Source organism: Pseudomonas sp. FG29 (assembly GCF_057809355.1).
Window position 1 is genome coordinate 1 of the sequence record NZ_JBMDJU010000015.1, and the last position, 57671, is coordinate 57671.

At 62.1% G+C, this 57671-nt stretch carries 47 protein-coding genes (1 of these 47 running past the window's edge); 36 read left to right on the plus strand and 11 right to left on the minus strand.

Annotation, left to right across the window (positions count from 1 at the left end):
- Window positions 1-6311: amino acid adenylation domain-containing protein (locus tag ACODS1_RS15745; RefSeq protein WP_489086401.1), on the plus strand; the 6311-nt coding region annotated here is incomplete at its 5' end.
- Window positions 6308-7276, plus strand: coding sequence for an alpha/beta hydrolase (locus tag ACODS1_RS15750; RefSeq protein WP_489086402.1), 969 nt, complete (start codon window positions 6308-6310; stop codon window positions 7274-7276). The genes ACODS1_RS15745 and ACODS1_RS15750, both read left to right, overlap by 4 nt.
- A 56-nt stretch (window positions 7277-7332) precedes the next feature.
- Here the strand turns inward: ACODS1_RS15750 and fhuB are convergent, their stop codons facing one another.
- The 5 genes from fhuB to ACODS1_RS15775 all read right to left on the minus strand — a co-directional run bounded on the left by fhuB (window position 7333) and on the right by ACODS1_RS15775 (window position 15740).
- Window positions 7333-9327: a Fe(3+)-hydroxamate ABC transporter permease FhuB gene (gene fhuB / locus ACODS1_RS15755; RefSeq protein ID WP_489086403.1), complete on the minus strand. Its 1995-nt coding sequence runs from the start codon at window positions 9325-9327 to the stop codon at window positions 7333-7335.
- On the minus strand, window positions 9320-10246 hold the full coding sequence (locus ACODS1_RS15760; RefSeq protein ID WP_489086404.1) for an ABC transporter substrate-binding protein: 927 nt from the start codon (window positions 10244-10246) through the stop codon (window positions 9320-9322). Before ACODS1_RS15760 ends, fhuB begins: the two co-directional genes overlap by 8 nt.
- 98 nt (window positions 10247-10344) lie before the next feature.
- A complete protein-coding gene (locus ACODS1_RS15765; protein WP_489086405.1) occupies window positions 10345-12747 on the minus strand; it encodes a TonB-dependent siderophore receptor in 2403 nt (800 codons plus the stop codon).
- A gap of 115 nt (window positions 12748-12862) precedes the next feature.
- Window positions 12863-14545 (minus strand): cyclic peptide export ABC transporter, encoded by a 1683-nt coding sequence (locus ACODS1_RS15770; protein ID WP_489086406.1) that lies wholly within the window; start codon window positions 14543-14545, stop codon window positions 12863-12865.
- A gap of 196 nt (window positions 14546-14741) precedes the next feature.
- Window positions 14742-15740, minus strand: a complete 999-nt coding sequence (locus tag ACODS1_RS15775) for a FecR family protein (RefSeq protein WP_489086407.1) — start codon at window positions 15738-15740, stop codon at window positions 14742-14744.
- A 149-nt stretch (window positions 15741-15889) separates the two neighbouring features.
- On the opposite strand from ACODS1_RS15775, the gene ACODS1_RS15780 reads away from it, so the two are divergent.
- From ACODS1_RS15780 to fhuF, 4 genes are all read left to right on the plus strand, one after another.
- Window positions 15890-16366 carry a sigma-70 family RNA polymerase sigma factor gene (locus ACODS1_RS15780; RefSeq protein WP_489086484.1) on the plus strand — a complete coding sequence of 159 codons (477 nt, stop codon included), beginning with the start codon at window positions 15890-15892 and terminating at the stop codon, window positions 16364-16366.
- 168 nt (window positions 16367-16534) lie between these two features.
- A complete protein-coding gene (locus ACODS1_RS15785) occupies window positions 16535-17857 on the plus strand; it encodes a lysine N(6)-hydroxylase/L-ornithine N(5)-oxygenase family protein (RefSeq protein ID WP_489086408.1) in 1323 nt (440 codons plus the stop codon).
- Window positions 17858-17916: 59 nt separating this feature from the next.
- On the plus strand, window positions 17917-18897 hold the full coding sequence (locus ACODS1_RS15790) for a GNAT family N-acetyltransferase (protein ID WP_489086409.1): 981 nt from the start codon (window positions 17917-17919) through the stop codon (window positions 18895-18897).
- Between the two features lie 31 nt (window positions 18898-18928).
- Window positions 18929-19678, plus strand: a complete 750-nt coding sequence (gene fhuF, locus ACODS1_RS15795; RefSeq protein ID WP_489086410.1) for a siderophore-iron reductase FhuF — start codon at window positions 18929-18931, stop codon at window positions 19676-19678.
- Between the two features lie 7 nt (window positions 19679-19685).
- Here fhuF and ACODS1_RS15800 read toward each other — a convergent pair whose 3' ends face one another.
- A complete protein-coding gene (locus ACODS1_RS15800; protein ID WP_489086411.1) occupies window positions 19686-20453 on the minus strand; it encodes an ATP-binding cassette domain-containing protein in 768 nt (255 codons plus the stop codon).
- A 154-nt stretch (window positions 20454-20607) separates the two neighbouring features.
- Complete coding sequence (sstT, locus tag ACODS1_RS15805) at window positions 20608-21831, minus strand: serine/threonine transporter SstT (RefSeq protein WP_489086412.1); 1224 nt, start codon at window positions 21829-21831, stop codon at window positions 20608-20610.
- A 448-nt stretch (window positions 21832-22279) separates the two neighbouring features.
- Here sstT and ACODS1_RS15810 point away from each other — a divergent pair, with 448 nt between their 5' ends.
- From ACODS1_RS15810 to ACODS1_RS15830, 5 genes are all read left to right on the plus strand, one after another.
- Entirely contained in the window at window positions 22280-23101 is an 822-nt protein-coding gene (locus tag ACODS1_RS15810) for an ABC transporter substrate-binding protein (RefSeq protein WP_489086413.1), read from the plus strand.
- Window positions 23102-23145: 44 nt separating this feature from the next.
- The gene (locus ACODS1_RS15815) at window positions 23146-24705 is read left to right on the plus strand and encodes an amino acid ABC transporter permease/ATP-binding protein (RefSeq protein ID WP_489086414.1); all 1560 of its coding nucleotides are present in this window, start codon (window positions 23146-23148) and stop codon (window positions 24703-24705) included.
- Between the two features lie 43 nt (window positions 24706-24748).
- Window positions 24749-25720, plus strand: coding sequence for an agmatinase (speB, locus tag ACODS1_RS15820; RefSeq protein ID WP_489086415.1), 972 nt, complete (start codon window positions 24749-24751; stop codon window positions 25718-25720).
- 43 nt (window positions 25721-25763) lie between these two features.
- Entirely contained in the window at window positions 25764-26681 is a 918-nt protein-coding gene (locus ACODS1_RS15825) for a LysR family transcriptional regulator (protein ID WP_489086416.1), read from the plus strand.
- A gap of 420 nt (window positions 26682-27101) precedes the next feature.
- The gene (locus tag ACODS1_RS15830) at window positions 27102-28430 is read left to right on the plus strand and encodes an MFS transporter (protein ID WP_322978300.1); all 1329 of its coding nucleotides are present in this window, start codon (window positions 27102-27104) and stop codon (window positions 28428-28430) included.
- Between the two features lie 11 nt (window positions 28431-28441).
- On the opposite strand, the gene ACODS1_RS15835 is transcribed toward ACODS1_RS15830, so the two are convergent.
- From ACODS1_RS15835 to flgA, 4 genes are all read right to left on the minus strand, one after another.
- A complete protein-coding gene (locus tag ACODS1_RS15835; RefSeq protein ID WP_322978299.1) occupies window positions 28442-29182 on the minus strand; it encodes a flagellar brake protein in 741 nt (246 codons plus the stop codon).
- An 89-nt stretch (window positions 29183-29271) separates the two neighbouring features.
- A complete protein-coding gene (locus ACODS1_RS15840; RefSeq protein WP_489086417.1) occupies window positions 29272-29739 on the minus strand; it encodes a flagella synthesis protein FlgN in 468 nt (155 codons plus the stop codon).
- A 51-nt stretch (window positions 29740-29790) separates the two neighbouring features.
- Window positions 29791-30132, minus strand: coding sequence for a flagellar biosynthesis anti-sigma factor FlgM (gene flgM / locus ACODS1_RS15845; protein ID WP_489086418.1), 342 nt, complete (start codon window positions 30130-30132; stop codon window positions 29791-29793).
- A gap of 131 nt (window positions 30133-30263) precedes the next feature.
- On the minus strand, window positions 30264-31025 hold the full coding sequence (gene flgA, locus ACODS1_RS15850; protein WP_489086419.1) for a flagellar basal body P-ring formation chaperone FlgA: 762 nt from the start codon (window positions 31023-31025) through the stop codon (window positions 30264-30266).
- A gap of 78 nt (window positions 31026-31103) precedes the next feature.
- Here flgA and ACODS1_RS15855 point away from each other — a divergent pair, with 78 nt between their 5' ends.
- From ACODS1_RS15855 to ACODS1_RS15975, 25 genes are all read left to right on the plus strand, one after another.
- Window positions 31104-32036, plus strand: coding sequence for a chemotaxis protein CheV (locus tag ACODS1_RS15855; protein ID WP_322978295.1), 933 nt, complete (start codon window positions 31104-31106; stop codon window positions 32034-32036).
- A 45-nt stretch (window positions 32037-32081) separates the two neighbouring features.
- Window positions 32082-32909 carry a protein-glutamate O-methyltransferase CheR gene (gene cheR / locus ACODS1_RS15860; RefSeq protein WP_322978294.1) on the plus strand — a complete coding sequence of 276 codons (828 nt, stop codon included), beginning with the start codon at window positions 32082-32084 and terminating at the stop codon, window positions 32907-32909.
- Between the two features lie 256 nt (window positions 32910-33165).
- Window positions 33166-33573 carry a flagellar basal body rod protein FlgB gene (gene flgB, locus ACODS1_RS15865; RefSeq protein WP_489086420.1) on the plus strand — a complete coding sequence of 136 codons (408 nt, stop codon included), beginning with the start codon at window positions 33166-33168 and terminating at the stop codon, window positions 33571-33573.
- 11 nt (window positions 33574-33584) lie between these two features.
- Complete coding sequence (flgC, locus tag ACODS1_RS15870) at window positions 33585-34028, plus strand: flagellar basal body rod protein FlgC (RefSeq protein ID WP_489086421.1); 444 nt, start codon at window positions 33585-33587, stop codon at window positions 34026-34028.
- 22 nt (window positions 34029-34050) lie between these two features.
- Window positions 34051-34716: a flagellar hook assembly protein FlgD gene (gene flgD / locus ACODS1_RS15875; protein ID WP_489086422.1), complete on the plus strand. Its 666-nt coding sequence runs from the start codon at window positions 34051-34053 to the stop codon at window positions 34714-34716.
- A gap of 36 nt (window positions 34717-34752) precedes the next feature.
- Window positions 34753-36123, plus strand: a complete 1371-nt coding sequence (flgE, locus tag ACODS1_RS15880) for a flagellar hook protein FlgE (RefSeq protein WP_489086423.1) — start codon at window positions 34753-34755, stop codon at window positions 36121-36123.
- Window positions 36124-36336: 213 nt separating this feature from the next.
- Window positions 36337-37077: a flagellar basal body rod protein FlgF gene (locus tag ACODS1_RS15885; RefSeq protein WP_489086424.1), complete on the plus strand. Its 741-nt coding sequence runs from the start codon at window positions 36337-36339 to the stop codon at window positions 37075-37077.
- Between the two features lie 46 nt (window positions 37078-37123).
- Window positions 37124-37909 carry a flagellar basal-body rod protein FlgG gene (flgG, locus tag ACODS1_RS15890; RefSeq protein WP_489086425.1) on the plus strand — a complete coding sequence of 262 codons (786 nt, stop codon included), beginning with the start codon at window positions 37124-37126 and terminating at the stop codon, window positions 37907-37909.
- A gap of 39 nt (window positions 37910-37948) precedes the next feature.
- Window positions 37949-38671 (plus strand): flagellar basal body L-ring protein FlgH, encoded by a 723-nt coding sequence (gene flgH, locus ACODS1_RS15895; protein WP_489086426.1) that lies wholly within the window; start codon window positions 37949-37951, stop codon window positions 38669-38671.
- A gap of 149 nt (window positions 38672-38820) precedes the next feature.
- Entirely contained in the window at window positions 38821-39900 is a 1080-nt protein-coding gene (locus tag ACODS1_RS15900; protein WP_489086485.1) for a flagellar basal body P-ring protein FlgI, read from the plus strand.
- Between the two features lie 10 nt (window positions 39901-39910).
- A complete protein-coding gene (flgJ, locus tag ACODS1_RS15905; RefSeq protein WP_489086427.1) occupies window positions 39911-41095 on the plus strand; it encodes a flagellar assembly peptidoglycan hydrolase FlgJ in 1185 nt (394 codons plus the stop codon).
- 9 nt (window positions 41096-41104) lie between these two features.
- Window positions 41105-43150 (plus strand): flagellar hook-associated protein FlgK, encoded by a 2046-nt coding sequence (gene flgK / locus ACODS1_RS15910; protein WP_489086428.1) that lies wholly within the window; start codon window positions 41105-41107, stop codon window positions 43148-43150.
- A gap of 67 nt (window positions 43151-43217) precedes the next feature.
- The gene (locus ACODS1_RS15915) at window positions 43218-44897 is read left to right on the plus strand and encodes a flagellar hook-associated protein 3 (RefSeq protein WP_489086429.1); all 1680 of its coding nucleotides are present in this window, start codon (window positions 43218-43220) and stop codon (window positions 44895-44897) included.
- A 492-nt stretch (window positions 44898-45389) separates the two neighbouring features.
- Entirely contained in the window at window positions 45390-46202 is an 813-nt protein-coding gene (locus tag ACODS1_RS15920) for an NTP transferase domain-containing protein (protein ID WP_489086430.1), read from the plus strand.
- Window positions 46199-46597 carry a hypothetical protein gene (locus tag ACODS1_RS15925; RefSeq protein WP_489086431.1) on the plus strand — a complete coding sequence of 133 codons (399 nt, stop codon included), beginning with the start codon at window positions 46199-46201 and terminating at the stop codon, window positions 46595-46597. Before ACODS1_RS15920 ends, ACODS1_RS15925 begins: the two co-directional genes overlap by 4 nt.
- On the plus strand, window positions 46594-47262 hold the full coding sequence (locus ACODS1_RS15930) for a phosphocholine cytidylyltransferase family protein (protein WP_489086432.1): 669 nt from the start codon (window positions 46594-46596) through the stop codon (window positions 47260-47262). The genes ACODS1_RS15925 and ACODS1_RS15930 overlap by 4 nt, the downstream gene beginning before the upstream one ends.
- Window positions 47259-48509 carry a DUF711 family protein gene (locus ACODS1_RS15935; RefSeq protein WP_489086433.1) on the plus strand — a complete coding sequence of 417 codons (1251 nt, stop codon included), beginning with the start codon at window positions 47259-47261 and terminating at the stop codon, window positions 48507-48509. Before ACODS1_RS15930 ends, ACODS1_RS15935 begins: the two co-directional genes overlap by 4 nt.
- A complete protein-coding gene (locus ACODS1_RS15940) occupies window positions 48509-49219 on the plus strand; it encodes a class I SAM-dependent methyltransferase (RefSeq protein ID WP_442444040.1) in 711 nt (236 codons plus the stop codon). The genes ACODS1_RS15935 and ACODS1_RS15940 overlap by 1 nt, the downstream gene beginning before the upstream one ends.
- Before the next feature lie 5 nt (window positions 49220-49224).
- Window positions 49225-51015: a methyltransferase domain-containing protein gene (locus ACODS1_RS15945; protein ID WP_489086434.1), complete on the plus strand. Its 1791-nt coding sequence runs from the start codon at window positions 49225-49227 to the stop codon at window positions 51013-51015.
- Window positions 51012-51947 (plus strand): ATP-grasp domain-containing protein, encoded by a 936-nt coding sequence (locus tag ACODS1_RS15950; RefSeq protein WP_489086435.1) that lies wholly within the window; start codon window positions 51012-51014, stop codon window positions 51945-51947. Before ACODS1_RS15945 ends, ACODS1_RS15950 begins: the two co-directional genes overlap by 4 nt.
- Window positions 51944-52585 carry an HAD family hydrolase gene (locus ACODS1_RS15955; protein WP_489086436.1) on the plus strand — a complete coding sequence of 214 codons (642 nt, stop codon included), beginning with the start codon at window positions 51944-51946 and terminating at the stop codon, window positions 52583-52585. Before ACODS1_RS15950 ends, ACODS1_RS15955 begins: the two co-directional genes overlap by 4 nt.
- Complete coding sequence (locus ACODS1_RS15960; RefSeq protein WP_489086437.1) at window positions 52582-53343, plus strand: class I SAM-dependent methyltransferase; 762 nt, start codon at window positions 52582-52584, stop codon at window positions 53341-53343. The genes ACODS1_RS15955 and ACODS1_RS15960 overlap by 4 nt, the downstream gene beginning before the upstream one ends.
- 10 nt (window positions 53344-53353) lie before the next feature.
- Window positions 53354-54490: a DegT/DnrJ/EryC1/StrS family aminotransferase gene (locus ACODS1_RS15965; protein WP_489086438.1), complete on the plus strand. Its 1137-nt coding sequence runs from the start codon at window positions 53354-53356 to the stop codon at window positions 54488-54490.
- 1 nt (window position 54491) lies between these two features.
- On the plus strand, window positions 54492-54911 hold the full coding sequence (locus ACODS1_RS15970; RefSeq protein ID WP_489086439.1) for a sugar 3,4-ketoisomerase: 420 nt from the start codon (window positions 54492-54494) through the stop codon (window positions 54909-54911).
- Window positions 54908-57671, plus strand: partial view of a glycosyltransferase gene (locus tag ACODS1_RS15975; protein ID WP_489086440.1) — the 5' portion only. 1043 nt of this gene lie beyond the right edge of the window; the window shows 2764 of its 3807 coding nt (coding positions 1-2764); its start codon is at window positions 54908-54910; its stop codon lies beyond the right edge, outside the window. The genes ACODS1_RS15970 and ACODS1_RS15975 overlap by 4 nt, the downstream gene beginning before the upstream one ends.

Here is a 57671-nt window from a genome sequence, read left to right on the forward strand (position 1 = left end):
AAGCGCGTCTGCAAGCGCACCCGCAGGTCGAAGAAGCGGTGGTGGTGGCGCGCGATACGCCGCGGGGCAAGCAACTGGTGGGCTACGCCGTGGCCGCTTGCGACGGTGAAGTACTGCGCCAGGCGCTGGCCGAGCAGTTGCCGGAGTTCATGGTGCCGGCGCGCATCCTGGTACTGGATGCCATGCCGCTGTCACCGAACGGCAAGCTGGATCGAAAAGCCTTGCCGGAGCCGGACTTCAGCGCCGTTCAGGCCGATTTTCAGGCGCCGGAAACAGCGCATGAAAAGTTGCTGGCCGAGATCTGGCAGAGCGTGCTGGGCGTAACCCAGGTGGGCCGTGAGGACAATTTCTTCGAACTGGGTGGCGACTCCATCGTTTCCATCCAGGTGGTCAGCCGTGCTCGTCAGGCTGGTTTGCAACTGACCCCCAAGGACATGTTCCAGCACCAGAGCCTGCGTGCCCTGGCGGCCGTTGTTCGTGAGGCGGTGAGCGAGCCCGAGCAGGGGCCGGAGCAGGGCGAGACGCCACTGCTGCCGATCCAGCGCCTGTTCTTCGCCACGCCCATGCCGCAGCGTGCGCACTGGAACCAGGCCGTGCTGCTACATTGCCGCGAGACGCTGGACGCGCAGCGTATGGCCGAAACTCTGGCGGCGCTGCAGGCTCATCATGATGCCCTGCGCTTGCGCTTCGCTGCCGATGGTCGCCATGCCGTGCACACCGAACAGGTGGATGCCGAGGTGCTCTGGTTGCGCGACGCGGCCGATGTCAGCGAGTTGGAGCGCCATTGCGCCGCCGCGCAGCGCAGCCTCGACCTGGAACGCGGCCCGCTGCTGCGCGCCATGCTGGTGAACATGGGCGACGGTAGCCAGCGTTTGCTGTTGGTCGTCCATCACCTGGTGATCGACGGCGTGTCCTGGCGCGTGCTGCTGGAGGATCTGCAGGCGCATTACGCGGGCCAGCCTCTGCCACCGCGCAGCAGCTCGTTCAAAGGCTGGGCGCAGCGTCTGGTCGACCTTGCTGCCAGCTCCGAGCTGAGCGCCGAGCAGGATTATTGGCGAGCCCAACTCGAGGCCCAGGCACCGAGCTTGCCCGGCGCTCGCGCCGACGCCAGTCTGGCCGAACGTCATGCCCACACTCTGCGCCTGGAGCTGGACGAAGGCGAAACTCGCGCTCTGCTGCAACAGGCGCCAGCGGCCTACCGCACCCAGGTCAACGACCTGCTGCTGACCGCCCTGGCTCGTGCCCTGTGTGCCTGGAGCGGACAGGGCAGTGCCGCCGTATTGCTGGAAGGCCATGGCCGCGAAACGCTGTTCGACGATATCGATCTGAGCCGTACCTTGGGCTGGTTCACCAGTCTCTACCCGCTGCGCCTGCAGGCTGACGGCGAGCCGGGTGCGGCGATCAAGGCGGTCAAGGAACAACTGCGTGCGGTGCCGCGTGGGGGGCTTGGCTATGGTCTGTTGCGTCATCTTGGGCAGGGCCTGGATGGCCTGCATGAGCCACGGGTGACCTTCAACTATCTGGGCCAGTTCGATGCCAGCTTCGCCAGCGATGCCCTGTTGCGTCTGGCCAGCGAAAGCGCCGGGATGAATCGCGACGGCGACGCGCCGCTGGGTAACTGGCTGAGCATCGATGGCCAGGTGCTCGATGCGCGCCTGGGCCTGCGCTTCACATTCAGCCGCGAGATGTTCGACGAGGCGCCGGTCATGCAACTGGCGCAGCGTTACCTGACTGAGCTGCGTGAACTGATCGCCCATTGCCTGACAACGGGCGCAGGTGGCGTGACGCCAGCGGACTTCCCCCTGGCCGGTCTCGATCAGGCGCAGCTCGATACCCTCGACCTGCCCGCCGCTGCCATCGAGGATATCTACCCGCTGTCGCCGATGCAGCAGGGCATGTTGTTCCATGCCCTCGACAATCCCGGCTCCGGGCTCTACGTCAACCAGATCAGTGTGGCGGTCGAGCAGCTCGATCCGGCACGTTTGCAGGCGGCCTGGGCGCAGGTGGTGGCGCGTCACGAAACGCTGCGCAGTGGTTTTCTCTGGCAGGGCGGGCTACGTCAGCCCTTGCAGGTGGTGCAGCGTCAGGTGCCGACCCAGGTGCGGGTGATCGAGGGCGAGACGGATGTCATCGCTTTTGCTGAGCGTGACCGCGCCGCAGGATTCGATCTGGCCCGACCACCGCTGCAGCGCATGAGTCTGCTGGCTCTGGGCGAGGGGCGCTGGCAACTGGTGTGGACCATGCACCACCTGGTCACCGATGGCTGGAGCGGCGCGCAGCTGATCAAGGAGGTGCTGCAGGTCTATGCCGGCGAGCGTCTGCCAGCGCCCGTCGCACGCTACGCCGACTACATCGCCTGGCTGCAGCGCCAGGATGGCGACGCTGCCGAAGCGTTCTGGCGGCAGCGCCTGACCGGGCTGGACGAACCCTGTTTGCTGGCCGACAGCCTGTCGCGCCCCGCTGAAGGCAGTGGCCATGGCGTGACCTACAGCCATTACGATGCAACAGCAACCGAGCGCCTGCGGGACTTTGCCCGGCAGCAGCGCGTGACCCTCAACACCCTGTTGCAGGGCGCCTGGTTGCTGCTGTTGCAGCGCTACACCGGCAAGCAGCGGGTTACCTTCGGCGCCACCGTCGCCGGACGCCCCACCAGCCTGGCGGGCGCCGAGACGCTGCTGGGGCTGTTCATCAACACCCTGCCGGTGGTACAGGCGCCAGCGGCGGATGCGGGGCTCGGCGACTGGCTGCGAGCACTCCAGGCGTACAACCTGGAGGTGCGCGAATACGAGCACACGCCGCTGTATGACATCCAGCGCTGGGCGGGTCATGGCGGCCAGGCGCTGTTCGACAGCATCATCGTGTTCGAGAACTACCCGGTAGACGAGGCGTTGCGACGCGGTGGCGGCGACGGGCCGCGCTTCGGCGAGCTGGCGTCCAAGGACGTGACCAGCGTGCCGATGGATCTGGCCGTGCGCCTGGGCGAGGGCATGGAGATCGAATACCAGTACCTGCGCAGCCATTTTCATGAGGACGCGGTACTGCGTATCCGCGCCAACTTCGAGCAGATTCTTGCCGCCATGCTGCTGGGGGGAGAGCAATGTCTCGGCGATCTCGATTGCCTGAGCACGCTCGAACACGAGGCGCACCAGCGTCTGCACGGTCAGGCGTCGCTGCCCACGGCATTCGAGCCGGTTCACCTGAGCATCGCCCGACACAACCGCGAGCGGCCGCAGGAGCCTGTGCTGATCGACGAGGCGGGGCGTCTTGACCGTCAGCGTCTGGAGCTGGACTCCAACCGCCTGGCCCAGCGGCTGATTGCCTTCGGCGTTGGCCCCGAGGTGCGCGTGGGCGTGGCCTTGCCGCGTGGTGTCGAGTTGCCGCTGGCGTTGCTCGCCGTGCTCAAGGCGGGGGGCGCCTACGTACCGCTGGACGCCGACTACCCGCGTGAGCGCCTGGCGTTCCAGATGCAGGACGCTGGCATCACCTTGCTGCTGACCGACAGCCGCCTGCGTGAGCGCCTGCCCGTACCCGAAGGTGTGGTGTGCCTGGAACTGGACAGGCTCGATCTCTCCGCAGAGCCCTGCGAGCTGCCCCAGGTAACCGTGCAGCCCGGCAATCTGGCGTATCTGATCTACACCTCGGGTTCCACCGGCCAGCCCAAGGGCGTGGCCGTGGCGCACGGGCAGATCGCCGCGCACTGCCGCGCTATCGGCGAGCGTTACGCCATGACGGCGAAGGATCGCGAACTGATCTTCATGTCGTTCGCCTTCGACGGTGCTCATGAGCGCTGGCTCACCACCCTCAGCCATGGTGGTAGTCTGCTGATCCGTGGGGAGGCGCTGTGGAGCGCCGAGCAGACCCTGGCGCAACTGCGCGAGCATCAGGTCACGGTCGCGGCCTTCCCGCCGGCGTACCTGCTGCAACTGGCCGATCAGGCCGCGCAGCTTGGTCATGTGCCGAGCATGCGCATCTATTGCTTCGGGGGGGATGCGGTGCCAGAAGCCGCCTTCGAGCTGGCGCGCCGTACCCTCAAGGCCGAATACCTGATCAACGGCTATGGGCCGACCGAAACCGTGGTCACGCCGCTGCTGTGGAAGGCCGATGCGAGCACCCGTTGCCAGGCCGCCTATGCCCCCATCGGCCAGGCGGTCGGTGCGCGCCGGCTGTACATCCTCGACGCGCAGTTACGCCCGGTGCCGCTTGGCGTCGCCGGCGAGCTGTATATCGGCGGTGACTTGCTGGCGCGCGGTTATCACCAGCGGCCGGGGCTGACCGCCGAGCGGTTCGTCGCCGATCCCTTCGGTGAGCCGGGCGCGCGTCTGTATCGCAGTGGCGATCTGGTACGTGGGCGCGCCGATGGCGTCGTCGAGTACGTGGGGCGTATCGACCATCAGGTGAAGATCCGTGGTTTCCGCATCGAGCTGGGTGAGATCGAGGCGCGCCTGCAGGCGCATGCACAGGTGCGTGAAGCCGTGGTGGTGGCGCGTGAGGGCGGCAGCGGCAAGCAACTGATCGGCTATGTGGTCGGCGAGGTCGAGGGCGACGCGCTGCGCAGCTACCTGCGGGAGCAGCTACCGGACTATATGGTGCCGGCGCAGATTCTCCGGCTCGCGCGCATGCCGCTGTCACCGGCTGGCAAGATCGACCGTAAGGCGCTGCCGGAGCCGAACTGGCAGGGCGCGGGTTATGTGGCACCGCGCAATGAGGCCGAGCGCATCCTGGCCGAAATCTGGGCGCAGGTGCTGCAGGTCGAACAGGTCGGCATCCACGACAATTTCTTCGACCTGGGCGGGGATTCGATTCTCAGCCTGCAGGTGGTGTCGCGTGCGCGTCAGGCCGAGGGGCTTGGCCTGGAGCTGCGTCTGCGCGACCTGTTGCAGTACCAGAGCATTGCCGCCTTGCTGGAGCGTCCGCAGCAGGTCAGCGAACCCACGCCAACGCGGGTGACGGACATGGCCGAGGACGAAGACCACTTCGCCCTGTTGCCGATCCAGCAGTGGCTGTTCGACCAGCATCTGCCCGAGCCCGACCATTTCAACCAGGCCTTGCTGCTGGCCTGCCATCGACCGCTGGACGCCAGCCTGCTGGAGCAGGCGCTGCGCTTGCTGCTGGCCGAGCATGGCAGCCTGCGCCTGGCCTTCGCCAGGGGTGATGACGGTCAGTGGCGGCAGCGTTATTGCCAGCTCGACGAACTGGGGCTGGAGGCCGACCCGTTGCTCTGGCATCGACAACCGGGCGATGCTGATGAGGCGCTGGCACTGGCCAACCGAGCACAGCGCAGCCTCGACATCGGCCAGGGTCGCTTGCTGCGGGCGGTCTACAGCGAGTTGGCCGATGGCAGTCGCCGCCTGTTGCTGGTGATCCATCACCTGGGTGTGGACGGCGTGTCCTGGCGGGTATTGCTGGAGGATCTGCAGCGGCTTTATGGGGCGCTGCAGCGCGGCGAAGCCCCGAGTCTGCCGCCGGCCTCCTGCAGCTATCGCCAGTGGGCGCACAGCTTGAATGCCTACTCCAGTCAGCCAAGCCTGCGCGAGGAACTGCCGTACTGGCTACAGCAGACTGCCAGCGAGGGGCTGGGCGAGCCGCCGCGTGACAACCCTCGTGGCCGGGCTCAGGTGGCGCTGCGTGAACAGATCAGCCTGCGCCTGGATCGAGCCGCTACCACGCGCCTGCTCAAAGTCGCGCCACAAGCCTATCGCACGCAGATCAACGACCTGCTGCTGGCCGCCCTCGGCCGCGCCCTGTGTGGCTGGAGCGAGCAGCGTGCGGTGCTGGTCGGGCTGGAAGGGCACGGTCGTGAGGATCTGTTCGACGGCCTCGATCACAGCCGCACCCTGGGCTGGTTCACCAGCCTGTTCCCAGTGCGCCTGGAGGCTGGCGAGGGTGATTATGGCCAGGCCATCACGGCGCTGCGCCAACGTCTGCGCACGGTACCGAACAAGGGCATCGGCTACGGTGTGCTGCGCTATCTGGCCGATGGCGAGACGCGCAGCAGGTTGGCGGCACGGGCGCAGTCACGAGTGACCTTCAACTACCTGGGCCAGCTCGACCAGAACGGCGATGGCGACGCCTTGTTCAGCCTGCTCGATGAGCGGCCAGGCGATGCCTATGCCGCGAGTGCGCCGCTGAACAACTGGCTGGAAATCGTCGGCCAGGTGCACGACGGCGAACTGGCGCTACGCTGCCTGTTCAGTCGGCGAGTATTCCGTCCCAGCAGCATCGAACGCTTCATGGCGCTGTACGAGGCGGAGTTGCTGGCAGTCATCGATCATTGTTGCGCGCAAGTCGCGCAGGAGGCCCTTGCGCTATGAGTGTTGCCCTTTCTAATGCGCCCGGCGAATTGCACCCGGAAATCGCCGCCTATCTCGATATGGTCGACGAAGGCCGACGGGCAGGGCGGCAGGCACCGCACGAACTGCCGGTGGCACAGGCGCGTGCGGAGTTCGAGGCAGCGTCGCGCAGTCTGCCGCCATTCGCGCCGGCCTGTGCCGTGGAGCCACTGTCACTGCCGGTGCGCCACGGTCAACTGGCCGCACGGCTGTATCGGCCGGCTCTGGCCAGCGCGACGTTGCCAGTGCTGATCTACCTGCACGGCGGCGGCTATTGCATCGGCAGCCTGGACTCGCATGATGCGGTCTGTCGGCAACTGACCGTCAGCGCGCAGTGCGCGGTGGTGGCGCTGGACTATCGCTTGGCGCCAGAGCATCCGTTTCCCGCTGCCCTGGAGGATGTGCGCGATGCCTGGGACTGGCTGCAAGAAGGCGGTTTGGCGCTGGGGTTGGATCCGGCACGAGTAGCCTTGGGAGGGGACAGCGCCGGTGCGACCATGGCCAGCGTGATTTGCGCTGAACTGGCGGCCACGCAGGGGGCCAAGCCTCGTGCGCAACTGCTGTTCTATCCGGCGGTGGACGCCCGCCAGGCCAGCGAATCCCACGAGTTGTTCGCCGAAGGCCACCTGCTGGAAAGCGCGACACTGGCCTGGTTCTACCAACACTACGTGCCACAGCCGGCGCAGCGTTGTGACTGGCGCTGCTCGCCGTTGCTGGCCGAGGGGCAATTGCGTGGCAGTGCGCCGGCGCTGCTGCTGATCGCCGAGTTCGACCCCTTGCTGGATGAGGGCTTGGCCTATGCCGAGCATCTGCGCGAGCAGGGTGTGGTCGTAGAGAGCCGGCTGTGCCGTGGCATGACCCATGATTTCCTGCGCATGGCCGGGCTGGTGTCGGAGGTGCAGGAGTATTACGCGCAGGCGGCAGCGTTTCTGCGGCGCTGCTGGTAGGGCGTATCGATCAACGAAAGGCTGGTGCGCGTTGCGCACCAGCCGTTGAAGGTTTACTAGCCGCGACGTTCGCGCTGCATCAGCCAGAGGAAGTACGGGCAGCCGATAAAGGCAGCCAGCAACCCGGCGGAAACCGGCCAGGGATAGGCCAGGTTGCGTCCCAGCCAGTCGGCCAGCAGCATGATCAGCGCGCCGGCACCCGCGCTCAGCAACAGCTGCGGCAGCGCACGGCGCACGCCAAGGTGGCGGGCGATATGCGGTGCGATCAGACCGACGAAGCTCAGAGGGCCGACCATCAGGGTGGATGCGGCCGTGAGCAGGGCAGCCAACAGCAGGATGGCCAGATGGCTGGCACGCAGGCGCAGGCCGAGCGCTGCCGCTGTACCGTTGCCCAACCCGAGCAGATCGAGTGGGCGTGCCAGCAGCATTGCAGCGGCGCCCAGCAGCACGGTCAGGGTCACGGCGGTCGTGGCAGCGGTGGCATCGACCTGATAGGTCGAGCCGGTCATCCAGCTCATCAGCGCGGTCATGCGCGGGTCGCCGCTGGCCATCAGCAGGGTGCTCAACGCGCCCATCAAGGTGGTCAGGCACACCCCGGTGAGCAGCAGACGCTCAGGGCTGAAGGCACTGCGCCAGGCGAACCAGAGCAGAGCCGCGAGGGTCAGCAGGGCACCCAGGCCGGCGGCCGGTAACATCAGCGCCTGCGGCTGCGGCACCAGCAGGAACAGCACCAGTACGCCCAGCGCCGCGCCGGAGCTGGCACCCAGCACTTCCGGGCTGGCCATCGGGTTACCGGTCAGGCGTTGCACCAGCAGCCCGGCCATGGCCAGCATGGCGCCGGCGGCCAGTGCACCGAACACGCGTGGCAAACGCCAGTGCAGCTCGCCGAACTCGGTCCACTGCCAGCCGTGTAGCCCTTTGGCCAAGAACACGGCGGGTATCAGCAGCATGATCAGCAGCCCGAAAACTAGCAGGATGGGCCGCCATGGATGCGCCGTTGGCTGCCCCAGGCTCGTTCTGTGCGGCTGGATACCGCCGCTGCGCTGGCGCGCCAGCAGCCACAGCAGCAGCGGCACGCTGAACACCGCTGTGAGGATGCCGGCCGGGACTTCGCCGACCAGGCGCGACAGCTCGCGTGCGCACTGATCGACCAGGCACAGCAGCGCGGCGCCGAGCAGAGGCGCCCACAGCAGCCGTTGGCGCAGGGTGCGAGCGCCGGTCATGCGCGCGATGGCAGGTGCGGCGAGGCCGACGAAGCCGATGATGCCGACCTCACTGGTGACGAAGGCACTCAGCGCCACCGCGATCAGCAGGCCGAAACCACGGGTGGCGCGCAGCGACACACCGATGCTGGCAGCGCTCTGGTCTTCCAGGCCGAGCGCGGCTAGTGGGCGAACCAGCAGCACCGCGAGCGTGGCGGCGACGGCCAGGCGTGGCGCCAGGTAGAGCACGCCGTCCCAGCCGCTCTGGTTGATCGAGCCGGCCTGCCATAGCAGCAGGTCGATCAGATAGTCGTGGTTGAACAGCACCAGCAGGGCGTTCAGCGCGTTGCAGTAGAGACTGATCACCATGCCGGCCAGGATGAAGCGCAGCGGTGACAACTGGCGCCCCCCGGCGAAGCTGAACAGGGCCAGCGTGGCCAGACCGGCACCAGCCAGGGTCACGGCTTCCAGGCCATGGATCAGCAAGGTCGGTGCCCAGATGGTGGTAACCGACAGGGCCAGGTTGGCACCGGCCGCGACGCCAAGGGTCACCGGCTCGGCCAGCGGGTTACGCAGAATCTGCTGGAACAGGGTGCCGGCCAGGCCGAGGGCGGCGCCGACCATGAGGCTGACCAGCAGGCGTGGCGCGAAGCTGAAATGCAGCAGTACCTGATTGGGGCTGTCCAGATCCGGTGACCACAACGCCTGCCACCATAGCTCGCGGGGCAGCAGCCCGTTTAGTCCGCGCCACATCAGCAGTGCCGCCAGCGTGGCGATGACCAGGGTGCAAAGCGCTGAACCCCGGCTGCGATTGATGCGTTGCACGGGTAGTCGCAGTGACTCAGCCATGTTGCACCTCCGATCTGTCCAGATAGTCGGCAATGCGCTCGGCCAGGCTCAGGTAAGAGGCCACGCCACCATAGGGATAGAATTTGCCCAGCGCATGCACCTGACTGCGGCGCACCGCCGGTAGGTTGTCCCACAGGGCGTTGGGTTGGCGCAGGCTCTGCAGGCGCGCCGAGGTGGTAGGGATTTCGATGTACAGCAGGTGCGCATCGGGCTGCTCGCTGAGGCGCTCTATGCCGGTGAGGCTAAAGCCCATGGCATTGCTCGGGCCACTCCAGGCGTTGCGCAGCCCCAGCCGCTGCAGCACGTCCTGCGCCATGCTGTGCTGGCCATAGACCGTGGCGTGGCGGCCATCCTGGTTGAGCACGGCGATGTACAGCGGTGGTTGTGGGCGCAGCGCCAAGCGAGCGCGCAGAGCGTCCAGGCGTTGCTCAGCCGTTTGCAGATAGACGGCGGCCTGCTCGCTCAGGTGCAGGCGCTCGGCCAACTGGCGCATGAAGGCGCTGGCGCTGTTCCAGACACCCTGAGTGGTGGGAAAGATGTTGACCACCTCGGTGGTTGCGATACCGCTCAGCGCCCGTAGCACACTGTTGGGCAGGGCATCGCTGAGGATCAACTGCGGATTCAACTGATGCAGCAGCTCGAGATTCGGCTCCCAGTAGGGGCCGATATCACGCACGGTCTGCGGCAACGGTGGGGCGGGCATGCGTCTGCGGTAGTAGCCGACATCGGAAATGGCCAGGGGCTCTACACCGAGGGTCAGCAGGGTTTCGGCCGCGGCCCAGTTGATGGCGACCACGCGCTGTAGCGGCTCTGCGCGCAGTGGCAAGCCACAGCCGAGGGCCAGGCCGCCGATGGCCATGGCCTGCAGCAGGTGGCGGCGTTTCAGGAGTCGGTGGGGGAGGGGCGTTGAGGCTGGCAAGTGTTTCTCCAGATATGCGCAAGGCTCCCGCAGGAGCCTGATCAGTCAGCATGCAAAAGCCCGGCACCGCCAATGGCGGTGCCGGGCTTTGCGTCTGGTTACCAGCTGTACTTGACGCTGGTCATCAGGTTGCGCTCCAGGCCTACGTAGCAACTGGTGGCGGCGTCACAGGTAGCGATGTAGTCCTCGTTCAACAGGTTTTGCGCGTATACGGCCAGCGTGACGTTTCGCGTCAGTCGGTAGCTGGCTGATGCGTCGAACAGGGTGTAGCTGTCGGCGCCGAAGGTGTTGGCGGGGTCGCCGTACATCGAGCCCACGTAACGAGCGCCGGCGCCAAGGGTCAGGCCCTGCAGTGAGCCATCGGTGAAGTTGTAGTTCACCCAGGCCGAAGTCATATGCTCCGGCACGTTGGCCGGGCGGTTGCCTTGATTGCCATCAAGGCTGCGGGTGATCTGTGCCTTGGTGTAGGTGTAGGAACCGAGAATGTCCCAGTGTTCATCCAGCTTGAGGCGAGCTTCAGCCTCGATGCCACGCGAGCGCTGCTCTCCTTCAGCGAAGGTCACCCCGGTGGAAGTGTTACGAGTCAGCGCATTGGTTTTGGTCAGGTCATAGGCGGCCAAGGTGAGCAGCAAATCGTCATGTGGCTGATATTTGACGCCGACTTCCCACTGGTTGGCCTCGCTAGGGTCGAAAGTGCCACCGCCAGGAGCTTGTCCGCTGTTGGGTGAGAACGATTCGGCGTAGCTGATATAGGGCGCCAGGCCGAAGTCGGTCAGGTAGGTCAGGCCGACGCGGCCAGTGAAGGCATCGTCCTTCTGGTTGGTCGAGGCGCCGATGTTGTTGTCGAAGTTGTTGCGCACGCGATCGTGACGGCCACCCAGGGTCAGCAACCAATGATCGTCGAAGTAGATCTGATCCTGGATGTAGGCACCGAGTTGTTCGATGGTTTGGTTGTAGTCGGCTTGGGTCAGCGAATTACCCGGGCCGGGCGTTGGAATCGGTTGACCATAGACTGGATTGTTCACGTTCAGCGGTGGAGTTTGGCCGCTGAAGCCCTGCGGTAGATTGCGATAGAACGTTACATCAGCGTCCTGCCAGCTGTAGTCGATGCCGGTGAGCAGGATGTGGCGGATAGAACCCGTGTTGAAGTCCGACTGCAATTGGTTGTCTACAGCGAAGGTATCCATATGCTGTTGACGGCGATCGGCAGTACGTATAACGGTGCCAGTATTTGTGACCAGTGCCGGCAGCAGGTTATTAAATGTCAGATCCACCTGGCCGTAACGCAGGTTCTGGCGGAACTCCAATGTATCGTTGAAACGATGGCGGAATTCGTAGCCCAGGTTGTACTGATCCTGGTCGAAACGGTTGAAGCTGTGATCGCCCAGCAGCGTATCGGTGGTGTGGCCGTTGGGCTTGGTGTAGACGAACAGGCTGCCGCCGTTGCGATCACGCAGGAAGTCGGTGAGCAGGGTCAGGCTGGTGTCTTCGTCCGGCGCCCAGGTGAAGGACGGTGCGATGTACTGGCGATCATCTTCCAGCTCATGGCCATCGTCGTACTCCAACTGCGTGTTGGCTTCGCGATACAGGCCGACAACGCGATAGAGGAACTGGTTCTGCTCGTCCAGCGCACCACCGACATCGAACTGGCCCTGGCGGCGATCATGGCTGCCTGCCAAGAGTTGTACTTCGTTGATCTGGTCGGCAGTGGGCTTCTTGCTCACCCGGTTGATTACGCCGCCGGCATCGCCTTGGCCAAACAGGGTGGAAGATGGGCCACGCAGCACGTCGACGCGCTCAAGTGAATAGGGCTCGCTGCGGAACATGGCGTAGTCGTTGGTCTGCTGGCGCAGGCCGTTGAGGTAGTCGCTGGTGCTCTGACCATTGAAGCCGCGGATGAACAGCCAGTCGTAGCCTTTGGGATCCAGGCCGTAGGTTTCCACCTTGACCCCAGGTACGTAACGCAGCGCCTCGGTAACGCTTTGGGCGCCCTGTGCCTCCATCTGCGCGCGGGTGATCACCGAGACCGATTGGGGAATTTCCACCAGGGGGGTATTGGTCTTGCTGGCCGTGTTGCTGGTCTTGGGCACGAAACTGCTCTGGCCTTCGATGCGGCCTTCGATCGTTTGTGCCGGCAAGGACACCGCCTGGTCATCAGTGCTGCTGGCAATCAGGCTGATGCGATTACCGTCAACCTGATAGCGCACGTTGGTGCCCTTGAGCAGGCTGTCCAGTGCCTGCAAGGGCTCCATTTCTCCACGCAGGGCAGGGCTGCGCAGGCTGGCAAGCTGGGCTGGATTGAAGAGTATTTGCAGGTTGGTCTGTGCCCCCAGGCTGGTCAGCGCCGATGCCAGCGGCTGCGCGGGCAGATCAATACTCACCGGTTCTGCCAGCAATGGCATGGAGGCACTGAGTGCCAGGCCGAATGCAGCAGCGCGCACCAGTCGGGCAAGGGGCGCGAGCGAAGTGTCGGGTTTGAAGAGTGAACGCGAAGAGTGCACTGCAGTACTCCTGATCGATGTGTAGTGTTGGTTTTAATTAGAATGATTTGCTTTAAGACGTTTGAGCGTAAAAAAACCGGAACGAAAATTTTTCGTCCCGGCTTCTTTTTGCGCGTCATGACATCGCTGAGCTTGCTGCGGCTGGCTCCGGCGTATGCTCTTTTATCGACACGATTCGCCCAGCTGCCATGTGCAACAGGCGGTCAGCGACGTGGAAGTAGCGGTCGTCGTGAGAAATGACGATCAGCGTACGGCCCTGAGCCCTTAGCTCCGGCAATAGCTCGGTGTAGAAAATGCGGCGGAACTCTGGATCCTGATCGGCCGCCCATTCATCGAACACCAGCACCGGGCGTTTCTCCAGCCAGGCCTGCACCAGCGCCAGGCGCTTGCGCTGGCCAGTGGATAGGTCGGTGGTGGAGTAATTGTGGTCATCCAGACTGACCTTGTGAGCGATCTCCAGCCGCTCCAGGTAGCGGTTGGCTTCGGCCGGTATGTCCTGGCTGCCCTTGAGCAGATCCTCGAAGAGGAAGTAGTCGGCGAAGATGGTGGTGAACAGTTGGCGGTAATCGTCTCTATTGGAGTCGGTGACGGGCTCGCCATTGAGCAGAAGTTCACCCCCTTTGGGGACGTAAAGGCCCAGCAGCAGCTTGATCAGTGTGGTCTTGCCACAACCGTTTTCGCCCGCGATGAAGAGAATCTCGCCGGGGCGGATATGCAAATCCACCGGGCCGACACCAAAACCCTCGCCGCCATCTTCGGTGGGGTAGCGGTAGTGCAGGCCGCGCAGTTCGATACCTTGCATCGGCGGGGCGCTGCGGCCGTCGTCGCGTAGCAGCAGGTTGGGTTCCGGTGAGGAGAAGCGCTGCGACAGCTCGGCGATACGGCGGAAGGCCACCTGAGCGCGGCTGACGATGGGCAACTGGCCGACCAGATGCTCTAGTGGCCCCTTCATGTACAGCAGCACCAGGATGAAGCCGCTCAGCGTCGCCTTGTCGGTACTGGGCCAGAAGCTCTGGTAGGCCAGAGCCACGCCGATGACGATGAAGAACAGGGTCGAGCCGAAACCCTTGGCGATCACGAACAGGTTGATCGAGCGAATCTGAATGTCGCAGATCCGCTCGGCTGTGCCCTGCAGGCGCTCGCTGTAGTGCTGGAAGCGGCGCGGACGGCTGATGCGCAGTTCCTTGGCGCCTTCGGCCATGGCGCGGTAGTGCTTCTGCAGGTCGTCCTCAGCGTCACGGGCCTGGAAGAAACCGCGGATGCCCTTGCTGCGCGCCACGTACTGGATGGCGCTGCCAATGACGATCGCCAGGGCAGTGGTGAGGAACATGGGCAGCGAAAGCGAGGCCAGGTAGCCCAGGCAGCCCAGGGTGACGGTCAGTGACACCGCCAGTGGGGCGAAGGCGAAAGCGAAGTCGCTGATGGTGTCGATGTCATGGGTCAGCACCGGAATCAGGCGGTGGCTGCGGTAGCGCTCGATCTGGTCGATCGGTGCCGAGATGATCTTGCTGCCCAGATCCTTGCGCAGCCTGGCGATGACGTGTTGGCCGACATAGTTGGTGCCGATGTCGGAGATGATCGAGCCGACCAGCGCCATCAGGCACAAGCCGGCGAAGCCCAGTAGCAGGGCGCTCTGCATGCCTTCGTCAGAGTGCAGGCTGTAGTTGATGGTGGCCAGAAGCGCCGTAATGCTGGCACCACCAAGAATGCCCAGCAGGGTGGCGGCGGCGAGTTGCGGTGCGAACGGGCGTAACAGCCGGAAGAGTTCGCGGAACGTACTTTGCGGAGGTGTCTGCATCATCCAGTCCTGAGGCTCGGCGCAGGGCTGCGCCGGAAAACGAGGCGACGCGGTTGCAATCGAAATGACTGCAAAGCCGAATCGTTCTTGTTAAGACGAATGAGGCAGGAGAAAACTCAACGAAAACCCGCGATCGGACTGGCAGTGCTGATTTCGTTTCGGGTGCAGGCGAGATCGCTACGTGACACACCCCCCTTTAGAGCGAGGCGTAGCGGCTCTTCAGCACCAGTGCGCCGTCATCGTGACGCTTCAGTTCGATGGGCAGTACGGTCGGTAACGATTCGATCAGCGCTTTGAGGTCATCGGTGCTATAGATCCCCCCGATACGCAGGTTGCCACTGGCGGCGTCGCCCAGGCGTACCGGTCGTTCGAGATAGCGGTTGATCAGAGGCAGGGCGACGTTGAGTGACAGGTCATCCAGCACCAGTTTGCCTTCGATCCAGGCAATGGCGCTGGCGGTACTCGCCTGTTCCACGTCGATCTGGTTGCTGCCTTGGCGGTAGCGCGCCTGCATGCCGGGCGAAAGCTGCGCCTGGCTACCCTGGACGCCACTCGGTGGGCTGACCACCACGGCGCCTTCGAGCAGGCTGACCAGCATCTGCTGGTCGTCTGTCCAGACGTTGAAGCGGGTGCCGGTGACGCGAACCTGGCCATTGTCGGTCAGTACGCTAAAGGGATGTGCGCTGTCGTGGGCAACCTCGAAGTAGCCTTCGCCGCCGCTATTGAGCCAGGCACTGCGGCGATCGCGGAAGCTGGCGAAGACCAGCCAGCTATTGCTGTTCAGTTGCACGTGCGAGCCGTCTGCCAGCATGACCTGGCGTGGGGTCTCCTGCGCTGCGTAGTAGCCGGCCTGCGCTGGCAGCAGGCCGGCCGACCAGCCGCCCAGCCAGATGGTCACCGCTCCCAGCATGGCGGCAGTGGCCATTCTGGCGGCGCGCCAGCGTTTGTGCTGACGACGGGGGCGGGCGGTTGCGTGTCGAGGCGCAGGTACATGCGTCGGGCGCAAGTGATCGGCCAGGTGCCAGATCCCCAGCATGGCGTCGTACTCGTGCTGATGGCTGGGGGCAGCGGCTATCCAGCGAGCGAAAGCCTGGCGCTCCTCGGCCGTGCAGTCCGCATCATGCAGGCGCGTGCACCAATGCGCCGCCTCGATGCTGACGCGTTCGTCTTCGTCGCTGGATTGCTGCTCGATCATTCGGGCGTTCCGAGGTTTTGCAAGGCTTTCATTTGCATAAAATGCGAGTGATTATAAGTATCGCTGAGCCGGGCTGTCAGCAAGTGTCTGTTGCCGTGACACATCAGGAACCTGCGCGGGGCAGTTCCTCCAGGGATTTAGAGAGCGTTGTGATTCAGCATTACCAAGAATTGATCCGCTACCTCAATCGCACGCTGGGTGATCGCCAGGCGGCTGCGGATCTGGCTCAGGAGAGCTTCTTGCGGCTGCTCGAGCGAAAGACCATGGATGTCATCGAGCAGCCGCGCGCCTTTCTCTTTCGTACCGCCATCAACCTGAGTGTTGACCGGCACCGCAGTGCGCTGGTGCGTGCCGCTGAGCCGCTCGAATCACTCGGGCACGATGAGCTCGACGACGCGTGTGACCCACAGGCTCAGGCCAGCCAGGCACAGCAACTGGGCCTGTTGAAGCGCGCATTGGATGAACTACCACCGGTTTGTCGTCAGGCGTTTCTGTTGCGCAAGATGGAAGGCTGTTCTCATGCCGAGATCGCCGAGCGCATGGGCATCTCTCGCGACATGGTGGAGAAGCACATCGTCAACGCCATGAAACATTGCCGCACGCGTCTGCGTCATTGGGCGGGGTGAGACCCGAGTGTCGATCTAGTATCAATAATGAGAATGATTATAAATTTCTGAGTGCCTGCCTCGTCTTTTCTTCAAGACCGCAGCCTCACGCCTTCAGGCCGAGCAAGCGGACTCTCCCAGACAGGCCCATGGCTTGTTCGTGGCAAACGGCTAAAGGACACAGGCATCATGACTCAGTTGATCGTTCCGACCTACGACGTGCTCGGCATCGGCTTCGGCCCCTCCAACCTGGCACTGGCCATCGCCCTGCAGGAGCAGGCTGAACGTGAGGGGCGTGCTTACCACGCGCTGTTCCTCGATCGGCAGCAGGATTACCGCTGGCATGGCAATACCCTGGTGAGCCAGAGTGAACTGCAGATTTCCTTCCTCAAGGATCTGGTGACCCTGCGCAATCCCACCAGCCCCTACAGCTTCGTCAATTACCTGCATGCGCAGGGGCGCCTGGTCGATTTCATCAATCTCGGTACCTTCTATCCGTGCCGGCTGGAGTACAACGACTACCTGCGCTGGGTCGGCCAGCAATTTGCCGATCAGTGCGCTTACGGCGAGACGGTGATCCGCGTCGAGCCGGTGCAGGGTGCCCTGGGCATTGATCAGCTGCGGGTGATCTCCCGCGACAGCCAGGGCAGCGAACGCTTCCGGCTCGCTCGTTCCATCGTCCTCAGCACCGGCGGCACGCCGCGGATTCCCTCGGCCTTCTCTCATCTGCGTGATGACGCCCGCGTATTCCATCACGCCCAGTACCTGGAGCGCATGGCCAGCCAGGCCTGCACTCGCCACGAGCCAATGCGCATCGCCGTGGTTGGCGGTGGGCAGAGCGCGGCGGAGGCTTTCATCGACCTCAACGACAGTTACCCCTCGGTGCAGGTGGACATGATCCTGCGCGCGGCAGTGCTCAAGCCGGCTGACGACAGCCCATTCGTCAACGAGATATTCACCCCCGATTACACCGACCTGGTATTCAACGAGCCTGAGGCCGAGCGTGAAAAGCTGATTCAGGAGTACCACAACACCAATTATTCGGTGGTCGATCTGGATCTGATCGAGCGTATCTACGGCATCTTCTACCGGCAGAAGGTGGCCAAGCAGGCACGTCATGGCTTCCTGTGCCGGCGCACGGTGGAAAGCGCGCGTGCCAGTGATGCGGGCATCGAGCTGGCGCTGCGCGACAGCGCCACCGGCAGTGTAGAGAGCAAGCGCTACGATGCGGTGATCCTCGCCACCGGCTACGAGCGCAACTCGCACCGCGAATTGCTGGCGCCTCTGCAGCAGTATCTGGGTGACTTCCGCGTCGAGCGCGACTACCGCGTGCGTGCCGATGCGCGCCTGCGGGCGGGTATCTATCTGCAAGGCTTCAGCCAGAGCAGTCACGGGCTGAGCGATACCCTGCTGTCGGTATTGCCGATGCGTGCACAGGAGATATCTCAATCCCTGTTCGAGCACTTGCCGGCGGCGATTTCGACTCCGACTCGGGCGCTGGAAAGTGCCTGAGTTGATTCGACTAAATATTTCCATCTGCCATTCGTCTTGAGGTTTTCGAGGTGATATCCATGCCCGGTGTTTCTCTGCCCTTGCCCGATGGACGCACGCTGCTGGTCGAAGGTGGCGCCCATGCGCTGACCCTCCTGCTGGATGGGCAACCGCTGCTGCGTGCCGAGCTTCAGGACGAGGTCTGGTGGCTGCAGGCACACGATATGCCGCTTGCAGTCTGGGCGTTTGCCTACCAGGGGTTCGCCATCGATCCAGGTTGCCAGCGCCTGTTGCTGAAGCTGGACGATTGCCCCGCTGAGTTGGTGCAGGCGGGGCTGCTCAGTCCTGAGGCGGGTGGCCTCTGGCAGGTGCAGCGTTCGATGTTCTGGCAATTGCCGATGCCCTGGCGACGCGGGGCTGCCAGCGAGAACTACCCGCAGCGTTTCGTGCTCAGCGAGGGGCGGCGTCACCCGCAGCGGCCGCCGAAGCCCGATGGCGAACTGTATCGTCGCTTCGACAGGCGCCTGGGCAGCTGGATCTCGCTACGTACACTGGATATCGAGGCTGATCTGGAGCGCTTCAGTCGCTGGCAGAACCATCCTCGGGTGGCCGAGTTCTGGCAGGAGCAGGGCAGCCTCGAGCAGCACCGCGAATACCTGGAGCGGCTGGCGGGCGATCCGCATGTGTTGACCCTGATCGGGTGTTTTGACGATCAGCCGTTCGCCTATTTCGAGGCTTACTGGGCCAAGGAGGATCGCATTGCGCCTTTCTATGCGGTCGATGACTACGATCGAGGTATCCACATGTTGGTTGGCGAAGAGGATCATCGCGGGCCGCACAAGGTGGAAGGCTGGCTATCGGCTCTGGTGCATTATCTGTTTCTGGATGAACCTCGCACCCAGCGTATCGTCGCCGAGCCGCGCGCCGATAATCAGCGCATGATCGGCCACATGCAGCGCCTGGGCTTCTGGCAGGAAAAGGAATTCGACTTCCCGCACAAGCGCGCCGCATTGATGATGCAGAGTCGCGAGCGCTTCTTCGACCGATGCCGAGTGTGCTGAGTCGTTTCTTCCGAACTCGCAGGGGGTGGCGATGATCGCTGCCCTTGCGCCGCTGTTCTTTGGCGAGTTCGCGAGTTATCGCGACGTCCTGGCCACCTTCGATGACCCGCGTCCGTCGTTGCCGGTACGGCAACTCCTGCAAACGGCCCAGCTCGACGAGGTCTTGCAGCGCTTCGACCCCTTGCACGCTGGCCAGGATCGTCGGGCACTGGCCTCGCAGTGGTCCAAACACTATCTGGTTCGACTGATTCCGCCGGTGGTCGCCGCCGCGCTGGTGTTGGGGCGGCGGCTGCCTCTGACGTTCGATACGGTCGAGGTGGTGCTGGACGAGCTGGGACTGCCGCAGGCCTTCAAGTTATCCGGCGATGGCGAGCTGTTTGCCGAGCAACCATCCGATGCCTTCCAGCGCTTCGCCGAACTGATCGATCATCTGCAGGCGTTTACCCAGATACTGGCCAAGGAGGCGCGGCTGTCACCCAAGGTGCTCTGGAGCAACGCCGGCAATTACCTGGAGTGGTTCGTCGGTGAAATGGGCAAGGTCTTGCCCCCCTCGCTATTGCTTCACGGCCACGAACTGATGGAGCGGGAGCGAAGCGCTGATGGCGTTCGCAACCCCCTGTTCAGGCCGGTTCGGTATGTGCAGGTTAGCCAGGCAGTGCGCCCCGACGGCCTCTGGCGTCAACGCAGGGTGTGTTGCATTCGTTACCGCCTGGACAGCCTCGCGCATTGCGATAACTGTCCCTTGCTCGATCAGCCTCTGCCTCTTACCGGCGATCTGTAGCGCTTGCTCAGTGCAGGTAGCTGATCGGCGAGCCGTCCACTGGATTGGCCATCACGCCCATGGGGAGGCCGTAGATACGCGCCAGGGTCTCACCGTGCATCAGCTCGGCTGGGCTGCCCTGAGCCAGTAGGTGGCCGCTGTGCAAGGCCAGCAGCTCGTCGCAGTAGCGCGCGGCCATATTGATGTCATGCAGCACCACCAGGACGCCGAGGCCCAGTTCGCGACTGAGATCACTGACGCGTGAAAGGATTTCGACCTGATGGGCGATGTCCAGCGCCGAGGTGGGCTCATCGAGCAGCAGGTAGCGGGTGTTCTGTGCCAGCAGCATGGCCAACCAGACGCGCTGGCGCTCGCCGCCGGAGAGCTGATCGACCAGGCGTTCGGCAAACGTGCTGGTATCGGTCAGCTCCATGGCGCGCTGGATCTGTGCACGATCCTCATCGCCAAAGCGACCGAGCGCGCCATGCCAGGGGTAACGACCGAAGCCCACCAGCTCACGCACGGTCAGGCCGTCGGTATGGGGTAATTGCTGAGGCAGGTAGGCGACCTGCTGAGCGAAGTCGCGTTGACCCCAGGCGGCCAAGGCTTTTCCGTTGAGCCGAATGTTGCCACCGCTGGGCTGCTGTTGGCGTGCCAGCAGTTTGATGAGGGTGGATTTGCCCGAGCCGTTGTGACCGATCAGGCCTACCATCTGCCCGGGGGCAATGCGCAGGTTCAGGGGATGCAGCAAAGTGCGCTCAGGAATGCTGAAGCTGACGCTTTCCAATTCGAACATGGGGCCATCCGCGGCAGTGGGTGTTGATAAGGCCGCCAATCTAATTCAAACGCTAATCGTTATCAATTTTGCTGTGTGTCTCCGCGGCCTTCACGCATCTGGCCCGGAGCGAAAGCATGCTCTCGCCCAGGCCTTCAGCTTATGGCTGTACCGTTCAGATTTTTCGCTGTTGCTCCGCCAGGCAGGCCGCCGCAGTGAACAGGGCGTCGGTGGAGGAGTTCAGCGCGGTTTCCGCCGAGTCCTGAACGATGCCGATGATGAAGCCGATGGCTACTACCTGCATGGCCACGTCGTTGGGGATGCCGAACAGGCTGCAGGCCAGCGGGATCAGCAGCAGTGAGCCACCTGCCACGCCCGAGGCGCCGCAGGCACTGATAGAGGCCAGCACACTGAGCAGCAGGGCGGTGGGCAGGTCGACCGCGATGTTCAGGGTGTGCACGGCCGCCAGGGTCAGCACGCTGATGGTGATGGCGGCGCCGGCCATGTTGATGGTCGCACCCAGCGGGATGGAGACCGAGTAGGTTTCCTCATGCAGGCCGAGGCGCTGGCACAGTTGCAGGTTGACCGGAATGTTGGCCGCCGAGCTGCGGGTGAAGAAGGCGGTCAGGCCGCTTTCGCGCAGGCAGGTGAAGACCAGCGGGTAGGGGTTGCGGCGAATCTTCCAGTACACCAGCGCCGGGTTGACCACCAGCGCCACCAGCAGCATGCAGCCCACCAGCACCATCAGCAGATGCAGGTAGCCGAGCAGTGCGTCGAGGCCCGAGGTGGCCAGGGTGGCGGCCACCAGGCCGAAGATGCCCAGCGGAGCGAAGCGGATCACCAGTTTGACGATGGCGGTCACGCCATGCGACAGGTCGCCCAGTAGTTGCTTGCTCCCGCTGCTGGCGTGGCGGAAGGCGAGGCCCAGGCCGATGGCCCAGGCCAGGATGCCGATGAAATTGCCCTTGAGCAGGGCGTTGACCGGGTTGTCGACGATGTTCATCAGCAGCGTCTTGAGCACTTCACCGATACCGCCGGGCGGTGTCAGTTCGCCGGCCTGGCTGCTCAGCACCAACGCCGAAGGAAACAGAAAGCTTGCCGCCACGGCGACCAGGGCGGCGCTGAACGTGCCGATCAGGTACAGCATGAGGATCGGGCGGATATGCGTCTGCTGGCCTTGCTGGTGATTGGCGATGGACGCCATGACCAGAATGAAGACCAGCACCGGAGCAACTGCCTTCAGGGCCGAAACGAAGACATCGCCGATGAAGCCGACGGACAGTGCGGTCTGTGGGGCGATGACGGCGAGGGCGATACCTGCGAGCAGGCCGATGATGATCTGCGTCACCAGGCTGGTGCGGTTGAGGAACTGCAGGGCAGGGGGCATGGCTTGGGACATCGCGTGGGTCTCTGGTTGCTGGGCGCGTTGCAAGTGGCGTCTCGCCTGGTTCGAGAGGGTTTTCAGCGGAGCCGGCAGAAGGCAGCCGAAAAATAGCGCGCGACTCTAGCACAGACCTGAGTAGCGGCATTGACGCAGAACGGGGATGGGCGAAGGGCTGTAACCTGCTGTCGCATCGATGCAAACCACAGCGTCTTCTGTGGTCGCTACGCAGGGACAAGAGACCGGTAAAGCGGCTGCCGCGCATGTCACTGGGTAAATTGTCAAAATGCGAAAGCTGGCTTTTGCAACTCGAGATTCATGCCTCTGCAGATCCTGTTTATGGTGACCTCGCAAGCCCATACCAATAATCACGCATCAGTGTGAAACCTCTGCCGGAGCGCATGCCCCCACGCGCTCCGGCTCTTGCAAACCTGCCCCCAAGAATGCCCATTCATAAGGAATTCCCATGCTCGGACATGTCTGCAAGCAAGGGCGGCAGGTGCTATGCGCAGCGACATTGGTCGCTGTTGGCGCCCTTACCACCGCTCAACTCGCTACGGCTGCAAGCGTCATCACACCCGGTACCTTCAACGTCGCGATGGAAATCAACTACCCGCCGTTCGAGTCCTGGGAGAACGGCAAGGTGGTCGGCTTCGACGCCGAACTCAGCGAGGCCATCGCCCGGCATATGAAGGTGGAGGTAGGTTTCCAGGATACCAAGTTCGCCAACCTCATCCTCGGCCTCAACGGCGGCAAGTTCGACGCGACGATCTCGGCGCTCTACATCACCCCGCCGCGTCTGGTTCAGGCAGACGCCATTCCCTACGCACGCAGCGGCGCCTTCATCCTGGTCGGCAAGGACAATCCGGTACAGCCCGAAGACGAAAAAGCCCTGTGCGGTCTGAAGGTGGGCTTGCAGCAGGGGACTTCATGGGTCACGCCCATCCGCGAGCTGTCCGACAGCCACTGCGTCGCCAACGGCAAGGAGCCGATCGTGGTCAGCGAATTCCCGACTGCGCCGGAAGCCTCTCAGGCTCTGTTGTCGAAGAACATCGACGCGCAGATCGAGATCGCCGGAACCGCCAGGATGTTCGCCGAGCGCTCGCGCGGCCGTCTGGTGGTCAGCTCGCCGCGCATGATCTACATGCAAACCCTCGGCATCTTCACCCGCAAGGGCAATGACGCCCTGCAGGCGCAACTGCGCCAGGCGCTGGCGGCGATGCGCGAAAGCGGCGAATACCAGGCGCTGATCGACAAGTACCAGCTCGAAGGCGTGACGCCTGACTGATGCATCGCTCCCTTTCTCGATCCGCCCGATGATGCAGGTACTCCATGACGTTCGACTGGTCTTACTTTCTATCCCTGTTCACCCTTCGCGATTTCTGGAGTGCCTGCGTCACCGTCATCGTGCTCAGCAGCGCGGCCTGGGGGCTGGGGCTCTGCCTCGGCTTCCTGCTTGCCTGTGCGCGGATGTCGGCGCGGCGCGGCCTTAGCCTACCGGCGCGGCTGTACATCTGGTTCTTCCGCAGTATTCCGCTGCTGGTACTGCTGGTATTCGTCTACAACCTGCCGCAGCTATTTCCGCAGACTGGTGCGTGGTTGGGCGATCCGTTCACGGCCGGTCTGATCGGCCTGGTGGCCACCGAAGCGGCCTACATGGCCGAGATCCATCGCGGCGGTTTGCTCTCGGTTGCCGTCGGGCAGCGGGAAGCAGGGCACGCGCTGGGTTTTTCCTACTGGACCACCTTGCGGCTGGTGGTGGTGCAGCAGGCGTTTCGTATCTCGCTGCCGACCCTGGTCAACGAGTATGTGACCATCGTCAAGCTCAGTTCGCTGGTCTCTGTGATCTCGCTCCCCGAGCTGTTGATGACCGGCCAGCGTCTCTATTCGCAGAACTTCCTGGTGTTGGAAACCCTGGCAGCGGTGGCCGTCTACTACGTGCTGATCGTCACGCTGTTCGGCTGGGGCTTCGCGCGCCTGGAGCGTTACCTCGACCTTGGGCGTCGTGCCGTGGCGCCGCTCGACGATGCAACCTGTCAGGCATTGAGAAATACCGCGCAAAGCTTGCCAAGGGCAGAGCATACCGCGCAGCCCGGGGCGCCCAAGGCATTGCGCCTGCGCAACCTGCACAAGGCGTACGGGCGCCAGCGCGTGCTCGCCGGTATCGATCTGGAGATTGCCGCTGGCCAGGTGGTGAGCATCATCGGTCCATCGGGCTCGGGTAAGACCTCATTGATCCGCACCATCAATGCGCTGGAGCGGATCGATCAAGGCGAGATCGTGCTGTTCGACATGCCTTACATCACCGCCGACAGTTCACCGACGGCGCCCCAGGTGCGGCAGGGCATCCGCCGGGTTGGCATGGTGTTCCAGAATTTCCAGCTTTTCCCCCACCTGACGCTGCTGGAGAACATCACCCTGGCGCCGCTGCGTCATCGGCTGGATACACCGGACATGGCGCGGCGCAACGCGCTGGCACTGCTGGACAAGGTCGGTCTGCTGAGTCACGCCCATCATTATCCGCAGCAGTTGTCCGGCGGGCAGCAGCAACGCGTGGCTATCGCTCGTGCGCTGGCGATGAGGCCGGACATCCTGCTGTTCGACGAACCGACCTCGGCCCTCGACCCAGAGCTGGTGGTGGATGTGCTCAACGTCATCCGCGACCTCGCGCGTGAGGGCATGACCATGCTCGTGGTGACCCATGAGATGGATTTCGCCCTGTCTACCTCCGATCGCATCGTTTTCATGGAGCAAGGACGCATTCAGCTCGATGCCTCTCCTCTACAGATTCTGCGCGGCGCATCGGATAGCTCCTCGGCTGTCCAGCGCGTACGCCGCTTCATGAAACTCGACGAGCGTGCGAGTAGCGCCGACCTGTCACCGGTTGCCTGAGCAACCGGCCCCTAAAGCCCATTCACGTCTGGAGCCCTTTCCCATGTCCCATCCCTTTCCCCAGCCACTCGATGCCTACGAGGTGCCGCGCTTCGCGGGCCTGCCGACTTTCATGCGCCTGCCAGCGTTCGAAGACCCCGCCCAGGTGCAGATCGCGCTGCTGGGCATTCCCTGGGACGGCGGCACGACCAACCGTGCCGGCGCTCGTCATGGCCCGCGTGAAGTACGCAACATGTCCAGCCTCATCCGTCGTGTGCACCCGGTCACCGGGCTGTCGCCCTATGATCGGGTACGGGTGGGGGATGTGGGCGATGCACCGGTCAATCCGATCGATCTGCTGGATGCGCTGACGCGTATCGAGGGGTTTCTTGCCGCCGTTCACGCCGCAGGTGCCGTACCGCTATCCGTGGGCGGCGATCACCTGATGACGTTACCGGTGTTCCGTGCCATCGCCCGGCAGCGCCCCATCGGCATGGTGCATTTCGATGCGCACTCCGATACCAATGACCGCTACTTCGGTGACAACCTCTACACCCATGGCACGCCGTTTCGCCGTGCGGTCGAGGAGGGGCTGCTCGACCCACGGCGTACCGTGCAGATCGGTATTCGCGGCTCCCAGGCGTCGGCCAGTGACACGGATTTTGCCAAGGAGGTGGGCATTCGCATCATCACCATGGAGGAGTTCGCCGACATCGGTGTCGAAGCCACACTGCGCGAAGCCCGGCGGATCGTCGGCAACGAGCCAACCTACGTCAGTTTCGACGTCGACGTGCTCGATCCGGCCTTTGCACCCGGCACCGGTACGCCGGAGATTGGCGGCATGACGACCTTGCAGGCCCAGCAACTGATTCGTGGCCTGCGCGGTTTGAACCTGATCGGCGCGGATGTGGTGGAGGTGGCGCCCCCCTTCGACGTGGGAGGTTGCACGGCGCTGGTGGGCGCGACGATGCTGTTCGAGCTGCTGTGTATCGTGGCTGAGTCGGTAGCCGAGCGGGCACTCTCGCAGGCCAAATGAGGCACAATTCTCGCTTCGCCATTGAACGGACGGGGCAAACGCGATGCGAGGCAATCTGAGCGACATTGACTTGCGCATGCTGCGCACGTTCTGCGTCATCGTCGAGGCGGGCGGTTTTACCGCCGCCCAGGCTCGTCTGAATCTCGGCCTGCCGCGCCTCAGCGTGATCGTGCGCGATCTGGAAGTACGTCTCGGCTATTCGTTGTGCAAACGCGGCAAGTCCGGATTCCAGTTGACGGAGCAGGGGCAGGAAACCTACGCCGCGGCGCAGGAGTTGTTCGCCAGCGTCTCCCACTTTCAGGATCGCACCACCTCGCTCAGTCAGCGCCCGCGGGAAACCCTGATGATTGGCGCGGTCGACGCCCTGACCAGCTTCGAGGCATTTCCGCTGGTACCGGCAATCAGCGCGTTTCGCCGAGCCACGCCTGAGATCGGTATCGAGCTGCACATCATGCGCCCCGACGAGCTTGAGCAGGCAGTGCTCGATGAGCGGCTCGAACTGGCCGTGGGGGCGTTTCATCACCATCTCTCCGGGCTCAACTACGCACCGCTATGCCATGAGCGCAACGTGCTCTATTGCAGCGATGCGCATCCATTCTTCGCCATGGCCGACGAGCGCCTGAACGTCGATGTTCTCAGCGAGGCCGTCTATGTCGACCGTGGTTACTTGAGCGAAAGTCGGCGGCCGCACCAGTTACGCTTTCAGCATTTCGTCAATGCCTACACCATGGAGGCCACGGCGCTGCTGGTTTTCTCTGGTACCTACATCGGCTATCTGCCCACGCACTACGCCCAGCCCTGGGTCGCGCGCGGGCGCTTGCGGCCGATACGGCCGGAGAGCCTGTCCTTCGATGCGCAGTTCGAGTGCATTGTGCGTCAGGGGTTGGAGCAGAAACCGGGTGTGAGCCGCCTGCTGCAACTGTTGCAGGCGTGCAGCGAAAGCTTCGCCCCGCCGGGATGAGCGCGCGTTGCCACGCCTGACTCTGTTCATCGCATCCCCAGATGACTGGGGTTGTTGCCCTTGCGACGCGAGCCGCGTTAGTGCGCCAGAAGGCACCCAGCAAGGTAGCGCCTGGCAGGCCGCGCCGGTATGAGGTGTCGCTCGATGTTGCCCGGGCCTTTTCTGGCGTGAGCCGCAGTGGCTGAGTCGAGCGGAAATGAGTTGGAAGCGCCGGATGAAAGGCCGCTACTCATGTACCATGCATGACGTCATAGAGCATCTGAAGCCGAGTGATCTGCCCGTCGAACTGTTCGGGCCTGAACCCATCGAAGTTCAGAATCTCTGCTATGCCACGCTGGGGGCATCCCCACCGTTTCACGATGTTCCGCTGTACTGGGCGTGAGCTACTGGCCACGCTACGCAAAAGGAGTTCTACCCACTGTGCGCCTGATCTGGAAATCCTTCCGTTCGCTGTATTTCGCCACCTTGCTGATGCTGCTTGGCTCCGGCCTGCTCAGCACCTATCTGGCCTTGCGCCTGGCTGACACGGTGGACGGCTTGTGGGTCGGTGCGTTGATGGCAGCCAACTATTTCGGCCTGGTGCTGGGCGGCAAACTGGGGCACAGGTTGATCGCGCGTGTCGGCCATATTCGTGCTTATGTGGCCTGCGCCGGCGTGGTGACGGCTGCGGTGCTGGGCCATGGTCTGGTCGAGTGGTTACCGTTCTGGCTGCTGCTGCGCATGCTGGTTGGCCTGGGCATGATGTGCCAGTACATGGTGATCGAAAGCTGGCTCAACGAGCAGGCTGACGCCAGCCAGCGAGGGCTGGTTTTCAGCGGCTACATGGCGGCGTCCTATCTGGGGTTGATCCTGGGGCAACTGGCGCTGGTGATCCATCCGACGCTGGGGCTGGAACTGCTGATGCTGGTGGCGCTGTGCTTTGCGCTGTGCCTGGTGCCGGTGGCGCTGACTCGCCGCCTGCACCCGGCGCCTCTGTATCCGGCGCCGCTGGAGCTGCGCTTTTTCATCAAGCGAGTGCCCTTGTCGCTGACCACCGTCATGGTGGCGGGGCTGCTGATTGGCTCGTTCTACGGCCTGGCACCGTTGTACGCGACGCGTATCGGGTTGAGCACCGAGCAGGTGGGTATGTTCATGGGCAGCTGCATTCTCGCCGGTCTGCTGGTGCAGTGGCCGTTGGGCTGGCTGTCCGACCGACGTGATCGTGTGCGCCTGATTCGCGGCTGCGCGGTGCTGCTGCTGATTGCCGCCGCGCCGCTCGCCGCGCTACCGGAGGTGTTTCTCGGCCTGCTGATCGGTATTGGCTTTCTCGTCAGCCTGATGCAGTTCAGTCTTTATCCGCTTGCGGTTGCACTGGCCAACGACCATGTGGAGCCCGAGCGTCGGGTGTCACTGACGGCCATGCTGCTGGTGACGTTCGGGGTGGGAGCCTGCATCGGGCCATTGCTGACCGGGCTGCTGATGCGTTTCTACGGCGCCAATATGCTCTACGCCTTCGTCTGTTTCTGCGCGTTGATCCTGATATGGCGAATTCGTCCTGAAGTGGTCACTCACCTGCATCAGGTCGATGACGCGCCGCTGCAGCACATGGCGATGCCGGGCAACGTGGCCAGCTCGCCGCTGGTCGCGGCGCTGGATCCACGGGTCGATGAGCAGACCGTACAGGAGCAGATGCAGGAACCGGCCGTAGCGATGGCGGCCGAGGCTGCGCAGAGCGAAGACCGCGAGCGCAGCGGCAACGCCGCCGGCTGAGGCGTGGGCGGTCAGTCGCTCTCGGTGCGCCGGGCCTCGCGCTGCAATTGGTAGACGAAACGTTCCACCTGGCGCTGTTCCAGACCGTTGATGCGGAAGAAGCGTGTGCCGACGAAGGTGGCATCGACTTTGGGTTCGTAGTGCACGTGACGCAGTTCCACGGCGGTGGTCATGGCGCCGAACGGCAATTGAGCGACCAGCCGTTCATGCACCTGGCCGTTCTGCAATTGCTGGCTAAGGTCGCCCGCGAAGCGCAGCTTGCAGCCAGTGGCGGAGATGTCGAGCAGATGTCCAGGCAGGGGTTCGCGTAGCTTGTCGCCAGAGAGGACGATCCTGACCAGATCGGTCTGCTTCAGCGTGGCGCGAAAGGCGCTGCGCCGCTGGTGGTAGATGACCTCGGTGGGGAGCGGGGCCCAGTAGCAGGGCGCGCCGTCGTGTTGCCCCAACTGGACGCTGTGCTCGCACTTCCAGGCTATCCGCACGCCATCGCGGAATGCTTCCACCGAAAAGCCTTCACCCTGTTTGAAAAAGCGTTCTCCATCCGAGGGAATCACTTCGTCCAGGGCGATACGCGACCGGTCACGGTCGATCTCCACGACATAGCTCTGAAAGCGTTGGTTGCGTTCGTGAAACTGGATGATCAGGGGATCGTGATACTGCAGCAGTTGGCGTAGGGTCGCGATGATTTCCATCGGCGCCTTGAGCAACTTGGGGGGCTGAGGACCATTCTCCTCGTTGAACGCACTGGACACAGTTCGGAACTCTCCGAGTCTTCGACTACGACGGGCACTAGCATACTGGCTGGGTGCCCGCATATACCTGTGCTTTTATTGTTGGGTGCTCAGGCCTGGCTGAGCGGTCGGTGCTGCGCGATTCTAGCGGCACCGCCACGACTGTCATAGAGCCCTGGTGTTTCACCGCCGCGCAGGATACCCAGCAGGTTGCTGACAGTCGCCTTGTTGGCGCGAATCAGGCGGCCGTTGCGCAGGTTGGCGTCCTGGCAGCGTTGCAGCAGTGCAGACAGCTCTTCGCTGCGGGCGAGCAACTCGGCACCAATCGTGGAGCGAGCGGCTAGGGCGGTCAGTCCTTCGCGATCAGCGCTCAAGCCTGCAGAACGCAGCAACTGGCTACGTTCATTACCGTGCTGCTGGAGTTGAGCCAGGAGGGGGTGTTTGTCGCCCAGGAGCTTGTCAAGGCGAGTTAGATCGCGTTCACCGAGCGCCTGAAATTCGGCGTCGATCAGCTCAAGAAGGTGCTCGGCGGTGCCGATATCGGAAGTGAACAGGTGCAGCAGGGAAATATCGTGCATGGCGGGCTCTTGGGGGTCGGGCGTCCAACACCCCCAGCGCAGCCCTCAGGACTAGCGCTGGGATTCGAAGTCGAGCAGTTTCTGGGCGACGCGCTTGCTGTCGACCTGGTAGCTGCCATCGGCGATGGCTTGTTTCAGTTGATTCACTCGATCTTTGTTGACGATCGGCTGGTCACGCAGCTTCTCGCTGATCTTCTGCATTTGCTGTGCTTCATTGCTCAGCTGGACGGATTCACCGCTTTTGGCCGGGGTTTGCGCTTCTGTGCCCTTGGCGCTGGCAGATGCTGGAGTCGACTGTAGGGCCTCGTTGCGGTTGCCAGTCTGAGTCGAGCCGGTACGCCCCGCGTTGGCGGGCGTAGTGGCGTTGTTCAGCCGGTTGAAGTCGATGACCATGATGCAGAACCTCGGACGATATGGTGGACGCTTGCCAAGCTTTCGGCCGGTGCCGGAAAAACTTTAGAAAAAAGTCAGCGTCGTTTGACAGTGTAGAAAATCGCCAGCCTTTTGCGCTACAAGAAACATGCCTACATTGCGACCTCGACCTGTCCAGTTCCTGTCACTCTAGCTCTTATCACTCGCTGCGAGCGCAGATTCCGCACCTGGATCTGCTCGCCAGGAGCCCCATCGGAGAGGGCTTCACCGGGCATGCGTACGCTCACTCTACTGCTACGGGCACTGATAACCACTTGATCGCCCTTGCGAACCACTTCGACGATCTGCAGGTAGTTGGGGGCGAGTACTTGCTTGCTGGCCAGCTGACGCGTCAATTTTTTGCCGATGGCCTGATCGGGATCGGTGAGGAAGCCCTGATTGAGTTGACCGACATCTTGCTCTATCAAGCTAACATCCGATGCGCCTATTACGCTCATGCGCTGCATTGGGCGAGTGAGAATCAGAACCTCGCGATACAGGCGTACCTCGCCCGGCACGAAAACCGTCCAGGGCGTACTGCCGTCACAGCGCACCCGGGTTGTCACTCTGCCGATGGGGTGCGCTGGGCTTTCCAGGCGCACGCTCAGGGCTTGGTCGCATTCCGGCAGACGTAGGCGCGGGTCGAGTCGATTGATATTGACCTCATGGCGGCCCTGGATTTCGCTACGCTGTAAATATTCCACGACTGCCTGCTCAAGAAAGGACTCGGCGGCGCCGATAAGCTCATCAGTAGTCGTGACGGCCGCAGCTGCACTGCTGCAGCTATAGCCGATCAAAGGCAAAGCGAGTAAAACGGGCAGGGCGCTGAGGCATTTTGCCAGTAGCTGACGGGATGATGACGTTATTGGCTTCATGAGCTTTGACGTAGCAAGCCCCGTGCCGCCTGCTAGGCTAATCAGAGTTAGCGTTACTTGACGAAAAGGAGTCCGGGCATGGCCGGGTTACTGGATTCGGTTAACCAGCGTACACAGCTGGTGGGGCAAAACCGCTTGGAGTTGTTGCTGTTCCGCCTGGATGGCCCTCAGCTGTACGGGATCAACGTATTCAAGGTGAAGGAGGTGCTGCAGTGCCCCAACCTCACCATCATGCCCAAATCCAACGCGGTGGTGCGTGGCGTGGCCAACATCCGTGGCGGCACCATCCCGATTCTCGATCTGGCCATTGCCACCGGCCGGGCGCCGCTGGACAACATCAAGACCAGCTTCGTGATCATCACCGAGTACAACACCAAGGTGCAGGGCTTCCTGGTGCGCTCGGTCGAGCGCATCGTCAACATGAACTGGGAAGAGATCCATCCGCCACCCAAGGGTACCGGCCGTGACCATTACCTGACTGCCGTGACCCGCCTGGATCAGCAGTTGGTGGAAATCATCGACGTGGAGAAGATCCTGGCCGAAGTCGCGCCCACGTCAGAGGTGATTTCCGCAGGGGTGATCGACGAGCACGTACAGAGTCGCGCGGTGTCCAAGCGCGTGCTGATCGTCGATGACTCCTCGGTGGCACGCAAGCAGGTCTCGCGTTGCCTGGATAGTGTCGGCGTCGAGGTTATCGCGCTCAACGATGGGCGTGAGGCGCTCGATTACCTCAAGGCCATGGCCAATGAAGGCAAGCACCCTGATAAGGAGTTGTTGATGATCATCTCCGACATCGAGATGCCGGAGATGGACGGCTACACCCTGACCACGGAGATTCGTGCTGATTCCCGCATGCAGAAGTTGCACATACTCCTGCATACTTCGCTCTCGGGTGTGTTCAACCAGGCAATGGTGAAGAAGGTCGGTGCCGATGACTTCCTCGCCAAGTTCAAGCCGGATGATCTGGCATCTCGCGTGGTCGAGCGTATCCGGGCAGCGGATGAGGGCTAAGAAGGCGACTTCTTGGCGAACGTTATGGTTGGTGAGGCGGCACTAGTGTCTTCAGGTAATTTGGATTTCGAGCAGTTCCGGACATTCCTGGAAAAGGCCTGCGGTATCTTGCTTGGCAGTAACAAGCAGTATCTGGTCTCCAGCCGTCTGAACAAGCTGATGGAACAGAACGGCATCAAGACCCTGGGCGAGCTGGTGCAGCGCATGCAGAGCCAGCCGCGCGGGGGGCTGCGCGAGCAGGTGGTCGATGCCATGACGACGAACGAGACGCTGTGGTTTCGTGACACCTACCCGTTCGAGGTGCTCAAGGGCCGGGTTTTGCCTGAGCTGATCAAGGCTTACCCGGCTCAGCGCCTGCGCATCTGGTCGGCTGCCTGCTCGTCCGGGCAGGAGCCGTACTCGTTGTCCATGTCGATCGATGAGTTCGAGCGCAGCAATCTGGGTCAACTGAAGGCCGGTGTGCAGATCGTTGCCACCGATCTGTCGCCGTCGATGCTGACCAACTGCAAGTCGGGTGAGTACGACAGTCTGGCGATGGGCCGAGGCTTGTCGCAGGAGCGCTTGCAGCGCTACTTCGATCCTCGTGGGCCGGGGCGCTGGCAGGTCAAGCCGGCGATCAAGAGCCGGGTGGAGTTCCGCCCGTTGAACCTGCTGGACAGCTATGCCGCCCTGGGCAAGTTCGACATCGTGTTCTGCCGTAACGTGCTGATCTACTTCTCCGCCGAGGTGAAGAAGGACATCCTGACGCGCATTCATGCCACCCTGAAGCCCGGAGGCTATCTGTTCCTCGGGGCATCCGAGGCGCTCAACGGCCTGCCGGACAAGTACCAGATGGTTCAGTGCAGTCCGGGGATCATCTACAAGGCCAAATGATGGCCTGATTCTCCAGAACGGGAGGCTTCGGCCTCCCGTTTTGCTTTGTGGCGAGACCAGTCCCTAAGAGGGGCAAGGCATCGCTGAGCGTTTGCCGCTTGTTTGCCACCGGCGGTAAAGCCTTGCCGCTTTGCCTGATTTTCTGCTCTTTATTAAATCTAAGTGTTTGATTTTATTGAGTTTAAATACTTGGCACAGCCTTTGCTAAATATCTCGCGACAGCGATCAGATGCCCTCAGCGGCAAAGGTTCAGAACATGAGCATCAATTTCGGCAGCGCCCTCGGCATTCATGAAAAGGCACTCGGTTTCCGCGCTCAGCGCGCCGAAGTGCTGGCCAACAACATCGCCAACGCCGATACGCCCAACTACAAGGCGCGGGATCTGGATTTTGCCAGTGTCCTGGCTGCCGAGAGCTCGCGCCAGCAGCGCGGCCCGGTCTCCCTGAACCGTACCGACAGCCGCCACATTGCCGCCGATGGCGTGCCTAGCGGTGAAGCCGAGTTGCCCTATCGCACGCCGTTCCAGGCGTCGCTGGATCAGAACACCGTGGATCTGCAAATCGAGCAATCCAACTATGCCGAGAACGCCGTGCAGTTCCAGGCCAGCTTCACCTTCCTCAATAGCAAATTCAAAGGGCTGACCGCGGCCCTGCGCGGCGAATAAGGAGCCAGACCATGTCCCTTGCCAGTGTTTTCAACATTGCCGGAACCGGCATGAGCGCGCAGAGCACGCGTCTGAACACCATCTCCAGCAACATCGCCAACGCCGAAACCGTCTCTTCGAGCATCGATCAGACCTACCGCGCGCGTCATCCGGTGTTCGCCACCGTGTTCCAGCAGGCACAGGGCGGTGATCGTGGCTCGCTGTTCGCGGAGCAGGACGAGGCCGGGCGTGGTGTGGAGGTGCTGGGTGTGGTCGAGGATCAGAGCAGCCTCGTGCCGCGCTACGAGCCGGATCACCCGATGGCCAATGCCGATGGTTATGTCTATTACCCGAACGTCAACGTTGTCGAGGAGATGGCCGACATGATTTCCGCCAGCCGTGCCTTCCAGACCAACGTGGAAATGATGAACACCGCCAAACAAATGCTGCAGCGCGTGCTGACCCTGGGTCAGTAAGCCAAGACGAGGAACACAGGCCATGAGCACCGTAAGCGGCACTAGCTCGGTACTGGATCAGTACCAGATCAAACAGGACACCACCAAAAGCAAGGATCTTGGCAAGAACGAGTTCCTCAACCTGTTGGTGGCACAACTCAACAACCAGAACCCGCTGGAGCCTCAGGGCAATGGCGAGTTCATCGCCCAATTGGCGCAATTCAGCAGTCTGGAAGGGATCCAGCAGCTGAACTCCAGCGTGAGCTCGATGATGTCCAACTTCCAGTCCTCGCAAGCGTTGCAGGCTTCTTCGCTGGTAGGGCGCAAGGTCATCGTCCAGGGCGAGAAGGCCGTGGTCGATACCAGCGAGAGCTTCAAAGGCAGTGTGGTGGTGCCGGTGAGCAGCAAAAACGTCTACGTCAACGTCTACGACAACGCTGGTGCTTTGGTGACCCGCGTCAACCTGGGCGAGCAGTCTGCCGGCAGCTCCAGCTTCATCTGGGATGGCAAGGATGACGCCGGCAAGGTCATGCCGCCCGGCACATACAAGTTCGAGGCGCATGCCACTTACGGTACAGAAACCAAAGGGCTTTACACCCTGTTGCCGGCCAACGTCGACAGCGTCGCGCTAGGCGGCAAGGAACTGATGCTCAACCTTGCCGGGCTTGGCAGCGTTCCGTTGTCCCAAGTGCAGATCATCGGCCAGTAATTATTGCCGCCGGCCATTCCGGCAAAGGAGTTTTCCATGTCGTTCAATATCGGTCTTAGCGGTCTGCGTGCTGCGACCAATGATCTCAACGTCACCGGCAACAATATTTCCAACGCAGGTACTGCAGGCTTCAAGCAGTCGCGTGCCGAGTTCGCCGATGTCTATGCCTCTTCGGTGCTGGGCACCGGCAAGAACCCGCGTGGCAGTGGTGTACTGTTGGCCGATGTGTCGCAGCTGTTCAACCAGGGCAACATCAACTACACGCAGAATGCCCTCGATCTGGCGATCAACGGCAACGGCTTCTTCATGACCAGTAACAACGGCAGCATGAGCTATACCCGTGCCGGTTATTTCGGTACCGACCGTGACGGCTACATCGTCAACAACTTCGGCTATCGCCTGCAGGGGTATTCGGCCGATGCGTCCGGCAACATCCTGCCGATCCAGAGCGATCTGCGTATCAATGCCGGCCAGCAGGAGCCAAAGGCGACCACTTCGGTCACGCAGTCGATCAACCTCAACTCCAATGCTGTACGTCCGGCCAATGCCGGCACCATGGCGGCGCCAACCTTCGATCCGAGCGATTCGAAGTCCTTCAACTGGTCGACCTCCACCAATATCTACGATGCGCAGGGTAATGCGCACGTCATGTCGCAGTACTTCGTGAAGAACGAGGCACCGGCCAACAATGGCTGGGTCATGCACGTGTTGATCGACGGTGTTAACCCGCGTGATCCGACCAGCACTCAGCCATTCAGCTATTCGATGAATTACGACGCGGCTGGCCAGCTCGCCAACCCTGCGCTGACACCTATTGCCAGTACGCCTGCGAATCCGGCGCTGGATGCTCCGGCCATTCCGGCAACCGCGCCCAATGGCACTTTCGCCCTGGCTGCCGCCGACTGGGTGCCGGCGGAGAAGGATCCGGCCAACCCGGGCGCGTTGGTGCCCAACGGGGCAAACAGTGCTGCCTTTACCTTCGACATGCGCGGCTCGACGCAGTATGCCGCTGCGTTCGGTGTCAACAGCGTCAGCCAGGACGGCTACACCACCGGTCAGCTGGCGGGTTTGGAAATCGACGATACCGGGGTGATCTTTGCCCGCTATACCAATGGTCAGTCGAAGATTCAGGGGCAGGTGTTGATGGCCAACTTCGCCAACGTGCAGGGGCTGACCCCCAACGGCAAGACGGAGTGGGTGCAGTCGTTCGAGTCGGGGGAGCCGGTGATCGGTACGCCGCGCAGCAGTACCTTGGGCGCCCTGCAGGCCGGCGCTCTGGAGGATTCCAACGTGGAAATCTCCGACCAGTTGGTGAATCTGATCGTGGCTCAGCGCAACTACCAGGCCAACGCCAAGACCATCGAAACCGAGAGCGCCATCACCCAGACCATCATCAACCTGCGCTGAGGCGCGGTCTGGCTGAAAAGAGCGGCAAGCCTGGCTTGCCGCTTTGTCGTTTCAGGGCCGGCAAAAGTTCGCCGCATGGCATCTTGCTAGCTTCATGTGATTTATAAAAAATCTTTTAAATCAGTATCTTGAAGATGTTATTCGGGAGTGGCACGGCGCTTGCTGTAAAGCTTGCAAAGAGCCAAGGGCATGTCGCCCACTCGGAGAGATTCCATGGACAAGATGCTGTACGTCTCCATGACAGGTGCGCAGAACAACACCTTGGGGCTGCGCGCCCACGCCAACAACCTGGCCAACGTCTCGACGACGGGATTCCGTCGAGATTTTGAACAGGCCCGTTCCATGCCGTTGTTCGGCGAGACCTTTCCGGCCCGCGTGTTCGCCATGAGCGAGCGGCCTGCCACTGATTTTCGTCCGGGCTCGTTGCAGGAAACCGGGCGTGACATGGATGTAGCCGTAGGTGGTAAGGGCTGGATCGCCGTGCAGGCGCCGGATGGTAGTGAGGCCTATGTACGTACTGCCAGTCTGAATATTGACGCACTTGGCATGCTGCGTACCGGCAACGGTTTGCCGGTGATGGGCAATGCGGGGCCAATTGCCGTGCCGCCTGAACAGAAGGTGGAGATCGGTCAGGACGGCACCATCAGCATCCGCGCCTTGGGCGAGGCTCCAAACACGCTGGCCGAGGTCGACCGCATCAAGCTGGTCAATCCTGATCCCAAGCAGATGGAGAAGGGCACCGATGGCATGATCCGGGTCAAGGGCCAACCTCAGGTCGAGCCTGACGCCACTGTGACGCTGACCTCTGGTTTCCTCGAGTCAAGCAACGTCAACGCCGTCGAGGAGATGACCTCGATCCTCGCTCTGTCTCGCCAGTTCGAACTCTCGGTGAAGATGATGCGTACCGCTGAAGACAACGCTTCATCCATGGCTCGGGTTTTGCAACTTAGCTAATTACCAGCACGCGGCGCCGTAAAATTGGCGTCCGAGGAGAAACGATATGCTTCCGGCACTGTGGGTCAGCAAGACCGGTCTGTCCGCCCAGGACATGAACCTGACCACCATTTCCAACAACCTGGCCAACGTGGCGACCACCGGCTTCAAGCGCGACCGTGCGGAGTTCGAGGATCTGCTGTATCAGATTCGTCGCCAGCCTGGCGGTCAGTCCACGCAGGACAGCCAACTGCCGTCCGGTCTGCAGCTCGGTACCGGTGTGCGGGTGGTGGGCACGCAGAAGATATTCACCGCCGGCAGCCTGCAGACGACCGAGCAGCCGCTGGATCTGGCCGTCAACGGTCGAGGCTTCTTCCAGATACTGATGCCCAATGGCGATGTCGGCTATACCCGCGACGGCAGCTTTCATCTCAATTCCGATGGTCAGATCGTCACTTCGCAGGGCTTCCCGCTGGAGCCGGCCATCGTGCTGCCAGCTGAGGTGCGCACCTTCACCGTGGGGGAGGATGGCACGGCCTCCGTGACCACCGCTGGCAACCCGCAACCGCAGGTCATCGGCAACATTCAGTTGGCCGACTTCGTCAACTCCGCTGGCCTTGAAGCCATCGGCAACAACCTGTTCCTGGAAACCGGCGCCAGTGGTGCGCCACAGGTCGGCGCACCAGGCCTCAATGGCCTGGGTACCACCCTGCAGAACACCCTGGAGAACTCCAACGTCAGCGTGGTTGAAGAGCTGGTGAACATGATCACCACCCAGCGCGCTTATGAAATGAACTCCAAGGTGATTTCCACCGCCGATCAGATGCTGTCGTTCGTGACGCAGAACCTCTGATCCCCAGAGCCAGACTAGTTACACCGTGAGGTAGAGGTTATGAACCGGCAATTGATCTGTTTCCCCCTGTTGGCGAGCGTGCTGCTGAGCAGCGGCTGCGTGGCGCCAACAGCCAAGCCGGACGATCCCTATTACGCCCCCGTGCTGCCGCGTACGCCGCTGCCGGCTGCGCAGAACAACGGGTCGATCTACCAGGCCGGTTTTGAGAACGGCCTCTACGACGACCGCAAGGCCTTTCGCGTAGGCGACATCATCACCATCACGCTCAACGAGCGCACCCAGGCCAGCAAGAACGCCAATAGCACCCTGAAGAAGGATGGCAGTGGCACGCTGGGTGTTCCCAACCTTTTCGGTATGGTGCCTTCCCCGGATAACCCGCTGCGTAGCGTCGATGCCTTGGGCATGACCAACGACAATCTGAGCCTGAGCGCCAGTTGGGACTCCAAGCGGGCCAATACCGGTTCCGGCCAGGCGGGGCAGAGCAATAGCCTCTCCGGCTCGATCACCGTAACCGTCGCTGAAGTGCTGCCCAACGGCATCCTCGCCGTGCGCGGCGAGAAGTGGATGACCCTCAATACAGGTGACGAGCTGGTACGTATTTCCGGCCTGGTGCGCGCCGATGATATCGCCACCGACAATACGGTGGCCTCGACCCGGATCGCCGATGCACGGATTACCTACTCCGGCACGGGTGCCTTCGCCGATGCCAGCCAGCCGGGCTGGTTGAGTCGCTTCTTCATCAGCCCGCTGTGGCCGTTCTGAGCAGGAGAGACGACATGACATCCTGGATCAGCGTTCTGCGCCCTGCGGCCCGTGAGAGCAAGCCGCATCATTCATGCCGCCAGCAGTTCGCCGCTGCCCATCGTGGCTACCGGCGGCGTGGCGCCAACGACTGGCTGCTGTTGGTAACCATGCTGATGTGCCTGCTGCTGAGCCTGCCGACTCAGGCCGAGCGCTTGAAGGATCTGGCTTCCATCCAGGGTGTGCGCAGCAACCAACTGATCGGCTACGGCCTGGTGGTCGGCCTCAACGGCACGGGTGACCAGACCACCCAGACGCCATTCACCGTGCAGACCTTCAACAACATGATGGCGCAGTTCGGTATCAAGGTGCCGGCCGGTGGCAACGTGCAGTTGAAGAACGTCGCAGCGGTGTCGGTGCATGCCGATCTGCCAGCGTTCGCCAAGCCAGGTCAGGCCATCGATATCACCATCTCCTCCATTGGTAACGCCAAGAGCCTGCGTGGCGGCAGCCTGCTGATGACGCCGCTGAAGGGGATCGACGGCAACGTATACGCCATTGCCCAGGGCAACCTGGTGGTGGGCGGCTTCGACGCCAGCGGCGCCGATGGCTCGCGCATCACCGTCAACGTGCCGTCGGCCGGTCGCATTCCCGGTGGTGCCACGGTCGAGCGACCGGTACCCAGTGGCTTCGATCAGGGCAACACCCTGACGTTGAACCTCAACCGTCCAGACTTCACCACAGCGAAGAACATCGTCGATCAGATCAATGACCTGCTCGGCCCAGGTGTGGCCCAGGCTATCGATGGCGGATCGATCCGCGTCAGCGCGCCGCTCGACCCCAATCAGCGCGTCGATTATCTGTCGATTCTCGAGAACCTCCAGGTCGAGGCCGGCAAGGCGGTGGCCAAGGTCATCATTAATTCGCGCACCGGTACCATCGTCATTGGCCAGGACGTCAAGGTGCAGCCAGCGGCCGTGACCCACGGCAGTCTGACCGTGACCATCACCGAAGACCCCATCGTCAGCCAGCCCGATGCTCTCTCCGGCGGCCAGACTGCCGTAGTGCCGCGCTCGCGCGTTGGTGCCGAGGAAGAAAAGAAACCGATGTTCAAGTTCGGCCCTGGCACCAGCCTCGACGAGATCGTGCGCGCGGTCAACCAGGTCGGCGCGTCACCGTCCGATCTCATGGCCATCCTGGAGGCGCTCAAGCAAGCCGGCGCCTTGCAGGCTGATCTGATCGTGATTTGAGGAGCGGATCATGGACTCTCGCCTGAATGCCGGCCTGGTCGGTGCCAAGACGCCGATCGACAGCGGCTCGTTCAACGATCTCAATCGCCTCAACCAGTTCAAGGTGGGCGGCGACAGCGAGCAGAACATCCGCAAGGTCGCCAAGGAGTTCGAGTCGCTGTTCGTCAACGAGATGCTCAAGGCCATGCGTTCGGCCAACGCCGTGTTCAGCGAAGGCAACTTCATGAACAGCAACGAGAGCAAGACCTATCAGGACATGTATGACCAGCAACTGGCCGTGACCTTGTCCAATGAAGGTCGCGGTATTGGCCTGGCCGATGTCATGGCACGGCAGATGTCCAAGCTCAAACAGCACTCTGATCGTCCCAACCCTTTTGCTCAGGTCGAGCAGTCGCATGATGTGCAGGCGGCTGGCAAGCGTATCGGCGAGGACACTTCAGGCTTCCGCGAAACCGACGATGTGGCGGCGCTCAATCGTCGGCGCCTGGCTCTACCGGGCAAGCTCACCGATCGCCTGTTGGCCGGCATCGTGCCAGCGACCGAAACAGACGGCGGCAAGGCGCTGGCGGGCAACGACTGGATCACTCCGCAATCGTCGAACAAAGGCACGGACAAGCCCTTGAGCCTGACCGACAGCGACGCCATCAGCGGTCGTCGTATTGCTCAGCCGCCGCTGGCTCCGGCCAAAGCGGCCTTCGCTTCGCCTGAGGAATTCGTCGCCACCATGTTGCCGATGGCTGAGGCGGCAGCCGAGAAGATCGGCGTCGATCCCCGTTATCTGGTGGCGCAGGCCGCGCTGGAGACCGGCTGGGGCAAATCGATCATCCGTACCCGCGATGGCGACAGCAGCCACAACCTGTTTGGCATCAAATCCCATGGTGGCTGGGAAGGGGATTCTGCTCGGGTGCTGACCACCGAGTACAAGGGCGGCAAGGCGGTCAAGGAAGCGGCCAACTTCCGTACCTACGAGTCCTACGCGCACAGCTTCGATGACTACGTGAGCTTCCTGCAGGGCAATGGGCGCTACGAGAAGGCGCTGAACGTCACCGAAAACCCGGAGCGCTTCGTCAAGGAGTTGCAGCAGGCCGGTTACGCCACGGATCCGCAGTATGCGCGCAAGATTTCGCAGATCGCTCGCAAGATGCAGACCTATCAAGCCATTGCCGCCGCTGACGGCAGCACCACACGGATTTGAGGCTGAATCATGGCTGACCTGTTGAACATAGGCCTGTCTGGGCTTTCGGCGAACAAGACGTCGCTATCCGTTACCGGCCACAACATCGTTAACGTCAATACACCGGGGTTTTCGCGCCAGGAGTCCGTGCAGAGCACGCGCGTTCCGCAGTTCAGCGGTGCCGGTTACATCGGTTCGGGCACCACCCTGAATGATGTACGTCGTATCTACAACGAATTCCTCACCACCCAGGTGCGCAGTAGCACGGCGCTCAACAGCGATACGCAGGCTTATCTCAGCCAGATCAATCAGCTCGATTCGCTGCTGGCGGGTAGTAACACCGGCGTCAACCCGGGGCTGCAAAAGCTGTTCAGTGCCCTGCAGACCGCTGCCGAGGATCCGGCCAACATTCCGGCCCGGCAGCTCGCGCTGTCGGAAGCCGAGGGCCTGGCCAAGCGCTTTAACACCGTCTACGACCGCCTGTACGAACAGAACACCTTTATCAACAAGCAGCTTTCTGCGGTGACCGACCAGGTCAACCAACTGGCGACTTCCATTGCCGGTTACAACGATGCCATCGCCGTGGCCTCGGCGAACGGCCGCGCTCCCAACGACCTGCTCGATGCGCGCGAAGAGGCTGTGCGCAAGCTGTCGGAGTTCATCGGCGTTAGCGTCGTGCCGCAGGATGACAACAGCTATAACCTGTTCATCGGTTCCGGGCAGCCGCTGGTCGTGGGCAGCACCGCAGCCCGTCTGGCCATCACCCCGGGGCAGGCTGATCCGCTGCGCAGCGAAATTCAGTTCATCAGTGGCAATTCACAGCAGAACGTCAGTTCGCTGATCACTGGTGGCGAAATGGGAGGTCTGCTGCGCTATCGCCAGGACGTTCTTGATACGGCCATGAACTCGGTGGGGCGTCTGGCTCTGTCGGTCGCCGACCAGATCAACAGCCAGTTGGGGCAGGGCCTGGATCTCAACGGTCAGTTCGGCAACGAGCTGTTCCGTCCGCTCAACGATCCCTTGCTGCTCAGCCAGCGCAGCCTGGCGCGATCCGGCAACAGTGATCCGTTAGCCAACCTCAACGTCAACATCACCGATACCACTCGGCTGTCTACCAGCGATTACGAAGTGCAGTTCACCAGCGCCACCGAATATGTGGTGCGGCGTAGCTCCGACGGCACGCTGTTTCCGGCAAGTCCTGCGACCTACGACATCACCACCGTGCCGGCACCGGAAATCGATGGCTTCTCTCTTGGCGTGGCCAGCGGCACCTTCGCCGCTGGTGATCGCTTCCTGGTGATGCCGACCCGTAATGCCGGGCGTGACATCCGGGCGGACATGAAGAACCCGGAAGAGCTGGCGTTCGCCGCACCGCTGAAGGCTGAGACCAGCCCGGCCAATATTGGTACCGGCAAGATTACCCAGCCGACGCTGGCAACCCGCATCGATATCTACGATCCGGCGGCACAGGCAGATCTGGAGACCAGCCTGCGCAACGCGCCGCCCCTGCGTATCGTGATGGGCGCGGCGGGTGGCGCCACGCAGAGCTACAACGTGGTCGACATTAACGGCAACGTACTCGATACCGGCAGCATCGTACCGGGTCAGGACAATGCCCTGACCCTCAGCGTGCCAGCCAATCCGCCAGCGGTGCCTTCCGCTTTCGACTATCAGGTGACCATCAGCGGGCGGCCTTCAGCAGGCGACAATTTTTCGGTCTCGTTCAATACCAATGGCGTGTCGGATAACCGTAACGCACTGAAACTGGCTGACCTGCAGAAAAAGTCGGTGATCGGTATCAACCCGGCCGCGCCAACCACCACCGGCTCGACCTTCTCCGATGCGTATGGCGATCTGGTCGAGCGGGTCGGCACGCTGACCAGTCAGGCCCGCGTCGACGGCGAGGCGACCAGCGCCATTCTCAAGCAGGCGACCGACAACCGTGACTCGGTGTCGGGGGTGAACCTCGATGAGGAAGCGGCCAAGCTGATCCAGTTCGAGCAGTACTACCAGGCCTCCGCGCAGATCATTCAAGTTGCGCGTAGCCTGTTCGATACCCTGATCAATACATTCTGATAATCATCCTCCCGTTCACGGAGGATGCAGCCTGGACACTTAACAGGCACTGCAAGAGGCAAGTCCCATGGTCATGCGCATTTCGTCCCTTCAGGCATTCAACAACGGCGTTAGCGGGCTGGGGCGTAACTATTCCAACGTGATTCGCACGCAAGAGCAAATCAGCAGCGGCAACCGCATTCTTACACCTGCCGACGATCCAGTCGCCTCGGTGCGCCTGCTGCAGCTGGAACAGCAGCAATCGGTGCTCAAGCAGTACAAGGACAATCTGACTGCCGCGAAGAACAGCCTGAGCCAGGAAGAGACCACGCTCGACTCGGTCAATACCGTGCTGCAACGGGTGCGTGAGCTGGCCGTTCAGGCTGGTGGCGGGGCGCTATCATCGGCTGATCGCAATTCCATCGCCCAGGAGCTGTCCGAGCGTGAGGCCGAGTTGCTCAATCTGATGAACAGCCGCAATGCGCGTGGTGAGTACCTTTTCGCAGGCAACCTGGGCAAGACCGAACCGTTCGTGCGTAACCCGGATGGCACCTACTCCTATTTCGGCGATGAGGGGCAGCGCAGCCTGCAGGTCGCCAGCTCGACCAACGTGGCAATCAACGACAATGGTAAGCGGTTGTTCGAAGACGTCACCAATGCCAACCGGGTGGCCAACAGTGATGGAGTGAATAACCCGGCGCTGCCTTCGCCGCCCTTGCCGGCGACAACCATTCCTGCGGTGTCGGCGGCTGAGCAACGGGTGTTCATTTCTCCCGGACTGGTGGAGGACAACCGTGCCTTCAATAGCGACTTTCGTAACGGTGAGCCTTATTCCCTGGCCTTCGTCAGTGGTAAGGAGTTCCGCATCTACGATGCTTCCGGGGCCGACGTGACCTCGGAAATTCCCGGTGGTGGCAAGATCGATCCGTTGGTCAGTGGCGGCAATACCATCAATTTCCGTGGCATGCGCTTTCAGCTCGACGTGGCGCTCAAGGAGGGCGACAACGCCCTCGACCTCGACAATCTGCTGGCGGATACGGCTACGCCGGGCAGCCCGGGGATTGGCACGCACAGCTTCACGCTGCAATCCGCACCGACCGAGTTTGCCGTGACACGCGCATCCACCAACGCTTCGGCGGCAGTGGTGGCAGGCGGTACCATCGTCAACCAGGCTACTTTCGATGGTCAGTTTCCCACCTCGGGCGTAGTGGTGCGTTTTACCGACGACACCAACTACGAGGTATACGCCCAGCCCGTCGGCCCCAACAGTACGGTGTTGACCACTGGCACGGCGGCTGGCCCGTATCCGTCGACTTTCAACGTCTATGGTGTGGACTTCACCCTGTCCGGCCCGGCCAGCGCTGCCGGAGGGGATGAGTTCGGCGTGCAGCCGCAATTCCAGGAACAGCGCAGCATCCTCAACACCATCTCGCGCCTGCGCCAATCGCTGGAGTCGTCACCCACTTCGCCGGCCGGTAACCTTGCCGTGCGCAACGAAGTGGCCATCGCCCTGAAGAACCTCGACAACGGCATGGCCAACGTTGACGAGGTACACACCGCAATCGGCGCCCGCCTGGGCATGATCGAGACCACTGGTGTCGACAACGAGGACGTTACTCTGGTTAACAAATCCGTGCAGGCTGAATTGCGCGAACTGGACTACGCAGAAGCGTTGTCGCGTCTGTCGTTCCAGACCATCATTCTCGAGGCCGCGCAGCAGAGCTACGTGAAGATCGCTGGGCTGAACCTGTTCAATCAACTGCGCTGAGCTTTTGCGCCGCTGCTGTAAGGCGGGTTGCCAGTCTCGTTTCGGCTTGGTGTCATTGCTCGCGCGCCTCTAACAACGACCGTGGTTTTGGCTTTCTGCGGCGCTCTAGCTCCTGCAGCCATTCAGTCGTGCGTTACCATCGCGGCGTCAGAACCAGGCTCGTGCGCGAGTCAGAGCTAGGCGCCTCCATCAGAGTACTCATTTGTACGCCGTAAAACCGAATGCGTGCCCGGCGCGTGTTTCGCCTGTTCTGGCGGAAACGGCCATCGGTACCGCGCGGGCTTCCTCGCCCTCGTTTTTAGGCGTTCCCCTGATGGCTGCCAGCGTGCTCGAATTTTCTGCTCATTGCCCTGCATGACTCGGTAAATTCCCGTTCATTGTTCTGTTGCTATGGAGTTGGCCGATCTTTTGCTCATACTTCATCAAAGTGTCGGAAAACTGGCTCCGCCCGTGAGGCCGCACTTTGCCCCATTACTTGAAACTGGTTCGATCATGCTCAAGAACGATACCGCGCCTCCTGGCGTGATCCTGCTGTCCGCCGGGCGTGGCAGCCGTATGCTGCCCTTGACCGACGGCATCCCCAAGAGCTTGCTGCCCATAGGGGATCGCCTGGTGCTGGACTGGCTGATCGAAGCCGTCATGGCGCGCACTTGCGGTGAGATCGTGGTGGTGACTGGCTATGGTGAAGAGAGGGTCGTGGCACATCTGCGTAAGCGCTTCGCTTCGCAGATCACCACGGTGCGCAATGATCGCTACGAGCAGGATGTGAACATTCTGTCAGTGGAGCTCGGGGTTAGTGCCTTGCGCCATCCCGAACGGGGTTATCTCATCGTGGAAACCGATCTGCTGCTGGATGAATCGGCCTGGGATCAGGTGTTCGAGGTCATAGGGGCAAACGAAGGGCTGTCATGCTGGGTTTGCCATGGGGTATATGGCCCACAACTGACTGGCGGTATCGTCCATGCTGATGCAGGCGGGCGCATCGATGCCGTGGATTACCAGCCTGCCCACTCAGCGGAGTATGACGGTTGGCCGAAGATGGTCGGGCTGTTGCTGGTCGCTCCCGAGCAGGTGGAGGAAGATCGCCGTCTGCGTCGAGCTGCCATCGAGCAGAGTATCGCTCAGTACTATCTGATGCCCTGGCGGGAAGGGATTGCGTCGTTGCCTTGTAGGGTATTACAACTTACCGACGCGTTTGCACGATCGTTCAATACGGCGGTTGAATATCAGCGGGCTTGCGCGAGTTTTCTGGCGACTCGTCATGGCAGCCTGGACAACATTGACAATAAGGTGGTCAGCGAGTGAATAGCGCAGCGGAGATAGTTAGGGTTCCCGTCGAGAGCCTGCGTCACATCGAAGGCTTCAGTGCCAAGCGGGTCGATTGGCTCGTGCGCAAGATCCTCAGCGAAGGAGTGTGGAACAAACCTTTGGCGCTCGACGACGAACACGACCTGGTACTTGACGGCCAGCATCGCATGGAAGCAGCCAAACGCATCGGCCTGAAGTGGGTGCCGGCCGTGCGTTACCGCTATGCCGAGGTGGATGTCTGGAGTCTGCGGCCTAACCACAGCTTCGATTGGCAACTGGTCACCCAACGTGCCCTGGCTGGTACGCCTTATCCCTACAAAACCGTCAAGCATCGTTTCCCGGGTGATGGCTTGCCTGCTTGTCATTTTCAACTCGATGAGATGATGCAATGAAGAGTGTTTCCAGGGCGATCATTCTCGCGGCGGGCAAGAGCCTGCAACTTGATGGCGAAAGCAAGGCCTTGATTCGCCATCCTGCTACCGGACGCACCATCCTCGACTACGCCATCGAGGCCTTCGCGGGCAAGCGTATCACCGTGGTCGTGGGCTTTCGCGCCATCCAGATCATGCAGGCATACCCACAGCTCGACTTCGTGCATAACCCGGAGTGGGCGTTGACCAATAACGCCATGAGTCTCGGCCTGGCGCTCCGTGACGAGCCTTGCTACGTGGTGTCCGGCGATATCTTCCTGGAACGTTCGTTGATCGACAGGCTCGACGCGGAGGCGGGTGACCTGGTGCTCACCTCCGACCGCGAGAAACGCAGCCTCTCGGCCATCCACTGCGTACTGGATGATGCTGGCGAAGTGGTCGAAACCTACCAGGGCCCCGTGCGGAGCATGAAGCATCCGGAGTCCGTGGGCCTGTTCAAGGTGTCTTCACCGGAGGTGCTGCGCATGTGGCAGCGGCGTTGCATCGAGCACGCCAACCTGTTCGCCGGTCAGTTGCTACCGTGCGACAGCGCGCCTATCAAAGCCGTACCCCTGCAGGGCGAGCTGTACTACGAAGTGAATACGCCGACCGATTATCTGGAATTGATCGAGGCGACACGCTCATGATTCGTTCGCTGACCATAGGTGTGCCGATCTTCGATCGGCCCAAGCCGGAGCTGGTCGAACAGCTCGGTCGCTTGCGCCGTGAGGCCGATGCCTTGAGCGCAGAGCAGGCGATCGAACTGCGTACGGTGCGCCTGACCCTGCCACCGCCGCAGGTCGACGCCGAGGTAGCACCGGGTGTGCTGCGTTCGGTCGTCGAGAGCGTGCGTGAACTCGCCGACGTCGCGGGTGCCCGCTGGTACTGCATGCCGCTCGATCTGTTCATCGCGCAGGGGCGCCAGGCATTGCTCGATGAAGCGCAGGCTCTGGTGCTGCGTGACAACAAGTTGTTCCTCAACCTGATCGTCGCCACGCCCGAGGCCATCTCTATGGAGGGGGCAGAGGCGGCCAGCCGCTTCGTTCTGGGTTTGGCACGGCGCAGTAACAATGGCATCGACAACTTCCGCGTCGGAGTTTCGGCGGCCTGTCCGGCCGCCACGCCATTCTTTCCCTTCTCCCGCCATGAGGGGGATGAGCTGGCATTCAGCATCGCCATGGAGACCACCGCCATCGCCCTGACGCTGGCGCAAGAGGCGCGTAATCAGCGCCTGTCTCTGCAAAATCTACAGGATCGCCTGATCGCTGCACTGGCCGAGGAAATGCAGCGTGTCGATGCCTTCGGCCGTGAGCTGGAACAGCGAACGGGCATTGCCTACCGTGGCCTGGATGGTTCGCTGGCGCCATTCCCAGATGGCGAGACCTCGGTGGCCCGGCTCGTAGAGCTGCTGGGGCCGACGCCGGTGGGTAGCCTGGGTAGCATCTTCATTACCAGCGTGCTGACCGATGCGCTGAAACTCGCGGCGCACAAGGCGCAGGCACGTACCGTCGGTTTCAATGGCGTGATGTATTCGGTACTGGAGGACAACGGCCTGACCGAGGCCAACAACCTGCGTGCCCTGAGCCTGGAGAAGCTGGCCGCGTTGTCCACCGTCTGCGGCTGTGGCATCGACATGGTGCCTGTACCTGCGACGATGTTCGGCGAAGACCTGAGTGCCCTGATCCTCGACATCGCTGCACTCGCCGTGCGCTTGCGCAAGCCGTTGGGGGTGCGCTTGCTGCCGATTCCCAATCGGGCTGTCAATGAATACACCCAGTTGAACCTCGATTTCCTGTGCGATAGCCGGGTCATGGATCCGGGCATCAGCGCTTCCAAACCCATTCTGTGCGAGCCGGTCTGGCGCTATGCGGCCGAGCGTCTGAAGGAGCAGTGATGATAGATCCGGACAAGGTTCGACAGTTCTGGGAGCAACGCGCCGGCGACTATGGTCGCTTGCAATGGGAGTCTGTAGCCAATCTCGAGCAGGACGAGGAGAAGCTCAAGCTCAAGATTCGCGAAGAGACGGCCAAGGTCACCGCGTGGTTACCGCCCCTGCAAGGGCGATCCGTGCTGGATCTGGGGTCAGGTGTCGGACAATGGAGCTTGCGCTTCTGCCAGTGGGGAGCGGCCCGTGTGGTGGCGGTGGAATACGTCGAGGAACTGGGGCGCATTGCCAGTAGCCAGGCGCAACGTCAGGGCATCGACAATATCGAATTCGTGACCTGTTCCGCCGAGGCCTTCGACACTGACGAACGCTTCGATTTGCTGTTCATCTCCGGCCTCTTTCTTTATCTCAACGATCAGCAGTTAGCGGCACTCATCGCGAAGTTGCCGCGTCTGTTGCGCCCTGATGGTGTGGTCATGCTGCGTGACTCGGTGGGCATTCAGGGGCGCTACGAAATACACGATCGCTATTCGGAGCATCTCGGCAGTAACTATTCGGCGATCTATCGCACGCGTGATTTCTTCGTTGATGCCTTTGCCCAGCACGGGATGTTGCTGGAGCAGGATGAGCACGTCTTCCCCGAGGGGCACCCGCTCAACAAATATCCGGAAACCCGTTTGCACCTGTTTCTGTTTCGCGGCCCCGAGGCTTTGGAGTGATGCACATGAGTAAGCAAGGCAGCGGAGCGCTGGCCCGAAAGTTCTGGGAGAAGGCCGATTACTCGAAACTGGCTGCCAAGGAAATGTACGACCGCCAACATGTCGTACTGCGCCAGCACGTATTGCCCTGTTTGAAGCCGCAGGGACGCCTGCTCGATATCGGTTGCTCCGACGGTGAGTTCACCGAAGTGCTCGGGCGAGATTGCAGCGAGGGGTTGGGGCTCGATCTGTCGGCGCCCCTGATCGCCAAGGCACAGGCGCGCCGCACCGCGCATCCGCACCTGCGTTTCCAGGTGGGTGATGCCGTGCGCTTGGAGTTGGAGCCCATCTACGACACCGTATCGATCATGGGCATGCTGACCTACCTGGTCGATGACGGCGAATTCGCGCAGGCGCTGGATGCCGCCACGAGCGCGCTCAAACCGGGCGGCTATCTGGTGCTCAAGGATTCGGTACGCCTGGACGGTCAGGGCCATCTTTATCACAACGACGGTGCCTACGAGGCCCTGTACCGGGATGAGGAGGCTTATCTCGCGACCTTTGCCCAGAGGGGCATGCAACTGGTTCGGCGTATCCCTATCGTGATCAGCCAGGCACAGGATCAGGCCAGTGTTGTCTATCTGATGCGCAAGCCGGAATATGACGCCCTGCCGGAACGTCGAGCCGCTACCCGGCTCGCCATTTTCCTGCAGGCTCCCGAAGCCTGGGCCAATGTTCGCACGATCTGGCAGGCAGCACTGGCAGACGACAATGCCGAGGCGCTGGTGGTGCTGATGCCGTTCTTCCATGACTCCTACGAATGGCGCAGATCCAAGGTCGAGCAGTACCTGCACGACGAGGGCGTTCCGTTCATCGCCTGGGATCGTCTCGACCTGGCGCAAGCGCAGATCGATGCCGTCATCTACACCTCGCCCTACGACGATACCCGGCCTGCCGAATATCGATTCGAGGCGGTGCGTCCTCTGGTTCGTTCGATCAGTTATGTTCCGTACGGTATCGAGATCGGTGGCGGTAGCTTCGATCTCGCCTTGCAGTACGGACAACCGGTGGCGAAAGCCTCGGATGTCGTCTTTGCTCGCTCGCAGCGACTCAAGGACATGTACCTGCGGCACTGCCCTACGGGCGATCGTCATGTCGTGGTGTCGGGCTATCCGCGCTTCGATGAACTGGCCGACCTGGCAGCGTTCGAGATCGATCCGCAGTTGTTGGCGCAAGTGGGCAACCGCATCCCCGTGCTGTGGAATACCCATTTTTCCTTCGATCAGGAGCAGTGGTCCACGTTCGATATCCTGGGCAGCGACATCATCGCCCTGTTCGCCAATCATCCGCGTCTGGCCTTGCTGTTCAGACCGCACCCCTTGTTGTGGATGCGCATGAAGTCCGTGCTGGGTTTCAGCGATGCCGATATTCAGGCATTGAAGGCCGAGCTGCATCGGCTTGGCATCATCGTCGACGAACGTGCGGATCACCGCCATGTGTTTGCCTGCAGCCATGCGCTGATCAGCGACATCGGCTCGTTCCTCATGGATTACCTGCTGACCGGAAAGCCCGTGTTGTATCTCAATAATCCCCATGGCATGGGACTGAACGAGGAGGGCGAGGATCTGGTCAGCCTGTTCCCGAAAGCCGAGTCGATGGAGGCCGTGAAGCAGTTCATCGAAGCGCTCGAACGGGGTGAGGATGCGGGTAAGGAGCATCGAATGGCGGCGATTCCCAGGTTCGCAGAGCAACAGGATGGGCATGTCGGGGCGCGCATATACGAGCACATCAAATCCACACTGGCAGCCGCTCGATGAACCTGAGCGTGCTGATAACCGCCGCCGGCACGGGAACCGGTTACGCCTATGCGTTGGCGCAATCACGCTGGTTTCCCCAGGTTGCCTTGTTCACGGCCGACACCAACCCTGCGGAGCTGGTCAGCGCGTCGCTGTTCTCCCGGCAGCACCTGGTGTTGCCTGGTAGTGACTCGGCCGATTATTTCGAGCGGCTGGAGTCCGCCCTGCAGGCCCATGCCATCGATGCCTATGTACCTTTGATCGATAGCGAGGTCGCCGTAGCGGCGGCCAGGCGCGGGCAGTTGAGTGCCAGGGTGGCCTGCAATGGCGTCGATTTCTGTAACGCGGCACTGGCCAAGAGCCGTTATGGCGATTGGCTGGACGTGGACGGCGTGCTGACGCCCCGGCTTTTGGAGGCGCACGCCTTGCCGGCGTCCGGGCGTGTCGTGGCCAAGCGTGACGGTGGGTTTGGTGGCCGAGCCACACATGTCCTGGACGATGCCGGTCAGGCTGCGCCTTTTCTCCGTGAGGGCTGGAGTTTTTACGAGCACATCGACGGCAGTGAGTTCACCGTGGACTGCTTTCCCTGGGGTAGCCAGGTGCTGACGTCCGTGCGCCAACGCCTGGAAGTGAAGTCCGGTGTATGCAGCAAGGCGCGGATAGTGCGTGATCCCTTGCTGGACAAGCTGGCCATGTTCTTCGTGGCGCGTTTTTCCTTGAGCGAGCCGTTCTGCTTTCAGACCCGATTGGCTGGCGGTGTGCATTACCTGATCGACATCAACCCGCGCCTCGGCGCCGGCACCGCCATGAGTGCATTGAACGGAACCGACTTTTTCGCCGCCCACCTTGCCGCGCTGTCGGGTGAGGATCCACAGCGATTCTTGCGCCCTCGTTTCAGCGAGTGTGTGGTGACCCGTCAGTACACCGAATACCTGATGGACGCCAGCGAATGAGGATTGGTCTGGATCTGGACGGCACGCTCATCAGTTGCCGTGAGCGGCAGATGACCTTGCTTGGCCTGCTGGCCAAGGCATGCCGGCTGGTGCTGGACGTTCCCGCGTGCTGGGCGCTCAAGCGCGAAGGGCTGAGCAACCGCGCGGCGTTGGTGCGCCTCGGCGCGCGCGCCGAGCAGGCAGAGCGAGTGGCCTCCTTGTGGGAGCAGGGGATCGAGGACTTCCACTGGTTGAGACACGACCAGCTATTGCCCGGTGTGCCGGAGCGTTTGCGGCAATGGCGTGAGGCGGGTCATTCATTGCACTTGATTTCCGCCCGCCGTAATCCGGTGAGTGCGGCCATGCAGCTCCGCTACCTGGGCCTGGACGACTTTGCCAGCGTGGATTTCGTCGATCCCTTCCTGGCCAATGGCAAGCGCCAAGTGCTCGAGCGGGTTTGCCCGGAGGTATACATCGGCGATACCGAGCGCGACTACATCTGTGCCCGAGAAACCGGCGTCCTGCCGCTGCTGCTTTGCTCTGGCCTGCGTAGCCGTGCCTACCTCGAACAGACTTGCGCGAGCTGCGTGGTCGATGGTTTGGCGCAGATCGAATTACCCTTGCATGAAGCCGTGAGGCCTGGAGATAAATCCCGATGACTTATCAGCGAACTCAGCGTGAATTCACTGCACGCAAGGAAGAAGAACTCGCCGCGGGGGATGAGCTCAATGCTTTGTTGGCCCGCAGCCTGCCTGAACTGGGGCGCAAATGGGATAACCACCTGCCGGTGTTTCTGAGCGCGCCGTCCCTGGCACGTATCCTCTGGCTGGATTTCATCTACCGACAGGCCATCGAAGTGCCGGGGCGGGTAGTCGAGTTCGGCAGCCAATGGGGGGCGAGTCTCAATATCCTGATGTTGCTCAAGATGATCCACGAGCCCTGGAATGCGGGGCGTCAGATCCTTTCCTTTTCCACGTTCGACCAGGGGTTCGTATCGGTGGACAGCAAGGATGGCCCGGATGCACAGGTGGGGGATTACGCAGTGAGCCAGGGCTGGCAACAGGCCCTCGAGCAGATTCTGCAAACCCATGCGGCACGTAGCCCGATTGGCGCCCGAGAAAATTTCCGGATCGTCGAGGGCGATGTGCGCGAAACCTTCCCACGCTGGCTGGAAGAAAACCCCGAAGCCCTGATCTCCCACGCGCACTTTGACATGGATGTCTACGAACCGACGCGGGATATGCTGCGCCTGGTTCTGCCACGTATGCCCAAGGGGGCCATCCTGGTGTTCGATGAGTTGAACTGTCCTTCCTTTCCGGGTGAAACGCAGGCCGTGATGGAGGTGTTGGGCATACAGGGCCTGGCACTGCGCAAGAGTTCTTATCAGCCCTATTCTGCGTACTGCGTGATCGAGTGAGGCGCCGGGGATGATTCCATTTCTGGATTTGCAGGCGCTCAATCAGCGCTTCGAGGATGAGTTCCAGGCGGCTTTCAAGCGGGTACTGGCCGGTGGCTGGTTCATCCAGGGAGAAGAGTGCCGGGCCTTCGAGGCCGATTTCGCCAGCTATTGCGGCGTCGAGCAGGCCATCGGGGTCGGCAACGGGTTGGATGCCCTGGTGCTGATTCTGCGAGCACTGCTGGAAGTGGGGCGTCTGCAACCCGGCGACGAAGTATTGGTACCGGGAAATACCTTCATCGCCACTGCCTTGGCGGTGAGCGCCAGTGGCCTGCGCATTCGCCTGGTCGAGCCGGAGCTCTCTCGCTACAACCTCGACCCACAAGCAGTCGAGGCGGCGATCGGGGAGCGTACTCGGGCCATTCTCGCGGTGCATCTTTATGGTCGCCTGGCCGATATGACGGCACTTACCGAAATAGCCCAGCGCCATGGCTTGTTGTTGCTGGAGGATGCTGCGCAGGCACATGGTGCGCGTCTTGGGGCACGCAAGGCCGGTGCTTGGGGTGTGGCGGCGGGGTTCAGTCTGTTTCCCGGCAAACCCTTGGGCGCGCTGGGTGATGGCGGCGTCGTGACCACCCATGACGCGGAACTGGCAGCCGTGATGCGCTCACTGCAGAACTATGGCTCGACCATCAAGTATCAACACGATCGTAAAGGCGGCAACTCACGCCTGGATGAGCTGCAGGCAGCCTTTCTGCGTATCAAGCTCAGGCACCTGGATGCCGATAACCAGGCACGACAGGCGATCGCCCAGCGTTATCGTCAAGGTTTGGATCCTGACTTGTTCGCGCTGCCGAACATGCTGGCCGAGGAGGAGGTGCATGCCTGGCACCTCTATGTGCTGCGCAGTGGCAACAGAGCGGCCTTGCAAACGCATCTTGCGCAAGCCGGTGTGCAGACGCTGATCCATTATCCGACGCCGATCCATCGGCAGGCAGCCTATGGCGAACTTGCCGGCTTGAGCCTGCCAGTGACGGAAATGCTCAGTGAGCAGGTGCTCAGCTTACCGATCTATCCAGGGTTATCGGCTGCGCAGGTCGACCACGTGATCGAGGCTTGCAACAGCTTCGCCGCAACCCATCCGAATTCTTCTGCACGGGAGCACTGACGTGTCGCTGCAGCATTGCAAGATTATCGATCTACCGAAGATAGAAGACCCCCGAGGCAACCTGACCTTCATCGAAGGAGGGCAGCATGTGCCATTTGAAATTCAGCGCGTCTACTATCTCTACGATGTTCCCGGTGGCTCGCACCGTGGCGGTCATGCCCACAAGGATCTGCACCAGTTGCTGATCGCCATGTCCGGCAGTTTCGATATCACCCTCGACGATGGCCGCACCAAGTTCAAATACCACCTGAACCGTTCCTACTATGGGCTTTATATTCCGCCCATGATCTGGCGTGAAATCGACAACTTTTCCAGTGGCTCCGTTTGCATGGTATTGGCATCCGCCCACTACACGGAGGCGGATTACTACCGTGATTACGAGACGTTCTGCCAGGCTGTCGGCAATGGAGGTCGCGCATGAGCGATAACCTTGGCAAGGGTGTTTCGACGACTCCTGTTCTCGATCGGCTCAGAGTGGAGCTGGCACGGCTGCGCGAGTCCAAGGACATGCGGCGTGAATGCCCTCTGGTGAGCGTCTGTATCGCCGCCTATAACCATGAGGCTTATGTTGCCGAGGCCATCGAGTCGGTTCTGGCACAAAGCTATCCGAACATTGAGATCCTGATCGCTGACGATGCCTCTCCTGATGGTACCGCCAGTGTCATTCGTACATACGCGCAACGCTACCCGGAGCGTGTGCACGCTTTGCTGTTGAAGGAAAACGAGGGGCCTTCACGCGTATCCAATCGCCTGTTCGAGATGGCTCAGGGCGAGTGGGTGGCTTTTCTGGGCTCCGACGACCGCATGCTGCCGGAGCGTATCGCCCGGCAGGTGGAGTACCTGCGCGGTGACCCCGAGTGCGTCGCGCTGTTCAGCGAAATCGCGGTCATCGATGCCCAGGGGGCGAGAGTCGGCGGTGATACCGAGGCGTTCTTCAACCAGCCGATCACCCACCTGCGCCGTCAACTGCTGACCGGCAACTTCCTCAACGCGCCCTCGGCGATGGTGCGCAGGAGCGACTTGCTCGCACTCGGCGGTTATGACCCTCTGCTGCGTTACGTGCAGGACTTCGAGCTGTGGGGGCGCTTGCTGGCGCGAGGCAGCATCGCCCGGTTGCCGGAGTGCCTGACCGAATACCGCGTTCATGGCTCGAACCTGAGCATCTTCGATGAGCGCGGGCCGAATTTCTCCGCTCGCAGCGAAACGCTCGAAACCATCGTCGGCTTCGCTCGACAGTGGCCCCTGGAATCGCTGCTGCTGCGCCAGCTTGAGCACGATCAGGAGCGTGCAGCGGCGCTGCTCGAGCTGGCGGGTGTACTGCAACTGGTCGATCGCAAGTTCTTCGGTAAACCAGCCCTGGGTACTGCCCATGCCTACCAGCTCGCCCTGCAGGCCGGGCGTCTGTATCCCGAGCTGGCCAAGCTGGCGAAACAGCATATCGAACGCAGTCTGGAAAACGGCTTCGATGCGCAGTGGCAGCCCTGCGCCTGGCAGCAGGGGCGTGCCTGGTTCGTCGAGCCGCGTCTGGCTCTGGGCGATGCCCGCGGCGCGCGAGGCGAGCTGAACACCTGGCTGGCCGAGCGAATTCCCACCCAGGCGCAGCGCACCCTGATCGATGACTACCTGCAGGCCCATGGTGGTGGGCCACTGATCGCGGTGGTGATCGTCGACCTGTTCGGCGACATGGATGGGCTGGCGGCCACCATCAAGAGCCTGGGGGGCGAGGATAACTGGTATGCCTCGGTACGCATCCTGGTGCTGTCCGTGGCCGACGTTCCGGCCACGCAACGAGGTGGAAAACTGCACATGCTGCGGGTGGACGCCGACAGTTACATCCAGGCGCTCAACGCCGAGCTGGGCGAGATGGACTTCGAATGGGCGATGGTCGTTCAGGCTGGGGAACTGTTCACCCCCACCGGGCTGTTGATCGCCGGCCTTGAGCTGGTTTCGGCTAGTACCTGTACGGCTGTCTATGGTGATGAGCTGCAGCGCCTGCCTTCCGGTGATCTCGGGGCGGCGTTCCGACCAGCGTTCAATCTCGATCTGCTGTTGAGCTTTCCCGTGGGCATGGCGCGACACTGGTTGTTCCGTCGTGACGTTCTGCTGCAGCTCGGCGGTTTCGCTGAGCAGGATGCCAGTGCCATGGAGCTTGGCCTGATACTGCGCCTGATCGAAAGCCAGGGCTGGGGCGGTATTGGCCATGTCGACGAGCCGCTGCTGATTACTCAGGCTCCGGCGCTCAAGGACTGCCCTGACGAGCAGGCCATCATTAATGCTCATCTGCAGCGGCGCGGCTATGCCGCGGCGCGGCTTGTGCCGCATCTGCCAGGGCGCTACCGGATCAACTATGGCCACCAGGATGCGCCGCTGGTTTCCATCATCATTCCGACCAAGGATCAGCTGCCCATCCTGCAGCGCTGCGTCGAAAGCCTGCTGGAGAAGACAGCCTACGGTAATTACGAGCTGCTGATCGTCGATAACAACAGCGAAACGCCCGAGGCGTTGGCCTGGTTCGAGGGGGTCGAGGCGCTGGGCGACAGCAAGGTGCGCATCCTGCGCTATCCGCACCCGTTCAACTATTCGGCGATCAACAACATGGCGGCGCGCCAGGCGCGTGGCGACTACCTGGTGCTGCTCAACAACGACACCGCGATCATCAGCGAGCACTGGCTGGACGAGTTGCTCAACCATGCGTTGCGCCCCGAGGTGGGTATCGTCGGTGCCAAGCTGCTCTACCCGGATGGCAGTATTCAGCACGCCGGCGTACTGCTGGGTCTGCGTGGGCCGGCAGAGCACCCCTTCATCGGTGATCCGATGGACGCGCCGGGCTACATGCAGCGCTTGCAGGTCGACCAGAACTACAGTGCGGTCACGGCGGCCTGCCTGATGATCCGCAAGTCGATCTATGCAGAGGTCGGCGGGCTGGAGGAGCAGCAGTTCAAGGTGTCCTACAACGACGTCGACCTGTGCCTCAAGGTACGCGAGGCCGGCCATCTGATTGTCTGGACGCCCCACGCCGTTCTGATGCACGAAGGCAGCGTGAGCCAGAAACGAATCGACCCCAAGGCCGCCGAGGCCAAGTACAAGCGCTTCATGGGTGAGCAGGATGCGATGTACCAGAAATGGCTGCCGGCGCTGGCCAGCGACCCGGCTTACAACCGCAATCTCTCCCTCAACGGCA

Bases quoted from the DNA above. Each gene is read 5' to 3' on its own strand.
- ACODS1_RS15750 (WP_489086402.1), top strand. From the start codon at position 6,308: ATGAGTGTTGCCCTTTCTAATGCGCCCGGCGAATTGCACCCGGAAATC.
- fhuB (WP_489086403.1), bottom strand. From the start codon at position 9,327: ATGGCTGAGTCACTGCGACTACCCGTGCAACGCATCAATCGCAGCCGG.
- ACODS1_RS15770 (WP_489086406.1), bottom strand. From the start codon at position 14,545: ATGCAGACACCTCCGCAAAGTACGTTCCGCGAACTCTTCCGGCTGTTA.
- ACODS1_RS15775 (WP_489086407.1), bottom strand. From the start codon at position 15,740: ATGATCGAGCAGCAATCCAGCGACGAAGACGAACGCGTCAGCATCGAG.
- ACODS1_RS15785 (WP_489086408.1), top strand. From the start codon at position 16,535: ATGACTCAGTTGATCGTTCCGACCTACGACGTGCTCGGCATCGGCTTC.
- ACODS1_RS15790 (WP_489086409.1), top strand. From the start codon at position 17,917: ATGCCCGGTGTTTCTCTGCCCTTGCCCGATGGACGCACGCTGCTGGTC.
- fhuF (WP_489086410.1), top strand. From the start codon at position 18,929: ATGATCGCTGCCCTTGCGCCGCTGTTCTTTGGCGAGTTCGCGAGTTAT.
- ACODS1_RS15800 (WP_489086411.1), bottom strand. From the start codon at position 20,453: ATGTTCGAATTGGAAAGCGTCAGCTTCAGCATTCCTGAGCGCACTTTG.
- sstT (WP_489086412.1), bottom strand. From the start codon at position 21,831: ATGTCCCAAGCCATGCCCCCTGCCCTGCAGTTCCTCAACCGCACCAGC.
- ACODS1_RS15810 (WP_489086413.1), top strand. From the start codon at position 22,280: ATGCTCGGACATGTCTGCAAGCAAGGGCGGCAGGTGCTATGCGCAGCG.
- ACODS1_RS15815 (WP_489086414.1), top strand. From the start codon at position 23,146: ATGACGTTCGACTGGTCTTACTTTCTATCCCTGTTCACCCTTCGCGAT.
- speB (WP_489086415.1), top strand. From the start codon at position 24,749: ATGTCCCATCCCTTTCCCCAGCCACTCGATGCCTACGAGGTGCCGCGC.
- ACODS1_RS15825 (WP_489086416.1), top strand. From the start codon at position 25,764: ATGCGAGGCAATCTGAGCGACATTGACTTGCGCATGCTGCGCACGTTC.
- ACODS1_RS15840 (WP_489086417.1), bottom strand. From the start codon at position 29,739: ATGCACGATATTTCCCTGCTGCACCTGTTCACTTCCGATATCGGCACC.
- flgM (WP_489086418.1), bottom strand. From the start codon at position 30,132: ATGGTCATCGACTTCAACCGGCTGAACAACGCCACTACGCCCGCCAAC.
- flgA (WP_489086419.1), bottom strand. From the start codon at position 31,025: ATGAAGCCAATAACGTCATCATCCCGTCAGCTACTGGCAAAATGCCTC.
- ACODS1_RS15855 (WP_322978295.1), top strand. From the start codon at position 31,104: ATGGCCGGGTTACTGGATTCGGTTAACCAGCGTACACAGCTGGTGGGG.
- flgB (WP_489086420.1), top strand. From the start codon at position 33,166: ATGAGCATCAATTTCGGCAGCGCCCTCGGCATTCATGAAAAGGCACTC.
- flgC (WP_489086421.1), top strand. From the start codon at position 33,585: ATGTCCCTTGCCAGTGTTTTCAACATTGCCGGAACCGGCATGAGCGCG.
- flgD (WP_489086422.1), top strand. From the start codon at position 34,051: ATGAGCACCGTAAGCGGCACTAGCTCGGTACTGGATCAGTACCAGATC.
- flgE (WP_489086423.1), top strand. From the start codon at position 34,753: ATGTCGTTCAATATCGGTCTTAGCGGTCTGCGTGCTGCGACCAATGAT.
- ACODS1_RS15885 (WP_489086424.1), top strand. From the start codon at position 36,337: ATGGACAAGATGCTGTACGTCTCCATGACAGGTGCGCAGAACAACACC.
- flgG (WP_489086425.1), top strand. From the start codon at position 37,124: ATGCTTCCGGCACTGTGGGTCAGCAAGACCGGTCTGTCCGCCCAGGAC.
- flgH (WP_489086426.1), top strand. From the start codon at position 37,949: ATGAACCGGCAATTGATCTGTTTCCCCCTGTTGGCGAGCGTGCTGCTG.
- ACODS1_RS15900 (WP_489086485.1), top strand. From the start codon at position 38,821: ATGCTGATGTGCCTGCTGCTGAGCCTGCCGACTCAGGCCGAGCGCTTG.
- flgJ (WP_489086427.1), top strand. From the start codon at position 39,911: ATGGACTCTCGCCTGAATGCCGGCCTGGTCGGTGCCAAGACGCCGATC.
- flgK (WP_489086428.1), top strand. From the start codon at position 41,105: ATGGCTGACCTGTTGAACATAGGCCTGTCTGGGCTTTCGGCGAACAAG.
- ACODS1_RS15915 (WP_489086429.1), top strand. From the start codon at position 43,218: ATGGTCATGCGCATTTCGTCCCTTCAGGCATTCAACAACGGCGTTAGC.
- ACODS1_RS15920 (WP_489086430.1), top strand. From the start codon at position 45,390: ATGCTCAAGAACGATACCGCGCCTCCTGGCGTGATCCTGCTGTCCGCC.
- ACODS1_RS15930 (WP_489086432.1), top strand. From the start codon at position 46,594: ATGAAGAGTGTTTCCAGGGCGATCATTCTCGCGGCGGGCAAGAGCCTG.
- ACODS1_RS15935 (WP_489086433.1), top strand. From the start codon at position 47,259: ATGATTCGTTCGCTGACCATAGGTGTGCCGATCTTCGATCGGCCCAAG.
- ACODS1_RS15940 (WP_442444040.1), top strand. From the start codon at position 48,509: ATGATAGATCCGGACAAGGTTCGACAGTTCTGGGAGCAACGCGCCGGC.
- ACODS1_RS15945 (WP_489086434.1), top strand. From the start codon at position 49,225: ATGAGTAAGCAAGGCAGCGGAGCGCTGGCCCGAAAGTTCTGGGAGAAG.
- ACODS1_RS15950 (WP_489086435.1), top strand. From the start codon at position 51,012: ATGAACCTGAGCGTGCTGATAACCGCCGCCGGCACGGGAACCGGTTAC.
- ACODS1_RS15955 (WP_489086436.1), top strand. From the start codon at position 51,944: ATGAGGATTGGTCTGGATCTGGACGGCACGCTCATCAGTTGCCGTGAG.
- ACODS1_RS15960 (WP_489086437.1), top strand. From the start codon at position 52,582: ATGACTTATCAGCGAACTCAGCGTGAATTCACTGCACGCAAGGAAGAA.
- ACODS1_RS15965 (WP_489086438.1), top strand. From the start codon at position 53,354: ATGATTCCATTTCTGGATTTGCAGGCGCTCAATCAGCGCTTCGAGGAT.